61 protein-coding genes and 2 tRNA genes (1 of these 63 cut by a window edge) are annotated in these 55482 nt (G+C 58.6%); 38 read left to right on the forward strand and 25 right to left on the reverse strand.

Features of this window, described 5'->3' with window-relative positions; genetic code table 11:
- Window positions 1–56 precede the first annotated feature (56 nt).
- From D1820_RS02510 to D1820_RS02620, 23 genes are all read left to right on the forward strand, one after another.
- Window positions 57–1073: a C4-dicarboxylate TRAP transporter substrate-binding protein gene (locus D1820_RS02510; RefSeq protein WP_024097520.1), complete on the forward strand. Its 1017-nt coding sequence runs from the start codon at window positions 57–59 to the stop codon at window positions 1071–1073.
- A gap of 86 nt (window positions 1074–1159) precedes the next feature.
- Window positions 1160–1810 (forward strand): TRAP transporter small permease subunit, encoded by a 651-nt coding sequence (locus D1820_RS02515; RefSeq protein ID WP_040173276.1) that lies wholly within the window; start codon window positions 1160–1162, stop codon window positions 1808–1810.
- Between the two features lie 11 nt (window positions 1811–1821).
- Entirely contained in the window at window positions 1822–3222 is a 1401-nt protein-coding gene (locus D1820_RS02520) for a TRAP transporter large permease (RefSeq protein ID WP_118067759.1), read from the forward strand.
- 123 nt (window positions 3223–3345) lie between these two features.
- A complete protein-coding gene (locus D1820_RS02525; RefSeq protein ID WP_118067760.1) occupies window positions 3346–3816 on the forward strand; it encodes a PepSY domain-containing protein in 471 nt (156 codons plus the stop codon).
- A gap of 185 nt (window positions 3817–4001) precedes the next feature.
- On the forward strand, window positions 4002–4370 hold the full coding sequence (locus D1820_RS02530; RefSeq protein ID WP_118067761.1) for a glycine zipper domain-containing protein: 369 nt from the start codon (window positions 4002–4004) through the stop codon (window positions 4368–4370).
- A 152-nt stretch (window positions 4371–4522) separates the two neighbouring features.
- The gene (locus D1820_RS02535; protein WP_040168736.1) at window positions 4523–5200 is read left to right on the forward strand and encodes a response regulator transcription factor; all 678 of its coding nucleotides are present in this window, start codon (window positions 4523–4525) and stop codon (window positions 5198–5200) included.
- A 25-nt stretch (window positions 5201–5225) separates the two neighbouring features.
- Window positions 5226–6656 (forward strand): HAMP domain-containing sensor histidine kinase, encoded by a 1431-nt coding sequence (locus tag D1820_RS02540; RefSeq protein WP_118067762.1) that lies wholly within the window; start codon window positions 5226–5228, stop codon window positions 6654–6656.
- A gap of 167 nt (window positions 6657–6823) precedes the next feature.
- Complete coding sequence (locus D1820_RS02545) at window positions 6824–8038, forward strand: MFS transporter (protein WP_118067763.1); 1215 nt, start codon at window positions 6824–6826, stop codon at window positions 8036–8038.
- A gap of 359 nt (window positions 8039–8397) precedes the next feature.
- Window positions 8398–9522 carry an integrase arm-type DNA-binding domain-containing protein gene (locus D1820_RS02550; RefSeq protein WP_118067764.1) on the forward strand — a complete coding sequence of 375 codons (1125 nt, stop codon included), beginning with the start codon at window positions 8398–8400 and terminating at the stop codon, window positions 9520–9522.
- Between the two features lie 106 nt (window positions 9523–9628).
- Window positions 9629–9817: a helix-turn-helix domain-containing protein gene (locus tag D1820_RS02555; RefSeq protein ID WP_118067765.1), complete on the forward strand. Its 189-nt coding sequence runs from the start codon at window positions 9629–9631 to the stop codon at window positions 9815–9817.
- The gene (locus tag D1820_RS02560) at window positions 9817–10230 is read left to right on the forward strand and encodes a hypothetical protein (protein ID WP_162894063.1); all 414 of its coding nucleotides are present in this window, start codon (window positions 9817–9819) and stop codon (window positions 10228–10230) included. The genes D1820_RS02555 and D1820_RS02560 overlap by 1 nt, the downstream gene beginning before the upstream one ends.
- A 183-nt stretch (window positions 10231–10413) precedes the next feature.
- A complete protein-coding gene (locus tag D1820_RS02565) occupies window positions 10414–10653 on the forward strand; it encodes an AlpA family transcriptional regulator (RefSeq protein ID WP_118067767.1) in 240 nt (79 codons plus the stop codon).
- 1 nt (window position 10654) lies between these two features.
- The gene (locus tag D1820_RS02570; RefSeq protein ID WP_118067768.1) at window positions 10655–12937 is read left to right on the forward strand and encodes a VapE domain-containing protein; all 2283 of its coding nucleotides are present in this window, start codon (window positions 10655–10657) and stop codon (window positions 12935–12937) included.
- Between the two features lie 597 nt (window positions 12938–13534).
- Window positions 13535–14161 carry a hypothetical protein gene (locus D1820_RS02575; protein WP_162894064.1) on the forward strand — a complete coding sequence of 209 codons (627 nt, stop codon included), beginning with the start codon at window positions 13535–13537 and terminating at the stop codon, window positions 14159–14161.
- Entirely contained in the window at window positions 14154–14441 is a 288-nt protein-coding gene (locus D1820_RS02580; RefSeq protein WP_118067770.1) for a hypothetical protein, read from the forward strand. Before D1820_RS02575 ends, D1820_RS02580 begins: the two co-directional genes overlap by 8 nt.
- 86 nt (window positions 14442–14527) lie before the next feature.
- Entirely contained in the window at window positions 14528–15382 is an 855-nt protein-coding gene (locus D1820_RS02585; protein ID WP_118067771.1) for a hypothetical protein, read from the forward strand.
- 215 nt (window positions 15383–15597) lie between these two features.
- Window positions 15598–15972 (forward strand): hypothetical protein, encoded by a 375-nt coding sequence (locus D1820_RS02590; RefSeq protein WP_118067772.1) that lies wholly within the window; start codon window positions 15598–15600, stop codon window positions 15970–15972.
- A gap of 169 nt (window positions 15973–16141) precedes the next feature.
- Window positions 16142–16801 (forward strand): hypothetical protein, encoded by a 660-nt coding sequence (locus D1820_RS02595; RefSeq protein ID WP_118067773.1) that lies wholly within the window; start codon window positions 16142–16144, stop codon window positions 16799–16801.
- Window positions 16798–17250 (forward strand): hypothetical protein, encoded by a 453-nt coding sequence (locus D1820_RS02600; protein ID WP_118067774.1) that lies wholly within the window; start codon window positions 16798–16800, stop codon window positions 17248–17250. The genes D1820_RS02595 and D1820_RS02600 overlap by 4 nt, the downstream gene beginning before the upstream one ends.
- Window positions 17251–17419: 169 nt before the next feature.
- A complete protein-coding gene (locus D1820_RS19045) occupies window positions 17420–17764 on the forward strand; it encodes a hypothetical protein (RefSeq protein WP_162894065.1) in 345 nt (114 codons plus the stop codon).
- A complete protein-coding gene (locus tag D1820_RS02610; protein ID WP_118067776.1) occupies window positions 17761–17964 on the forward strand; it encodes a hypothetical protein in 204 nt (67 codons plus the stop codon). Before D1820_RS19045 ends, D1820_RS02610 begins: the two co-directional genes overlap by 4 nt.
- 336 nt (window positions 17965–18300) lie before the next feature.
- On the forward strand, window positions 18301–18765 hold the full coding sequence (locus tag D1820_RS02615) for a hypothetical protein (protein ID WP_118067777.1): 465 nt from the start codon (window positions 18301–18303) through the stop codon (window positions 18763–18765).
- Between the two features lie 221 nt (window positions 18766–18986).
- A complete protein-coding gene (locus D1820_RS02620; protein ID WP_254683348.1) occupies window positions 18987–20099 on the forward strand; it encodes a DNA cytosine methyltransferase in 1113 nt (370 codons plus the stop codon).
- On the opposite strand, the gene D1820_RS02625 is transcribed toward D1820_RS02620, so the two are convergent.
- The 6 genes from D1820_RS02625 to D1820_RS02650 form a co-directional block, all read right to left on the reverse strand.
- Window positions 20096–21100, reverse strand: coding sequence for an Eco29kI family restriction endonuclease (locus D1820_RS02625; RefSeq protein WP_118067779.1), 1005 nt, complete (start codon window positions 21098–21100; stop codon window positions 20096–20098). The genes D1820_RS02620 and D1820_RS02625 overlap by 4 nt on opposite strands.
- Window positions 21101–21185: 85 nt before the next feature.
- The gene (locus tag D1820_RS02630; RefSeq protein ID WP_118067780.1) at window positions 21186–21608 is read right to left on the reverse strand and encodes a hypothetical protein; all 423 of its coding nucleotides are present in this window, start codon (window positions 21606–21608) and stop codon (window positions 21186–21188) included.
- A 27-nt stretch (window positions 21609–21635) separates the two neighbouring features.
- Entirely contained in the window at window positions 21636–22226 is a 591-nt protein-coding gene (locus D1820_RS02635) for a DUF262 domain-containing protein (protein WP_118067781.1), read from the reverse strand.
- The gene (locus tag D1820_RS02640) at window positions 22226–22969 is read right to left on the reverse strand and encodes an FRG domain-containing protein (RefSeq protein ID WP_118067782.1); all 744 of its coding nucleotides are present in this window, start codon (window positions 22967–22969) and stop codon (window positions 22226–22228) included. Before D1820_RS02640 ends, D1820_RS02635 begins: the two co-directional genes overlap by 1 nt.
- Before the next feature lie 191 nt (window positions 22970–23160).
- A tRNA-Asn gene (locus D1820_RS02645) sits at window positions 23161–23235 on the reverse strand.
- 87 nt (window positions 23236–23322) lie between these two features.
- Window positions 23323–24237: an MBL fold metallo-hydrolase gene (locus tag D1820_RS02650; protein ID WP_118067783.1), complete on the reverse strand. Its 915-nt coding sequence runs from the start codon at window positions 24235–24237 to the stop codon at window positions 23323–23325.
- A gap of 84 nt (window positions 24238–24321) precedes the next feature.
- Here D1820_RS02650 and D1820_RS02655 point away from each other — a divergent pair, with 84 nt between their 5' ends.
- Window positions 24322–25641 (forward strand): ATP-binding protein, encoded by a 1320-nt coding sequence (locus D1820_RS02655; RefSeq protein ID WP_118067784.1) that lies wholly within the window; start codon window positions 24322–24324, stop codon window positions 25639–25641.
- Window positions 25642–25663: 22 nt separating this feature from the next.
- Here D1820_RS02655 and D1820_RS02660 read toward each other — a convergent pair whose 3' ends face one another.
- Window positions 25664–26770, reverse strand: coding sequence for a Gfo/Idh/MocA family protein (locus tag D1820_RS02660; protein WP_118067785.1), 1107 nt, complete (start codon window positions 26768–26770; stop codon window positions 25664–25666).
- Window positions 26771–26778: 8 nt separating this feature from the next.
- Window positions 26779–27489, reverse strand: a complete 711-nt coding sequence (locus D1820_RS02665) for a GntR family transcriptional regulator (protein WP_118067786.1) — start codon at window positions 27487–27489, stop codon at window positions 26779–26781.
- A gap of 101 nt (window positions 27490–27590) precedes the next feature.
- Between D1820_RS02665 and D1820_RS02670 the strand changes: the two genes are divergently transcribed.
- The 6 genes from D1820_RS02670 to dctP are packed head-to-tail and all read left to right on the forward strand — an operon-like array spanning window position 27591 to window position 33385.
- Complete coding sequence (locus D1820_RS02670) at window positions 27591–28745, forward strand: LLM class flavin-dependent oxidoreductase (RefSeq protein WP_118067787.1); 1155 nt, start codon at window positions 27591–27593, stop codon at window positions 28743–28745.
- Window positions 28745–29635: an aldo/keto reductase family oxidoreductase gene (locus D1820_RS02675; protein WP_118067788.1), complete on the forward strand. Its 891-nt coding sequence runs from the start codon at window positions 28745–28747 to the stop codon at window positions 29633–29635. Before D1820_RS02670 ends, D1820_RS02675 begins: the two co-directional genes overlap by 1 nt.
- The gene (locus tag D1820_RS02680; RefSeq protein ID WP_118067789.1) at window positions 29635–30156 is read left to right on the forward strand and encodes a flavin reductase family protein; all 522 of its coding nucleotides are present in this window, start codon (window positions 29635–29637) and stop codon (window positions 30154–30156) included. Before D1820_RS02675 ends, D1820_RS02680 begins: the two co-directional genes overlap by 1 nt.
- A gap of 58 nt (window positions 30157–30214) precedes the next feature.
- Entirely contained in the window at window positions 30215–30805 is a 591-nt protein-coding gene (locus D1820_RS02685; RefSeq protein ID WP_102897102.1) for a TRAP transporter small permease, read from the forward strand.
- Window positions 30805–32280 (forward strand): TRAP transporter large permease, encoded by a 1476-nt coding sequence (locus D1820_RS02690; RefSeq protein ID WP_118067790.1) that lies wholly within the window; start codon window positions 30805–30807, stop codon window positions 32278–32280. The genes D1820_RS02685 and D1820_RS02690 overlap by 1 nt, the downstream gene beginning before the upstream one ends.
- A 46-nt stretch (window positions 32281–32326) precedes the next feature.
- Complete coding sequence (gene dctP, locus D1820_RS02695; protein WP_118067791.1) at window positions 32327–33385, forward strand: TRAP transporter substrate-binding protein DctP; 1059 nt, start codon at window positions 32327–32329, stop codon at window positions 33383–33385.
- A 58-nt stretch (window positions 33386–33443) separates the two neighbouring features.
- Here the strand turns inward: dctP and D1820_RS02700 are convergent, their stop codons facing one another.
- Window positions 33444–33905, reverse strand: coding sequence for a tetratricopeptide repeat protein (locus tag D1820_RS02700; protein ID WP_040104133.1), 462 nt, complete (start codon window positions 33903–33905; stop codon window positions 33444–33446).
- A 147-nt stretch (window positions 33906–34052) separates the two neighbouring features.
- Between D1820_RS02700 and D1820_RS02705 the strand changes: the two genes are divergently transcribed.
- Window positions 34053–35288: a cytochrome-c peroxidase gene (locus tag D1820_RS02705; RefSeq protein WP_371311709.1), complete on the forward strand. Its 1236-nt coding sequence runs from the start codon at window positions 34053–34055 to the stop codon at window positions 35286–35288.
- Window positions 35289–35339: 51 nt separating this feature from the next.
- Here D1820_RS02705 and D1820_RS02710 read toward each other — a convergent pair whose 3' ends face one another.
- From D1820_RS02710 to D1820_RS02750, 9 genes are all read right to left on the reverse strand, one after another.
- Window positions 35340–36806, reverse strand: coding sequence for a mannitol dehydrogenase family protein (locus D1820_RS02710; protein ID WP_118069989.1), 1467 nt, complete (start codon window positions 36804–36806; stop codon window positions 35340–35342).
- Between the two features lie 29 nt (window positions 36807–36835).
- Window positions 36836–37609: an L-iditol 2-dehydrogenase gene (locus D1820_RS02715; protein ID WP_118067793.1), complete on the reverse strand. Its 774-nt coding sequence runs from the start codon at window positions 37607–37609 to the stop codon at window positions 36836–36838.
- Window positions 37606–38610, reverse strand: a complete 1005-nt coding sequence (locus D1820_RS02720) for an ABC transporter ATP-binding protein (RefSeq protein WP_118067794.1) — start codon at window positions 38608–38610, stop codon at window positions 37606–37608. The genes D1820_RS02715 and D1820_RS02720 overlap by 4 nt, the downstream gene beginning before the upstream one ends.
- Before the next feature lie 11 nt (window positions 38611–38621).
- On the reverse strand, window positions 38622–39452 hold the full coding sequence (locus D1820_RS02725) for a carbohydrate ABC transporter permease (RefSeq protein WP_014874441.1): 831 nt from the start codon (window positions 39450–39452) through the stop codon (window positions 38622–38624).
- 9 nt (window positions 39453–39461) lie between these two features.
- Complete coding sequence (locus D1820_RS02730) at window positions 39462–40328, reverse strand: carbohydrate ABC transporter permease (RefSeq protein WP_040178281.1); 867 nt, start codon at window positions 40326–40328, stop codon at window positions 39462–39464.
- A 119-nt stretch (window positions 40329–40447) separates the two neighbouring features.
- Window positions 40448–41749 (reverse strand): sugar ABC transporter substrate-binding protein, encoded by a 1302-nt coding sequence (locus D1820_RS02735; RefSeq protein WP_118067795.1) that lies wholly within the window; start codon window positions 41747–41749, stop codon window positions 40448–40450.
- 114 nt (window positions 41750–41863) lie between these two features.
- The gene (locus tag D1820_RS02740) at window positions 41864–42895 is read right to left on the reverse strand and encodes a LacI family DNA-binding transcriptional regulator (protein WP_118067796.1); all 1032 of its coding nucleotides are present in this window, start codon (window positions 42893–42895) and stop codon (window positions 41864–41866) included.
- 146 nt (window positions 42896–43041) lie between these two features.
- Window positions 43042–43117: transfer RNA gene (locus tag D1820_RS02745), tRNA-Ile, on the reverse strand.
- Between the two features lie 12 nt (window positions 43118–43129).
- Window positions 43130–44089, reverse strand: a complete 960-nt coding sequence (locus D1820_RS02750) for a LysR family transcriptional regulator (RefSeq protein ID WP_118067797.1) — start codon at window positions 44087–44089, stop codon at window positions 43130–43132.
- 123 nt (window positions 44090–44212) lie between these two features.
- Between D1820_RS02750 and D1820_RS02755 the strand changes: the two genes are divergently transcribed.
- The 3 genes from D1820_RS02755 (at window position 44213) to purN (ending at window position 46976) form a co-directional block, all read left to right on the forward strand.
- Window positions 44213–45199, forward strand: a complete 987-nt coding sequence (locus tag D1820_RS02755) for an MBL fold metallo-hydrolase (RefSeq protein ID WP_118067798.1) — start codon at window positions 44213–44215, stop codon at window positions 45197–45199.
- Between the two features lie 137 nt (window positions 45200–45336).
- On the forward strand, window positions 45337–46383 hold the full coding sequence (gene purM / locus D1820_RS02760) for a phosphoribosylformylglycinamidine cyclo-ligase (RefSeq protein WP_118067799.1): 1047 nt from the start codon (window positions 45337–45339) through the stop codon (window positions 46381–46383).
- Window positions 46380–46976 (forward strand): phosphoribosylglycinamide formyltransferase, encoded by a 597-nt coding sequence (gene purN / locus D1820_RS02765; protein WP_118067800.1) that lies wholly within the window; start codon window positions 46380–46382, stop codon window positions 46974–46976. Before purM ends, purN begins: the two co-directional genes overlap by 4 nt.
- A gap of 69 nt (window positions 46977–47045) precedes the next feature.
- Here purN and D1820_RS02770 read toward each other — a convergent pair whose 3' ends face one another.
- The gene (locus D1820_RS02770; RefSeq protein ID WP_118067801.1) at window positions 47046–47231 is read right to left on the reverse strand and encodes a hypothetical protein; all 186 of its coding nucleotides are present in this window, start codon (window positions 47229–47231) and stop codon (window positions 47046–47048) included.
- A 229-nt stretch (window positions 47232–47460) separates the two neighbouring features.
- Here D1820_RS02770 and rnd point away from each other — a divergent pair, with 229 nt between their 5' ends.
- Entirely contained in the window at window positions 47461–48618 is a 1158-nt protein-coding gene (gene rnd / locus D1820_RS02775; protein ID WP_040168780.1) for a ribonuclease D, read from the forward strand.
- Between the two features lie 94 nt (window positions 48619–48712).
- On the opposite strand, the gene D1820_RS02780 is transcribed toward rnd, so the two are convergent.
- Window positions 48713–49237: a hypothetical protein gene (locus D1820_RS02780; protein ID WP_118067802.1), complete on the reverse strand. Its 525-nt coding sequence runs from the start codon at window positions 49235–49237 to the stop codon at window positions 48713–48715.
- Window positions 49238–49373: 136 nt separating this feature from the next.
- On the opposite strand from D1820_RS02780, the gene D1820_RS02785 reads away from it, so the two are divergent.
- A complete protein-coding gene (locus tag D1820_RS02785) occupies window positions 49374–49787 on the forward strand; it encodes a SufE family protein (RefSeq protein WP_040168783.1) in 414 nt (137 codons plus the stop codon).
- A 12-nt stretch (window positions 49788–49799) separates the two neighbouring features.
- On the opposite strand, the gene D1820_RS02790 is transcribed toward D1820_RS02785, so the two are convergent.
- The gene (locus D1820_RS02790; RefSeq protein ID WP_118067803.1) at window positions 49800–50510 is read right to left on the reverse strand and encodes a YafY family protein; all 711 of its coding nucleotides are present in this window, start codon (window positions 50508–50510) and stop codon (window positions 49800–49802) included.
- Window positions 50511–50605: 95 nt separating this feature from the next.
- On the opposite strand from D1820_RS02790, the gene D1820_RS02795 reads away from it, so the two are divergent.
- Complete coding sequence (locus D1820_RS02795) at window positions 50606–51235, forward strand: glutathione S-transferase family protein (protein ID WP_118067804.1); 630 nt, start codon at window positions 50606–50608, stop codon at window positions 51233–51235.
- Window positions 51236–51265: 30 nt separating this feature from the next.
- On the opposite strand, the gene D1820_RS02800 is transcribed toward D1820_RS02795, so the two are convergent.
- Both D1820_RS02800 and D1820_RS02805 read right to left on the reverse strand, forming a co-directional pair.
- On the reverse strand, window positions 51266–51988 hold the full coding sequence (locus D1820_RS02800) for a DUF1638 domain-containing protein (RefSeq protein ID WP_102897093.1): 723 nt from the start codon (window positions 51986–51988) through the stop codon (window positions 51266–51268).
- Window position 51989: 1 nt separating this feature from the next.
- Window positions 51990–52691 (reverse strand): B12-binding domain-containing protein, encoded by a 702-nt coding sequence (locus D1820_RS02805; RefSeq protein WP_040168794.1) that lies wholly within the window; start codon window positions 52689–52691, stop codon window positions 51990–51992.
- Window positions 52692–52912: 221 nt separating this feature from the next.
- Here D1820_RS02805 and D1820_RS02810 point away from each other — a divergent pair, with 221 nt between their 5' ends.
- On the forward strand, window positions 52913–54019 hold the full coding sequence (locus tag D1820_RS02810; RefSeq protein WP_118067805.1) for a PA0069 family radical SAM protein: 1107 nt from the start codon (window positions 52913–52915) through the stop codon (window positions 54017–54019).
- A 76-nt stretch (window positions 54020–54095) separates the two neighbouring features.
- Here D1820_RS02810 and bmt read toward each other — a convergent pair whose 3' ends face one another.
- Both bmt and D1820_RS02820 read right to left on the reverse strand, forming a co-directional pair.
- Window positions 54096–55112 carry a betaine--homocysteine S-methyltransferase gene (gene bmt, locus D1820_RS02815; protein ID WP_096789051.1) on the reverse strand — a complete coding sequence of 339 codons (1017 nt, stop codon included), beginning with the start codon at window positions 55110–55112 and terminating at the stop codon, window positions 54096–54098.
- Between the two features lie 90 nt (window positions 55113–55202).
- Window positions 55203–55482, reverse strand: partial view of a phosphatidylglycerol lysyltransferase domain-containing protein gene (locus D1820_RS02820; protein WP_118067806.1) — the 3' end only. 1826 nt of this gene lie beyond the right edge of the window; 280 of the gene's 2106 nt are visible here — the last part of the coding sequence; its start codon lies beyond the right edge, outside the window; its stop codon occupies window positions 55203–55205.

Raw genomic sequence — 55482 nt, forward strand, 5'->3', positions numbered from 1 at the left:
GCGATTGAGAGCTTGGCATGGGGCAACGGGGCAGGAGTACAAACTGGGAGGAACTCATGAACACTTATCTGACCGCCGCAACTGCGGCGATTGCGGGCCTGTCCATTGCAGGCAGTGCAGCCGCCACCGAATGGAATGTCTCCGTCTGGGGCAAGCGGCGCGCCTTTACCGAACATGTTGAAAAACTGGCTGAGCTGGTCTCTGAGAAGACCGGCGGCGAATTCACCATGAACATCAGCTATGGTGGCCTGTCAAAAAACAAAGAGAATCTCGATGGGATCTCCATCGGCGCCTTCGAGATGGCGCAGTTCTGCGCCGGGTATCACCGGGATAAAAACCCGACGATTACCGTGCTGGAATTGCCATTTCTGGGTGTTGCGAACCTTGAGGAAGAAGTGGCCGTCAGCCACGCGGTTTATGCACATCCTGCCGTGCAGAAAGATCTGGCGCGCTGGAACGCGAAGCTGTTGATGACCTCGCCGATGCCGCAGTACAATATCGTCGGCACCGGCGAAGCCCGTGACGAACTGGGCGAATTCAAGGATATGCGTGTGCGGGCCACCGGTGGCATCGGTAAGGCGTTCTCTGCCGTTGGGGCCGTGCCGACCTCCGTGACTGCGACCGAGGCGTATAATGCGATGGAATCCGGCGTTGTTGACACGGTTGCCTTTGCCCAGCATGCGCATCTGAGCTTTGGCACCATCAACAAGGCCGACTGGTGGACTGAAAACCTCAACCCCGGCACCGTGAACTGCCCGGTTGTTGTGAACACCGATGCCTATGAGGCGTTGAGCGATGCTGAGCGCGAGGCGCTCGATAGCTCCGTGGACGAAGCGATTGCACATTACCTCGCCAACTACGGTGCCCTGCTAGAGAAATGGGACAGTGTTCTGGCCGAAAAAGGCGTCGAAAAGGTCACCATTTCCGAGGACCAGCTGGCGGAATTCCGCAAAGTGGCCGCCGATCCGATCCGCGAACAGTGGATTGCAGACATGAGCGCGCAGGGCCTGCCTGCACAAGAGCTCTATGATCTGGTGCAGAAAACCCTGAGCGATCAGCGGTCAGGCAGCTGATCTTCATATAGTTGCAAAGGGGGCCGGGCAGTTCTGCGCCGGCCCTTTCTTGCGTGAATGCGAAGTAGAGATTACGGGGGCAGGGCATGGCAGGCAGTGCGGCGGTGCTGGAAGATGGCAGCCTGATCAGCAGGTGGGACAGGCAACTGTTGCGGCTGGAACGCGTGATGGCGTTGATCAGTGGCCTTGCGGTGTTTTCACTGATGGTGCTGGCAGTGGTGTCGGTTGGCGGGCGCAACGCGTTCAACGCGCCCTTGCCGGGATATGTCGACTGGATCGAGCAGGTGATGCCACTGATTGCCTTCATGGGGATTTCCTTTGTGCAGCGGGATGGCAGCCATATCCGGATGGATCTGGTGATCTCTGCGTTGCGTGGACGGGCCCTTTGGCTGTTTGAACTGATTTCGGTCCTGTTGATCCTTGCGCTCATGCTGGCGCTGCTTTGGGGCAGCTGGTCACATTTTCTGCGCTCCTTTGATTTTGCGGCCCCCCTGTGGAGCCGCGACAGTTCAATCGATATCGGCCTGCCGATCTGGCCTGCCAAATTGCTGGCGCCGGTGGCGTTTGCAGTGCTGTGCCTGCGTCTGCTGCTGCAGGTTTGGGGCTACGGCCGGGCGCTGATCCTGGGTCTGGCACGCCCCGCCGCAGTGCCACTGGTGCAAAGCGCCGCAGAACAGGCCGCTGCCGAAGCTGAACATCTGGGCGGAGTGTCAACCTCCGCCAGCGACCGCGACTAAGGGGGCAGGCAATGGAACCTATCGAAATCGGCCTCTGGGTCAGCGGCTTTCTTCTGGCGACGGTGCTATTGGGGATGCGGGTCGCCTTTGCGGCGGGTCTTGCCGGGCTGGTTGGCCTTGTGTGGATTTTCTGGGCCAAGTTTGGCTATGATCCCGAGCGTTTCACCAAGGCGCTGACCATCGCCGTGAAGACCGCCGGACAGGTCCCGCATTCCAAGGTCTCCAGTCAGGCGCTCAGCCTTATCCCGACCTTTATCCTGATCGGCTATCTTGCCTATTATGCGGGCCTCACCAAGGCGCTGTTTGAAGCTGCAAAACGCTGGCTGGCATGGGTGCCGGGTGGGCTGGCAGTGTCGACCGTTTTTGCCACCGCAGGCTTTGCCGCGGTCTCCGGCGCGTCGGTTGCAACCTCCGCCGTGTTTGCGCGTATCGCCATCCCGGAGATGCTGAAAATCGGCTACGACAAACGTTTTGCGGCGGGTGTGGTTGCGGCAGGGGGTACGTTGGCCTCGCTTATTCCACCCTCGGCCATTCTGGTGATCTATGCGATCATTGTTGAGCAGGACGTGGGCAAACTGCTGCTTGCAGGCTTTATCCCCGGTGCCTTCTCGGCGGTAGTTTATGGTTTGCTGATCATCGGGATGGCGATGACCATCAAGGGGTTCGGCCCTGCGGTCACCGGTTTCACCTGGCGCGAGCGGCTTGTCTCGCTGCCGCCTGCGTTGCCGATCCTTTTCGTCGTCGCGACAATTATCCTGTTTGTCTACAATCCCTTTGGTGGTGATGCCTGGGGTACGCCAACCGAAGGAGGCGCAATCGGGGCCTTTGTGGTGTTTCTGATGGCGCTTTATCGCGGCATGCGGTGGGCAGAGCTAAAAGACGCGTTGTTGGAAACGGCGAAACTGTCGGTGATGATCTTCACCATTATTTGGGGTGTGCTGATCTACGTGCGCTTTCTGGGCTTTGCTGAACTGCCGGCGGCGTTCTCCGACTGGATTACCTCTCTGATGCTCTCGCCGATGCTGATCCTGATTTGCATCCTGCTGGCCTATGCCGTTCTGGGCATGTTCATGGATGCGATCGGTATGCTGCTGCTCACTCTGCCGGTGGTTTACCCGGCTGTGATGGCGCTCAATGGCGGGGAATATGTTTCAGCGGCGGAGAGCACCTTTGGCATGTCTGGCCCGATGTGCGCGATCTGGTTTGGTATTCTGGTGGTCAAAATGGCCGAATTCTGTCTGATCACACCGCCTATCGGCCTCAACTGTTTTGTTGTGGCGGGTGTGCGCGATGATCTGACGGTGCAGGATGTGTTCAAAGGCGTGACACCGTTTTTCATTGCGGATGGGATCACCATCGCGCTGCTGGTGGCCTTCCCGTCGATTGTGTTGTGGCTGCCCAGCCTCGCCTGACAATTTTTCCCAGCTTACAAATTTGTAAGGCAGCGGAAGAGACCATGTAAGTCTGAACCGCCAAGTTCCTCTCATCAGCCGGGGCGCAGTGATCGCCCCGGCCCCACCAAGAGAGGACATCCCATGGTTACCAAGACCACCACCGGCATCGTCATGACCGCAACGCTGATCGCCTTTGGCTTTGCGGCACAGACCGTGCGCGCCGAGACGATTTTTGAACCGGATCTGACCTATGAACAGATGCTGAACGCCCCCATCGGTGTTGAGCAGGCCATGTCCATCGCCAAGGAACAGGCGAACGGGCGCTTGGTTGAACTCAGCATGGAAGAGTTCAACAGCAAGCCGGTCTATGAGGCCACCATCGCCGCGCCCACCAGCCTGACGGAAATCGTCATCAGCGCCGATGATGGGGCGGTACTCAGCACCGCGCGCCAGACTGCGGCGACCCCGGAATTGATGCAGCAATTGATCGAAGAAGACATCGAAGACGTGATGGAATTCGCAGCCTTGATGGATGGTGAATTGTTCAGCGGTGACCGTCACGACGATGATGACGACGATGGACACTGCGCTGCGCAGGATGACAAGGGCTAAGCCAGCGCTCTGAAATAGCTGCTGTCCGGGCTGCAGGATTTGGCGCCCGATAGACGGTGCGACCGGACAGCAGCAGCGGCTTACCAGACATGAAATTTCAGACCGCGATGGATGCGGTCTCAGTGATTTGCCCAACACCCGAGGCACTCAGAGGTGCGGCAATCCGACGACGGAGAAAGACGACAATGAAAATGATTTTTGCAGGATGTGCGGTGCTTGTGACTGTTGCTGCGTGTAGCAACAGCTTTGATGATCCGCTCCTGACAGACGGCCCCAAACAGGTTGGATATGAGGCAGATCTGGGGGCATGCCGGGCCTTGGCAGAAGGGCATACGGATAAGACGTTGCAATCCGGTGCAGTCACAGGTGCGGTGATTGGCGGTATCATCGGTGCCGTGGACAGCAAGGATGGCGACCGCGCAGATGATGCGTTGGTTGGCGCGGTCCTTGGCGGTGGCGTTGGCGCCCTTGAGGGGCAGAGCGAGCGGGATGAACAGCGGCGCACCATTCTGATCCGCTGCATGCAGGGACGTGGACATCGCGTCCTGGCATGACGCCAAGACCCGGCGCTGCTCCGGTATGGCTTGCGGCGCCGGGGGGCATATGGTCGGATGCGATCAGTCAAAATCGGGCATGACCCGACTTCAGCACCAAGAGGTCGTTTCGGCGGCCCCTTGGTCGCTCTCCCGAAACTGGCGGTGGCGTGATGCGAATACTCTTGCTGGAAGATGATCCTGAAATCGGGACCTGGACGGTCAAGGGCCTCACGGCTGCAGGCCATGTCGTTGATTGGATTGAAAACGGCCGTGAGGCGCTGCTGGCGGCCACAACGCGGGATTATGATGTATTGGTCTTCGATCGGATGACGCCGGATCTGGACGGGTTGTCGGCGCTGAAGACATTGCGTTCGGCGCGCATTACCACGCCTTTGATCCTGCTCACCGCCCTTGGGGCTGTTGAGGACCGGGTCGAGGGGTTGGAGGCGGGCGCGGATGACTATCTCAGCAAGCCCTTCGCCATGACCGAGCTTCTGGCCCGGATCACCGCCCTTTGTCGTCGCGGTCGGGGCGAGGCCGCGGAGACAGCAACCCGGCTCTCACATCGCGGGCTTGATCTGGATCTGCTCAGTCAGACCTGCGCCTGCAATGGGACAACTGTGTTGTTGAACCCCAAGGAGTTTCGCCTGCTAGAGGTCCTGATGCGTTCCAAGGGGCGGATCCAGACCCGGGCGATGCTGCTGGAACGGGTCTGGGATATCAATTTCGACCCATCCACCAGTGTTGTGGAAACCCATATGAGCCGCCTGCGCAACAAGATTGAAAAACCGTTCGGGCTGGAATTTATCAAAACCGTGCGCGGGTCGGGGTATATGTTCATTGATTAGATCTTTTATCAGACGCCTCTTCCGGATGAGCGCGCTACGTCAGGCAATTGTCTTGTCGCTGGCCTTTTTGGTTCTGTTGACGCTGGGCGGGCTGCTTTTGGATGACGTCATCACCGAAGAATTCCGCGCTGAGACCGAAGAGGCGCTGCGCGAAGAATATCAGCGCATCAGCGACCGACTGACGCGGGAGGGGCAGTTTCCTGAGGACATCGTGACCGCCGAAGTGTTTTCCGACAGTGGCGTCGGCTATGCGGTGCTGCGGGCCGATGGCAAGGTGCTGGGGCCGGTATTGCGCGGCGCCTTTGACAGCCAGGGTTTTGATATCCTTGAGGCCAAAGCCCTGTTTCAGCCCAAGGCGCTTGAGACGCTCGACCGGATCTTTGATCTGATCGACGAGGATGAGGAGGAAGAGGCCAGCGACGGCGGACCTGCAGCCGAGGAGGACGCTGCGGGGCAGCTGGGATTTGATGTGGCGTTTGAGAGTGAGGCGGATTTAGGCTGGCGGATATACAGTGGCGCAGTGCTGGATGGTCGCCTTCTGGTCTATGCACCGGGTGTCAGCGCCTTTGGGTCGGATCTGACCAGCGTAATCCTGATTTTTGTGATCATCCTGTCGCTGCCTGCGCTGATTATCGGGTTGATCTTTGGTATTCGGGCACAGCGCCGTCTGAACCGGATCGGAGCCGGGTTTGACCGTATTGCGGATGGTGAATTGGATCTGCGGCTGGCACCAAAGGTGATCCGCGACGATATTGACGAGCTGGCCGCGCGTATTGATGGTGCGACGGAGCGTCTACAGACTTCCATTCGGCAGATGTCTGATTTCTCGGCCAATATTGCCCATGACCTGCGCACGCCACTGACCCGTCTGCGGCTGCATCTGGATCAGGCGGATGAAGCGGAGGATCAGGCTGCGCACCGGGAGGCCGCGATTGCGCAGATGGATGATATCATTGCCATCTTTGGCGCGATCCAGCGGATTGCCCGAATGCAGAGCCAGGGACGACGCGACGGGTTTGCTGCGGTAGATCTGGGCGCGGTGGTTGACCAAGTGCATGAGATCTATGAGGCGGTGGCACAGGACGCAGGACAAAGCCTGTCCTGTCGGATTACCAACGCCGCCACTATCCAGGCCGACCGCAGCCTTATTATGCAGTTGCTGGCCAATCTGATCGAAAACGCCATTCGCCACGCAGGGGAGGGGGCGAGGATTGCCATTGATCTCTCCGGTAGTCGGCTGGCGGTGACGGACGATGGCCCCGGCATCCCGGAGGCTGAGCGCGGGCGCGTGCTGGATCCGCTTTACCGACTTGACCGCAGCCGCAACACCGCCGGGGCAGGGCTGGGGTTGGCAATGGTGAAAGCCATCGCTGAACTCCACGAGGCCGAACTGGAGCTGACGTCCGGCCAGGGTACACGCGGATTACGTATCGAGGTGCGGTTTCCTCAGCCCTGAAAGGGGAGAATGTCCGCTCCTTGCGTCTCGGCAGGGGTGTTTTTGTATCATTGCGGAAAAAAACGATCCGGACAGCGCAAATAGCGTTATCGGTGCTGGCCCTGCATTGCTACCAACGCGCCAAGGGGCGCTGCCCGCACCAATCCTGATTGATAAAGACTGCCCACATGAAGCTAACCGGTCCTTTCCTGTTTATTCTGGCCACTTTGATGATCGATGCCATCGGCGTTGGCATCGTGTTCCCGATCATGCCAGACCTGATGCTGCGCGTCGGCGCGCAAAGCACCGCAGAAGGCGCCTTGTGGAGCGGCATCATGATGTCAGCCTACGCCGCCGCGATGTTTCTGTTTGGCCCGATTGTGGGCAGCTTGTCGGATTCCTATGGGCGCAGGCCGGTCCTGATCCTCGCACTTGTGACACTCACTATTGACTATGTGATCATGGCGCTGGCGCAGACCTACTGGATGCTGCTGATCGGGCGCGTCATCGCGGGGATGGCGGGCGCGACCTATATCACGGCAACTGCCTATATTTCCGATATTGCCAAGCCAACAGAACGCAGCGCGGCGTTTGGCATGATCGGGGCGGCGTTTGGCATTGGTTTTGTGCTGGGACCAGCGCTTGGCGGGCTGGCATCGGGCCTGCATATCAGCGCGCCGTTCTGGATTGCGGCCGGTCTCTCCGCTGTCAACGTGGTGTTTGGGATTGTTATCCTGCCGGAATCCCTGAAACCTGAAAACCGTCGCCCGTTTGGCAAACGCGATCTCAACCCCTTCGGTACGCTGCTCCGCGCCTTTGTCATTCCGGGGTTGGCGATCCCATTGATCTGTATTTTCGTGTTTGAATTTGCCAATCTGGTCTACCCGACGCTCTGGTCCTTCTGGGGTCGTGAGGTGTTTGGCTGGGATGGTTTTACCATTGGGGTGACGCTGTCTGCCTATGGGGTGCTGATCGCAGTGGTGCAGGCTGGAATCCTGCCGCAGATGACCAAACGTCTAGGAGATTTCAAAACCCTGATCATCGCGATGGTGGCGGCGGTGATCGCTATGGTCGGCTTTGGTTTCGCCAGCGCAATCTGGATTGTGGTGGTCTTCCTGCCGATTGCGGCCCTGTCTGATATGGCGCCACCGCTGATCACCGCCTTTGCCGCCAATCGGGTTGGGGAAGACCAGCAGGGCGTGGTGCAGGGGGTGATTGCATCGCTGTCATCCGTTGCAGCCGTTGTGGCGCCGCTGGTGCTGACAGGGGTGTTCGAACGATTTGTCGGTGAAGCCGAATGGTACCTCCCTGGCGCGCCATTCTTGGTCGCGGCAGTGCTGGTTCTGGCATTGGCACCGCTGGTCTTGCGTCTTAGGGATCACGATAACCGGTCGTCAAACTGAGCATCCCCAGTCTGGGGCTGAGGTGTTTTTTGGCGCATGGGATGCAATCATCGGGCCAAATATTGTGGCCTGCAATATGTATGGGCGCGCTGATGTTTGCGTCAAAAAAGTCTCAAGTTATGTCACAAGAAAAAGGGGTTAGAGAGTATCCTCTCTAACCCCTTGAAATCTTTGGCTCCGGCGGTAGGGATCGAACCTACGACCAATTGATTAACAGTCTGAGATTGCGAGTAAATCATGGTCCATTTGGCCTCATTCGGGGCGTACGACCCCTTGAAAACATAGCAATATCATCCCGGTAGCACCATCCAGGCCCACCTGGATCAATCGCAAACACTGTACTCGGGACTGTACTTTCCATGACCATATTCAAATTCACCGAGGCCCGTATCAGGGACCTCCCACTTGGCTCGGGCATCCATCGGGATACTGATGTGAAGGGGCTGATGTGCATCTGCCATAAGACCTGCAAAACCTTTGCCGTTCAAAGCGATGTCCGCCGTGAAAAGCGTCACGTTCGAACCGTGAGGGTCAAGATCGGGCGGGCTGACCATATCCGTCTCAACGAGGCCAGAAATGAGGCCCGAAAGCTGATGGCCACGATCCAGTCTGGCGTTGATCCTACGGCGGGGCCGGAGTCTACAGGCATCACGTTGGAACAAGCCCTGAAAGAGCATCTGAAGGAGCGTGAACTGTCCGACGCCACGGTCAGGAACTACCAGTACCATATGGACAACTACCTCGGACGTCTTCGGCGTCGTGCCGTGGCTGACATTACGCGTCAGGACTGCCGAGAGCTTATGGACCAGCTCACGAAGCGTCACGGCAAGACCACGGGTGGTTCGGTCATGCGCACTGTTCGAGCTCTTGTGAATACGGCCCGTCGCCATGACGAAACTATTGGGGCAAACCCGGTTGATGCCCTTCGTGTCCCTGCAACCCCGAAACGGGAAGTCGGGGAACTGGACATGGCCGATTTCTGGTCCACGACCGAAGCCATGTCTCCCTTGATGCGTGACCTGCAGCGGACGTTCCTTTTGACGGGTGCACGGAGAACTTCCCTGCTTGGTGTGAAATGTGCCGACTTCGATGCCGAGGCTGGCGTGCTGACTTTCACCCACATGAAAACGGGTGGAGCTTGGTCCTTCCCAACCGGCCGCTGGTTGACCGATACCTTGAAGGCCAGAATGGCAGAGGACGAGCCTCTTAACTCGCCCTGGCTTTGGCCGTCACCAGGGTCAGCCACTGGTCACATTGCCGAGCCGAAGCGGGCTGGTGTTCCATCGCCCCACGCACTTCGTCACCATGCCAGAACGATGATGATTGCTGCGGGTGTGCCATATGCAGAAGGGGCGCTTCTGTTGGGGCAACGGCTTCCAGGCGCCTCTGGCGGGTATGTGCATCAGACGCATTTGGTTGAAGCCCTTCGGCCCCATGCTCAAGCCTTTGAGGATATGGTCTTGGCCAAGTCAGGTGTTGCGTGAATGATGGTACGATGCCTTAACACGTTGGCATATCGAGACCTTGCAAGCTGATAACCTGATTTCATCGCTGTCCATTTGGACGCACTTGGATATTGGAGTTATCAACATGAGCAATCCACAAACTGACACCCCTTGGATGACAACCGAGGCCGCTGCCAAATACCTTTCGGTCTCGCCCGGCACCATGCACAATTGGCGTAGCAAGGGCTCTGGCCCGTCTTACCGGACCGTTGGCCGGATTGTCCGTTATCACCGTGACGACCTGGACGCTTTCATGATGACGGGGGCAGCGTAATGCGAACGATTACAGTCACACAGCACCGAGACCCGATGCCGGACTATTCCGACGAAGAAGACCGGTACGAGATGGCCAAGATGCTCTTGCAAGAGGCCAAATGGGACAGCACCGATCCGGTTGAACAGGTGATCGAGGCAAGTTGGGCTGCGGGCTTCAACGGCTTTGACGATGCCTGTCTTCGATTGCTTGCCGAGTTTCTGGGTCGTTTCCCGATTGATTGGATGCAAGACAAGCAGGGGAAAATAACCGTTCATTTCGGAACCGCTTTGGATGCGATCAACTCTAATGCAGACAACGTGAATTTCTGGGAAAACGGATATTTGCGGGACGAAGCCGCAAAGCGTGAGCCGAACAGGTGGCGTGTCCATGAGGCAAAACTGGCAAAACAATTCCACCAGCATTTGACCTAATACCAACGGTCCACTTTGAGTGGTGAAGTTAAAGATTTCCCTACGCCAGCGTTCGTTGCGTGCGGGTCAAGTGTTGGTATGCGGGGGAATTTGGGCACGGTATTGTTCTGATCGATAGACCGGATTGCCACAGCCGCCTAGCAGGACAATCCGGTCGATACTTTAGCATATAGGAGGCCTGCCATGCCTGAGAATGAAGATAACGCCCCCAAGCCTTCTGGCACACCATTGAAAGACCTTCTGACGACGAAGGAAGCCGCAGCCTTGACCGGGCATCCGGCGACCACGCTGATGGCCTTTCGCAATCGCCGCAACAACACCAAATACAAGAATGCTGGCCCTGACTACGTAAAGATTGGGACAGCCGTTTTCTATGAACGTTCTGTGATTGAGGCCTACAACGCCAATCGTGCGGGGGCTTGAAATGGGTATTCATACCGATGCGTCGCAATTGACGCCCTTGCTGGCCAGTGGATATCAGCTTCTCCCTTTGCATAAGTTCTCGGCCGAAGATGAGGTGAAGGGCAAGAAACGCAAACGGGGCAAGTCCCCGATTGACCGCAACTGGATGAAGCGTCCCTATAAATCCCAAGATCAAATCAAGCACATGGAGGCAGGCAACAACGTCGGTGTTCGTCTGCGGCCTTTTGAACTGGTCTTGGATGTGGACCCTCGGGGTTTCCCCGAAGGTGAGACACTTGCCACGGACAATCCATTCAAACGGCTCTGTGAAGACGTTGGCCTGAACATCAATGACTATTCGACCGTTGAGACCGGCTCGGGAGGCCTCCACATCTACATGACCAAGCCAGAGGCTATTTCCACCCGAGACAGCCTGAACGAGCTATATCCCGGTGTCGAGTTCAAGACGGTTGGCCGGCAGGTTGTTGCTCCTGGCTCGATCCATCCCGACACCCTGAAAACCTACACATGGAAGGCTAGCACGCCTGAGCTTGATGCTTTCGGTGCTGAGGCTGCACCTAAGGCTCTTGTCGATTTGATCCGAAGACCATCAGGCAGCGTGGCAACCGGCGGGGGAGAGCACGATCAGGAAGAATTGGCTCAGATGCTTGAGCACCTGGACCCAGCCGACTTTTCAGACCACGACGATTGGCTCACTTTGATGCAGGCTTGCCACCATGCAACGGCAGGGGATGGCCGGCAGGAGTTCGTGGATTGGTGCACACAGGACCCCGCATATGCAGATCACGGGGCCCTGATCGGCATCCGATGGGACAGCCTTCACGCCGACAACGCCGGCAATCGTATAACTTTCCGCACCCTGCATAAATTGCTGCGTGATGCTGGAGCCGAGGATGCCATTCCGAGAACGCCGGCAGCAGATGATTTTGACGACGACCTGGACCAAACCGGAGTGCCAGCAGGGGCAATAACCACGCCCAAGAGGAAGCCGGTGCATGAAGGTGGTTTGATCGTCAACAAGAAGACCGGCGTAGCCCCCGACACACCCAAGAATGCCCTCAAGGCAATTACCGGCTCCAAGCTCGATCCAAGGTTTGACGAACTCAAGCAGCGGGTAGTTCTGATGGGTGAATTGCCCTGGGGTGAGGGCTATGGCCGTGTGCTGACTGACAAGTTGCTCTTGTTGGCCCGCACGTTCTTGATGGAACAGCACCAGCGTAAGGACTACCAGCCGTCGAAGGAAAACGTGCAGGACGCAATCACAACGGTTGCCTATTTCTACAAGTTCAACCCGATCCTGGTCTACCTGGATAGCTTGACTTGGGATGGGACAAGCCGGGTAAAGGACCTCTTCACAGTCGCCTTTCAATGTGGCCGAGACGATTACACCGAGGCCGTCTCACAATGCTTTATGGTCGGGGCCGTGGCTCGTCAAAGGCAACCCGGCTGCAAGCTGGACACGATGCCAGTGATCAAGGGGCCTCAGGGTTCTCTGAAATCTACGGGCATTCGGGACCTGTTTTCCCCGGATTGGTTCAGTGACGCAGAGCTTGGTGATCTGAGGAACAAGGATGCAGCCATGAACCTGGAAGGTGTCTGGGTGCATGAGTTTGCCGAATTGGCCGGTCTTCGGGCAAGTGACATGGACATTCTCAAGGCGTTCATGTCCCGAGCCACAGACAGGTATCGGACGCCTTATGGTCGCAACACCGAAGATCATCAACGCCGTGTTGTATTTGCGGGCACAGTGAACGAAGGCGGATACCTGAGCGACCCAACGGGTGCTCGGCGTTTCTGGCCGTTGGAAATGGCCTCCGGGTCCAGGGTTGATCTGGGTTGGATTGCTGAGCATCGGGACCAGCTCTGGGCCGAAGCTGATGCGTTGTTCAAGTCGGGCATTGGTCACGTTTTGCCCGAGCCGTTGTGGTCGATGGCAGCAGAACGCCAGGCAGACGAAACGGTTGATGATCCTTGGGTTGATAAGCTGGCTGTCATGCTCAGCAACCGGCAATCGGATCGGCTGGCCTTTGAGGCTGGTACGGGTGACTACGCCGATGAAGTGATCGATGGGGAGCGGGTTGCCTCGCCGTTGCGTGAGCCTCCCCCCGCCGACAAGGTGCATACCCAGGACCTGCTCAGCTATCTCGGCTTGGAAAGCGACCGGCAGAACAAGGGCCATGCGCAGCGTTTGAGGCGGTCTATGGAAACCCTTGGCTGGAAGCACAGACGTGGCGTCAGGTTGGGTGGCCGTGTTTCGGCAGGGTATGTCCGAGCCGATGAGTGACGTTCTGGCAATCGGAGCGTATCAATTCGGTCACGGCGTTGACGGTCGTTGATCTTTGTTGACCTGAGGCGTCGCTTCTAAGGCCTTGTTTCGGAACACTTGTTGACGATGTTGATCATGTTGATCTTAAAGCAATATATCTTGGTAGAATAAGCCGATTAGGCGTAGGGCACGGACCAAGGCATAGGGGTAGCGTGCAATCCGGATATATATAGAGAAAACGGTCAACGAAGATCAACGTCGTCAACAAGGCAATAAAAACAATGCGTTACGGAAAGCTCCAAAAACGCCTTGTTGACGTAGAATTCTTCCAGCTTGGAAGACCGGGACTGCACAACGTTGTGAGCCGGCACACTCCCTTGTAAATCGCTGGCATACGGCTCCAACGGAACACGACATTCTGACCTCGAACGGCAACGAGGATGCTGTCCGCGAAAAATCCGAAGTCATCAGCCCGCACAGAAAGGCGGCCCCATTGACACTGAATTGGGCGTTCTGGCGTCTGGGGCGTGAATGACTTCAAGGGCTTAATCGGCACCTTCCTCAGCCAAGCACAGTGATGAAGACAGAATAGGCACCCAAATGAGCTTGATGAGGATGAACCGGATCAAACCGGCCAGTGACCCGCGGATGCCTTCCAAGATTGCCGCAATCACCCGCCCCATCTACGGCGAAAAGGGCGACGAGTTTCTGCTCTATCTCCGTCAGTTCGGACACATCACCTATGCGGCCAATATGACTGGCCTGACCCGGCGGACCTTCTATGACCGGCGTGCAAAGCATCCTGACTTTGCCGAGGCGTGGGACGAAGCCCTGGCTGCTTTCGAGGAAGAATTGACCATGCGGGTGGTCCAGACGGCCTTGGAGATGGGGACTGGCAAATGGGTCCAGTGCTTCGATCCTGAGACGGGCGAACCCGAGTTGGATGACGACTTCGAGCCGGTTTACCGTTTCGAGACGGCGAGCGTTGATCCCCGTGTCCTGAACAAACTCCTATCCCTGCGGATGAGTTCCGTGGATGGACCTGCCCAAACCAATGTCCAGGTCAACAATTCCACGAGCGTTCAAACCTCCCTGCCAGCCAAACCCAGGCTCGTTCAGCCTGAAGGGGCTGCACGGAGGCCCGTGGTGACCGAAAGGGCTGCGGATAAGCGACACGACACGATCGACGCCGAAGTCGTCCAGGGGACGACACAGGAGACCGGGGGAACATCTGATGACTGATCCGATCAACCAGATAAACCTCGTGCGACCTGGGGGTGTTGCCACCGTGGCATTTGCGGATGGCGGCGAGACCATGCGCATCTGCTTGGGCTATTTGCATGACCCAGACGATGGGCTTCTAGCTGAGATGACTGCCAACCGCGATCCTGTTCCCTGGCAATCCGCCAAGGTGAGAGACGAAGCAATCGGGGCAGTCGAGAGACGCAAGGACCTTGAGGATGAAACCCGCACTCAATTGGTCGAATGGATCGTGGCCACGCCCTATTTTGAGGACACCTGACGGTAGGGAGCACACCGTTCATCTTTCCGAGCTTGCCGTTTTCCTCTATCTCTCAATGAAAAGAGAACACGAGCGGATTTTGGTTTATGGCGTCACATTTCGGATCAATTAGGGATTTTGCAGGCTACACTGCCGAAGAAGTGAGTGCGATGAGTTCTCAGGAACAAATCGCAATGATGGTCGAGTGGTTCAACCAGCAATTTGAGGACCCCCAAAACGATACGCCATACAACAAGGACATGGGCGGGTACGTTTACCTCTGGGGTGGTCCCTTCGACGCCAGTGACCAAATCCAAGCTGAGTTCTCAGACGCCGTGGACTTCGATACGATGATGCTTGCGGTGGATCGTGTGCAGGGTGATGGAACGCTCGAATGGGCACCGACGACTGGCGGTGACTTCTACGAACACCCCGAAGACGAACGCGTTGAAACGGGAGAGATTGTCGACGGGGACGGCGAATGGCCTCCCATAGTCGTGGATCAGGCACCAGGGCCGCCGGAGCCAGAAGCGCGCGCCGAGGTGATCCGGCGTCTGGACGAATTGGAAGCAATAGTCCAACCGCTTCTGGATCGGTTCGAGGCAGAAGCTCAAGCCCCGCCAATGATGGGCCACAACAACCCGCCTGAAGAACTGGAACTCGTTCAGGCCGTCCCAAGAGACGAATGGCTACGTGTCAAAGCTGCAATAGATGAAATTCGTCAGCAAACGACAGTCGAGCAACCAAATATCGAAAGGGTTGAACGCGGCAGCAATAGGTTTCTTGCGGCAGCTGCCGCGTTGGCGGGTTGGATCGGGAACCGTTTGAATGCTGTGATCGATGCAGGTGCTGCAGTTGGCGTGGGCTATGGCCTCGCAAACCCGGAGGTAGCAAAGGCCGCCCTTATTAGCGCCGCTCAAGCCGTTCAAACGTGGTTGGCCTCAATGCCTTGGCCGTTCTGAGGCCACGCAGTTCGAGCCTACGCTCCCCAAAAATCGGTCGAAACTGTTCCTGGTTCGGTGCTCGCTCTGTCCCTGATGGGGGTAAGTGACTGTTCGTATTCAGCAATCATGTTCGTTACCCGTTGACCGAATGTCAGAAGGGCGGCTTGTTGGCTTACTTGCCCGCGAGATAACGGCACGGTGTTCCGGACGCAAATGACGCCCGAGAACCCCGAATGAGTGAACCTGCGACCCGGCCAATCCCGCCTTTGCCTTCAATCTCCTATGCCAAGACCAAGCGAGCGGCCGAGGCGTTGGTTATGGAGGCGTTTGACGATTTTCCGCCGTCCGCGGATTTCTCGATGCGGGCTAATGCTGTTCGGTTGCTGGTTGGCATGTGGTTCATCAACGGCAGCATGTCCTTTCCCAGAGGCTGGGTGACGCCAGCGATGCAGGCATTCATTGAAAGGGGGATTGATTGCCCAAATCCTCGATGCTGGCGCTCTTACAGGTCAGATGTGAAAGACAACCCTGGCCAATTCCTTTCAACCCCAGGGGCACCGGTTGATCTTATCCGGCAAATGGAACTCGACCTTATGGGCGAAGCCTGAGCCAGCATTTCACGCTGCACAGTCACACGCTGGTCCCCCGCAGCAGGCAAACGCGGCATCGTATTGTTGTTGGGTCATTTCAACTCCTTTCCCGACACCGGACGGCTAGCATGTTTCTCCTTTTCAGCTAGCCGTCCGGCTCCCCGACGACCGTTAAACGAGGACTGATATGGACAAGAAGGAACTGGACCAACGCACTGCCGAATTGAAAGCTGAGCGGGAACGCCTGAACGGTGAACTCGACAAAGCCCGCATCGAGGCCCGAGAGGCCATGATTGCCGGGAAGAAACCCGGCGGGACAGCAGCCGCAATGGCTGAACGGATCGCAATCGTGGACGATGCCTTGGCCGAGCTTCAAGATCGCAGCCGAGGGGCTGCCGAAAGTGCCGAACGGAACAATCGCCGGCGTCGTGCTGAGGCCGCACTTGATGCCTCGTCGAAGCGGGCCAAGCTCGCTGCTGCGGTGGACGATGCGCTCAATGCTCTGGCGTCTTCATGGGATGCCTACGCCGATGCCCTGCGCAAGGACGTTGGGCAGGTTTCGGGTGCTGGAGGCGACCTGACCGCCGTGGAGCGGGCGCTGACGAACAACCGGGCCGCCGAACCCCTGGTGAAAGCCCTGATCCAGTCGGGCGGCGTCAAGATCGCCCGCACTTTTGGCATCGATACCCCGATCCGAGAACGCCACGCCATTTCTCTCGCTGATGCCGAGGCACGGGTGGCCGAAAGCCTCCGGGTGGAATTGCTTCGCATCAAGGCATCGTCCCCGCAACCCTATGTGTCCCGCGAGGCACAAGCTGAGCTGGAAAAGATGGAGACCACCCGATGAGCCAAGAAGGACAACGCCAGGCCGAAGAACTGGCACGGCTGGAAGCACGCAAGAAAGACCTGGAAGACGCTTTGATGCGGTTGGCCCGAGATGAAGCCGAAGCTCAGGAAGTCGCCGAGTTGGCCCAGGAGGTCACACAACTGGAAAACGAAGTTGAGTCCGCCCGAGCGGCGGCAAAATCCCCCCAAGAGACGGCAAAAAGGACCGCAGATATGTCTAACGAAGTGAAAAAGCAGGCTTTAGACCTGAAAAAACGAGCCGAGAAACAGCTCGACGAGCTGGCCAAATCGATTTGTCACTCGGGGGAAACATTCGAAGCTGCATACTCCCGTGCGCTTGACACCGAGATGGGCGCCATGATGTTGAAAACATTGGATGATGCGTCGGCACTGGCCACTGGGAGTCCGACCCAATCTGATCTGGAAGAAGCTCGCGCTGCGCTCCGATAAATCTGTCTACTATTGTTCCAGATTTCGGGGAACTTAACCATTCGTTAAGTGGCTTTTGAGCACTGGGCCGCAATGTTGGGTTACGAGCGGTTTTCGATCTGCGACTCTCCTTTTCATGGACGCCCCTTTTCGGGGGCTCCCCCATCGGAAAAGGAAAGGATCAAAACCGATGTATACCAATACTCCATATTTTGACGCCAAGGGCGACAACAACATTCAGGACCTTGTGCGTCTGAGTATCACGGTTCCTCGATGCTGTATCGAGAACGATACCGTAGAGAGGTTGCGGAAAGCGGGAAGGCTCAGCGAGGAAGAACTTCGCATTGTTGGCCTCGTCGAACACCTGGTCGAAAAGCACGGATACCTCTACGGAGCAGGCCTCATCAATGCTTTGCATTACAGCATGGACTTTGCGGGCAATGACGAAGAGGTCGCGCTGAACGCAATTGACGAGGCCGTGCAGGAACTGATTGGCGCGTTTTCCCAGCCCTATGATGCGGAGGAAGCAGCATGAATGGCATGGTGATTTCAAACGCAGTCAAACTGGAACAACGCCGAGACGAATTGTCCGACCAGCTCTATGACGCGGAAGTCCAATTGCAAGGCGAATTGGTCGGGGTCGCTGAGCAAATCGCCGAGGGCAAATCTGTACCCCCGGCAATCGCTATGGTCTTGGCCAGGAACCAGTTTCCTGATGTAGACTTTCTGGACTGATCCGAAGCAATCCAAGTGGTTGCAGCCACTTGAGGCATTATAACCTTAGACGACGCAGCCGGCTAGACCTGCTGCGTCGTTCGTTTTCCTTGGAAATCGGCGTGAAGCCTGTGCTCAACACTGTGTCCAAATGTCGGCCGCTTTCGAAGTGGAAGGCCAATCAATGGCTTAGCAGGACATATCAGCTAACAAAATATCAGTAGTGACCCGTTTTCAAAACAAACGTACTGCGGTGGCCTGCGCCTATCACAATATGCAACGGTTCCAATTGCGGGGCTCGCAGGTTCCCCGTTTCCCGACACCGTAGGGTCATCAACGCTGAAACGGAGTCCAGCCATGACCAAATATACCTATGTTGCAATTTCACCTGATGGATCGGAGCACACCCGCAAAACCGACCGGACATACACCCATGCCGTCCTTGTCCAAGGGAATGATGGTTGGAGAGCCATCGGCTTCTGCGGTCGGCCCGACCTGGCCGACAAGAAGTGCAGAGAACATCCCGGATCGATCGTGGTTGAGTGCGGCGTCCTCGGTGACTGTGCGGCTGACAAGGTCAAGGTGGAGGTCGCCGAGAAGGCCGAATCGTTAGCTCCGGATGCCGAAAACGCGCCCGAGAAGCCGAAGCGGACTATCGGTCGTCTCGTCGAAGAACTGCTGATGGACGAGGCACTGGATTATACGGCCATAGTTGACCGGGTCATGGCCGAGTTCTCCAACGCCAAGACGACGGCCCGTAGCGTGGCCTCGGTCGCTGCCGTGCTGAGAAAGAAGGGCGTAGACGTACCTAAACGACGTTAGTACAGAAGGCGGAGACAGTCAGTTTTGTGGTTGCCTCAGTGGCGACCACAAAACCATGTACGACAAACACACCATGTTCTATATCTTGGGGAGCGGGCTTCCGGCGCCCGCGAGTAGGACATCAGGAAGAATTAATCTTCACACCATATGATGAAGATGATCGGAAGAGCGGTATGAGATCAGTTGAACTATTCGTAGGGGCCGGTGGCCTAGGATTGGGAGTGAGCCAAGCTGGTTTCAAGCCAGTAGCGGTCATGGACTGGGACAAATGGGCTTGCGACACCATTCGCCAAAATAGAGAGTTGGGCTTGGAATTGGTTGCCGATTGGCCTCTCCACGAGGTTGATGTCCGAGAGTTTGACTTTGCCAGCATTGAAAACGATGTCGACTTGGTGACCGGTGGCCCCCCTTGCCAACCGTTCTCACTTGGAGGAAGGCACCGGGCCCATCTTGATCCACGGGACATGTTCCCACATGCGATCCGAGCCATCAGAACATTGAAGCCCCGTGCATTCGTCTTTGAAAATGTGAAGGGTCTTACCCGTACAACTTTTGCAAATTACCTTGAGTACATTCGCCTGCAGTTAAGACACCCGGAGCTTGTCGAACGGTGTGACGAGCCTTGGTTGGATCACTTGGCTCGGCTAGAAGAGTACGAAACCAAAGGGCGATACCGTGGACTTGAGTATCGTGTAGCTCTTCGGGTGCTCAACTCTGCAAATTTCGGGGTTCCTCAGAAGCGAGAACGTGTTTTCATCGTTGGCTTTCGATCCGATACCTCGATTGATTGGCACTTCCCTGACACGACGCATTCCCAAGATGCATTGCTTTGGGACAAATGGCGTTCCGGAGAATACTGGGACCGGCACAAGGTTTCGAAGAAGGATCGCCCTGAGGAGGAGCGCCAGATTCGACGAGCATCACGTTTAGACGCGCGACCAGATTTCGCGGCCTGGAAGACCGTTCGAGATGCGATTTCGGATATGCCGGACCCGGAAATGTCGCCCAAGCGGTCAACAAAGTTCAAGGATCATAACTTTCAACCAGGTGCTAGAAGCTACCCAGGTCACACAGGTAGCCCTCTAGATGAGCCTGCAAAAACATTGAAAGCTGGCGTGCACGGCGTGCCCGGTGGGGAGAACATGCTAAGACGACCGGATGGGAGTGTAAGATACTTTACAATCCGGGAGTCAGCGCGTCTCCAGACCTTCCCAGACCAAATGGTATTTCACGGATCATGGAGTGAAACCATGCGTCAGCTTGGGAACGCCGTGCCAGTGGAACTCGGTCGAGTTGTTGCCGAAAGCGTGCGAGACAAGTTGGGCAATATTTAAGTTGCTCCTAGAAGGAGAGACTTGAAGTCGACTTCGTCTATCGGCGGGAAGGCATCCAGATGGTCGGAAATATCGGCAGCTATTTCAGCAGGCGTTTTCAGCTCCTCACTCGCAAGCGCCCATTTGCGTCCCGGGTGCAATGTGTCCCAAGGAGACTTTTTATTCTTCCGAGTATTGGCATCATCACCATGCTTGCCAATGCCAAAGCAGATCTTGGTTTCTTTGTTCCAAATTGGCTTGAAGTAGTTGATGAGGAAGTTTTCGGCGGTTACCTGAAATCCGCTAGCGGTCACAAGGTACCGAACTTCAAAATCATCTAGGCTTATGCCACCTTCGCCGGACACCAACTCTATGCTCTTGCGGTGCTCATTGATGCGTCGACTCAATGACTCGCCCTGTTCGGTAGGGTTTTCAGCATGCGCAATCTTGGGATCAGCCTTGCCTGTATAAAGAGGCGTCTCCTTTCCTGAAATCTTTTCGTATGCAGGGAAGTCGCCCTTGTAATAGAGCGCATAGACACCCGCACCGTAGAATTTTTCGACTTCCGCAAGGGGGTGACGGGGTTGGATCAGCAGGGCCGCAGCAGTAAACCGGCCCATGTAGTTTGGATTTGATGGGTCAAAAATGTGTTCTGGTTGTTTGACCGCATCCAATTCGGCTTCCAGTTCCCGCAAAAGCTCCATTTTTGCGGTCAGTTCTTGCCGCAGCCGCTTTTTCTTAACAGCACTTAGGGCTTCAATTGCGGACCTCGCTTTGTTCGGATCAGTCGCCAGGAGATCTTCTGCGACAGAGTTGGCTCCGACTAATGCTCCACCAATCGCTTTCCCATCGTTCTCGAGCCAAGTCTTGAATTCCTCGACCTTGTATGTGGGACCATTTGGTCCTTCCGACACAGGTTTGGGAAAGTCGGCCTTGCGTTTGGACCAGTTCCAGACGGCTTGACGAGAAACATTTGCTATCGAGGCGAGCTCAGTAAGGGAGGCAAGTTGTGTATTTTCCATAGAGATTCCTTGTGTACATTGATCGTGTACACAAGGTGGGGGTGTTGCTAGCGATTGTCAAGTGTGTATCTTGGGGTTGTACACACTAGGCAACGCGCTCACGCAACACCTCATATCTTCGTTGAATGGCAGAGCCATCGTTTGACGACTGCGCAAGCTCATCAAACTCGATCAGTTTGAAGTCGACACCGTCTTCCTCGGCAGCGAATTTCGCTCGGTTGTCCTTTCGAAGGTCTTCGAAGCCGGAAAGCTCTGCCCGCCCAAAATTGATTGGTGCGTTTTCGGAGAGTAGCTTCGAGAACAGCAGGTAATAGACGACCACCATGCCAGAACTTTTTAGTAGCACATCGCTGTCAGCAAAGACTTCTGCCATCTTTGTGAGTACAGCCTTAACGTGCTCGACGGTTGCTTGAGCTACCGACACTTTTCCAGCCTTGGAGTCTTTCACAAAGGCGTCCAGCGAGGCCTTCTTTGTGTCTACAAATTCCCCAACATGCTCAAGATACAAGAGCTTAGCCGCAAGGTCGTGGTAGCGCTAACGGGTACCGGAGACCTTGACCTTGCTGGTAAAGAACTGGAGCGCCGCTATGTCTCGGAATATGGCCGGTAGTGGGCCGCCAAACGCATTTCTTTTCTCGGCGGCGTTCAGTGGGGTGGCTTCATTTAGGCGCGTAAACATGTCCTCAATGAAATCAAGTTCGTCGGCAATTATGACTTGAACGGGAAGGCTTCGGGTGTGGAACTTTGACAGAACGCGAGGGTATTTGTCCGAAAGCTCGCTGTAGGTCATGTTTGCGGCGGCAATATCTGGGTTATCTTGCGCAGTGAAGTCGGCTCCCAAAGCAAATTTTCCTTCGACAAAGTCCCAAATGGCCTCAAGTCGCTGACGACCATCGATCACTGCGTATCGCTTGCCTTCGATAGCGTTTGGACCAATCAAGTAGTGGAAGTAGAATTTGGGAATGTCGTATCGGTTGATCAGCGAGTCTATGAACAACTGCTTCTTATAGAGCGACCAAACCCCTCCTGGCCTTTGATATTCGGGGTCAACTTGAATCTCCGGCTTCAATTCGACCAGATCCAGAACAGAGGATTCTGACATAGTGTTGATGTCAAATTTTGCCATTAGATAAAGCTCCGTGCATGTTCTGCTGCGTTGGCCAATTCAGGAAATAGGGAAAGCTTGCTTAGATTAAGGGCCTTAAGTTGGTCTCTGAAATTCTGTTTGTTCGCAGCCGGGATAACGACTTTCCAAAGAGGATCGGTGTTGTCCAGTTCGTCGAGGCCCGAAAGGTCTCTATGAGAAACCGTAAAAACACCCTGTTGCATTTGAATTCTTGGGTTGTTTCTCACAGCTGTCGCAGCAAGCGGTTGAAAGGTCTGACGCTGCGCGCCGATTTTGCTTGGAAGGTAATCGTCAAAGTGCTCGTCGTCTCCCAGGCCCAGTACTTGAGTGGCGTTCGGATCGCGTAGCGAGATTGCGTTCAGTTCTTGAGGGTGAAGGGCCCAGATGCACCCGTCATCTTCTTCGTGTTTCCCGTCTTCGTCATTCACAGCAAAATAGAGCGAGACCAGCACGCTTTCTGACCAGTCCAATAGACGGGTTGGCAAGCCATGATGTTGCATCAAGAAAAGCCACTCCCATTCGTCGGCTGGTCTATTGGTGATAAGGGGAAGAGCATTCTGCTCGAAGCGGCGTATGAGCGGCAACTCATTGTCCATCCCACCGTTTCGAGCGAGAGTGCAATCGAGTTTCCAAGTCGCGTCGGCGTGACCTCGAAACCAAACTGGTTCGTTTTCTGGAACTTGCTCAGACAATACGTCCAGCAGTTCTCCAATGCCCGTGATTTGCACGTCTTCGTATTTCATTGAAATCTCGCCTAAAAACCCTGCCTTCTTATCACATGCATCTTACAGTTGCGCAGTGGGCTAGTCGAGCGGGGTGTTGAGGAAGGTCGTCCAAAATCCGAGAACACCGATCCGGGCAGTGTTTTCTGTACTTATTCTGTGCTCAGAAAGAAAAAGGACTTAGCGGCTGAGCGCTAAGTCCTTGAAATCTTTGGCTCCGGCGGTAGGGATCGAACCTACGACCAATTGATTAACAGTCAACTGCTCTACCGCTGAGCTACGCCGGAACGGTCTGTGCCGTATAGCGGTGCGATCTGGTGGCGTCCAGAGCCGTTTTGCGGTTTTTGGAAAAAAATTACCTGGTTTCGGCTAGATCAGCGCAGAGGTCTGAAACGCGCACCGAATGACAGCGGGCCATCCGTTGAAACCCGGGATTTTCCCACAAGATCAACAAGGTGTGCGAAGACATTGCGCTCTGCGGCAACAAGCAGAGAGGGCGGAGTTTCGGTGTATATCCGCGCTGTCAACTCGGTGACGGTGGCGGGACCGGCAGTGAGTTCGGCAAGGATCGCGGCCTCTCGCCCCGTGCGGTGGTCGATCAACCATGCAAGGCGGGTGGCGGGGTCTGTCACCGGGGCCCCATGGCCGGGGTAAAACACCCGCCAGTTGCGCGCGGCCAGCCGCTGGCAGGAGGCCATGAAATCGGTCAGGTCACCATCCGGAGGCGAGACCAGAGAGCTGGCCCAGCCCATCACGTGATCGGCAGTGAAGCAGGCATCCCGCCACGCAAACGCAATATGGTTGCCGAGATGGCCGGGGGTGTGGATCACCTCCAGCTGCCAGTCGGGGCCGATTACGGTCTCCCCATCCTGCAGAGCGATGTCCGGCGCGAACTCGATATCGATGCCCTCGCCACCACCGGCCAGACCTGCGTCGGCAAGCGATGTCATCACGGCGCTGCGTCCCGCGATGGCGTCCCCGAAGGCATAAACGGGCGCGCCGGTTGCCTCTGCCAGCGGGCGGGCAAGAGGGGAGTGGTCCAGATGGCTATGACTGACCAGAATATGACTGATGCGCTGACCTGGTTCCAGGGCGGTCAGGATTGACTGCAGATGTGCCTCACTCGCTGGACCGGGATCAATCACCGCAACATCCGTGGCGCCGATCAAATAGGTGTTGGTGCCCCGGTAGGTCATCGGCGACGGGTTTGGGGCCAGGATCCGGCGCAACCCGGGTTCTAGCGTTTCGGCGATCCCGGCGGGGGGATTGAAATCATCGGGTGCCTGCATCGGGTCTGATCCTTGGTGACAAACGGGGCGCTGAGGATGCGCGTTTTGCTTTTCAGCGGCGGGGTCGCGGGGTAGGTGTAACGCATGTTCTTTCAATGGCTCAAACACTATATGCCGCGCAGCCTCTACGGGCGGGCGGCACTTATTCTGCTGGTGCCGATCGTGACGCTGCAATTGGTGGTCTCGGTTGTCTTCATCAAACGCGATCTTGAGGATCTGACGGTCCAGATGACACTGACCATGCTGCGGGAATTGCGACTGCTGGAGCAGACCATGGCACCGGCTGCCAGTCAGCAGGAGGCGTTGTTGCTGGCAGAGCCTTTGTTGCAGCCCTTGCAGATGCAGATCCGGTTTCTGGAACCGGAGGAGCCGGTGCCATTGGATCAGATGGGGCTGCTGGAATTTTCCGGGCGGGTGGTCCGCAATACGTTGCAGGCCACAGCGCCGCAGTTCATTTCGGCCCAGTTCCCCAACACCCGTCGGGTCCAGTTGGTGCTTGCGAGTGATCACGGTCCGATGGCGTTGGTGTTTGATCGACGCCGGGTGACCGCGGCGGCACCGCACCAGCTGATCGTGACAGTGATTGCCTTTGGCTTTCTGATGACGATCATCGCCTTTGTCTACATGCGCAATCAGCTCCGTCCGATCAAACAGCTCGCCGATGCGGCGCAGGCCTTTGGACGGGGGCGGACGGAGCCATACTCGCCGCGCGGCGCGAATGAGGTGCGGGCGGCTGGCAGCGCATTTCTGGACATGCGTGCACGGATCGAACGGCAGATGGAGCAGCGGACCCTGATGCTCTCGGGGGTGAGCCACGACTTACGAACCCCGCTCACAAGGATGAAGCTGGGCCTCTCGATGCTGGACGATGAGGAGGCCGAGCCGCTGCGGCAGGATGTGGATGAGATGCAGGCGCTGTTGGACGCGTTTCTGGACTTTTCGCGCGGGGTTTCGACCAGTGAGCCAGAGGAGGTCGACCCACATGTGATGATCACGCTGCTGGTGGATGGCTGGCGCCGTCAGGGCAAGGATGTGATGCTGGGTGAGATGAGCGGCAAGGGTAAGGTGATGCTGCGCGGATCTGCAATACGGCGCGCTGTCCAGAATCTGATCTCTAATGCAGTGCGCTACGGCACGCGGGCGCGGGTATCCGTCGCCATGACCGAGAAATTTCTGCGTATCCGGGTTGAGGATGATGGCCCCGGCATTGCTGAGGCCGACCGGACCGAGGCGACGCGCCCCTTCACCCGGCTGGACCCGGCGCGCAATCAGGATCTGGGCAGTGGCGTCGGTCTCGGCCTTGCTATCGTGACGGATATCGCACGCGCCCATGGCGGCACGCTGCGGTTGGAACAAAGTGCTGCCCTCGGGGGGTTACAAGCCGACATCGTGATCGGCCTGTAAACCCTCTGTCACCGGTGCGCGCTCAGATCAGCTCTGATATCTCTACGCTGCGTCGCTCAGCGATGGAGATCTGTGCCGCCATTCCCATCAGTACCGCCATTCGCCCGTCATGAAGGTTGACCTCAGGTGCCGCGCGGGCACCGCGCACCAACTCCAGAAACTTCTGGTGCTGATAAAAGGTGGATCCATTGTGATCACCCGCCTCCAGCAGATCGGGATCAACCGGAACCTCCCGTGCGATGGGGCCTTTGGGCGCGCGCGGTGAGGTCACCAGCTTCGGTAGCGGAGGGGTGCCCAGATGGGCGGGCCAGAACCGGCCCGGACCGGGTACGAAGGCTTCTATCTTGCCGCTTGGGCCAATGGCTGCGACCTCCTCCTGATACTCCGCCCCTTCGGCAAACATGCAGAGTTCCAGCATGGCGCGCGCGCCACAGCTGAAGTCCACGATCACATAACCATTGTCGAGGATGTCGGGAGTGCCATCACTATAGCGCTCGTCCAGATGGTTCACATTCTGCCCACCGCTGGCCATCACCCGCACCGGTTCCGAGCCAAGCGTGAGCCGCATCAGATCGAAGAAATGGCAGCATTTCTCGACAAAGGTGCCGCCGGATTTGGCGTCAAACCGGTTCCAGTCATCAATCTTCTCCAGAAACGGAAACCGATACTCGCGGATGCTTAGCATTTTAACTCCGCCGGTGGCTGCTTCGACATCACGCAGGAAAGCGGCAACTGGCGGCATGTAGCGATATTCCATTGCCACCCAGACCGGTGCATCATAGCGCGCGGCAAAGGCATCCAGCCGCCCAAGATCGGCGAGACTGGTGAACAGCGGCTTTTCCACCAGCACCGGCAGTGGGCGTTGTTCGGCCAGCGCTTCCAGCTGTTCAAGATGGCAGAAGTTGGGGCTGGCAATCAGCAGACAATCAAGGTCGGGGTGGCTGAGCAATGCCTCAAGGCTGTCCATGAACACGGCCTTTGGCGCCAGTGCAGCCGAAATCTCACGCATGGCGGCGTTTGGTTCATAGATCGCGCCAACTGCCGTGTTGTCCAGCAACGCGATATTTCGCAGATGTTCCTGGCCCATCATGCCGCAGCCGATGATCCCGTAGGTGGTGGGTTCGGACATGTTTCCTCCTAAGTGAGGCGCTGAACGTAGAGCGCCCTTTCCGTGTCAAACCAGGTGCGTGAAAACTCAACCGGGGCCAGCTCCTGCGCCCAACTGAGCCGCTCGATAAAGCCAACCGTGGTGCCAGGGGGCTTGGTGAATTGCGCTGGCGCCCAGTCAGGGACGGTCCCAAGCGAGACGCGATCCTCGGCGCGACTGATCCAGAATCCCAGCTGAAGGCGGTAGTAGCGGTAAAGGGAATCAGACAGTTGCGCGGGATCCACATGACCCGCTGAGGCATCCAGCCAGATCTCCTCAACGGCGATGATCGTGCTGTCCAGATAGCGCAGTCTGCGGATGCGTGTGCCCCTTGGGCTGGACCCGAACTCTGGCAGATCTGCAGGTTTTTCGCATGCTGTTACCGACAGGATATCCGCTGTCGGCAGGCCGCCGCCACCGGGCAGTTCCAGCCGAAACATTGAATAGACGCTCGGCATGGTTTGCGTTGTGCGGATATAGTTTCCTGAGCCCTGGATGCGCTCCAGCATACCCTGTTTTTCCAGCTCTGACAGGGCTTTGCGCAGCGTTCTTACGGTGGTTCCATAGGTCTGTGCCAGTTGGCGTTCCGGTGCCAGGCGTTCGCCATCCGCCAGCCGCCCGGCCGCGATTTCGCGCGTTAGCGCCTCGCTGATCTGCAGATAAAGTGGCAGGGCGGTGCCAGAGGTGCGGGAGCTGGACATGGGGCCAATCGTCACGATGTGGAAAAAATTGATACACCATTGATCTACATCAAGGCGCGGGTTATGCAAGAGTTAAGTTGCAAAGCGCGAGGGAGAGGGTGATGAGCGTTGTTCCGGTAACATCTGCGGATCTTGATGCGGTTGAAGTGTCCTGGTTCGCCGCGCTCTGCTCCGACGACTACCAGTTCCTTGGTGTGCCGGACGGGGATCTGCGGTCATCCTGGGCGCATTGTTCGGACATCGTAAAAGAGGCCGAGGCGCAGGGGTTTCGCAACATCCTGTGCCCGTCGTCCTATCAGGTCGGGCAGGACACTCTCAGCTTTGTGGCGGGCTGCGCGCCGATTACCGACAGGATCAATATGCTGGCAGCGGTGCGCTGCGGTGAGATGCAGCCGATCATGCTGGCGCGCACTCTTGCGACGCTGGACCACATGCTGGAAGGGCGGCTGACGGTGAATATCATCTCTTCCGATTTTCCAGGCGAGAAAGCGGACAGCGCGTTCCGATATCAGAGATCGCGCGAGGTGGTGGAGATCCTGAAGCAAGCCTGGACCCGCGATGAGATCAACCACAAGGGCGAGGTTTATCAGTTCGAGGGGCTCACAACCGATCCGGCCAAGCCCTATCAGACTGGTGGGCCACTGTTGTATTTCGGTGGTTACTCTCCGTCGGCGCTGGAGCTGTGCGGTGAACACTGTGACGTTTATCTGATGTGGCCGGAAAAGATGGAAGAGCTCGCGGGGCGCATGAAGGCCGTGCATAGTGTAGCGGAAACCTATGGCCGCACGCTGGATTACGGGCTGCGGGTTCATGTCATCGTGCGTGACACCGAGGCGGAAGCCTATGAATACGCTGATCATATTGTTTCAAAACTGGATGATGCGCAGGGTAAGGCCATCCGAGACCGGGCGCTTGATGCCACCTCGCTCGGTGTCGCGCATCAGGCAAAGAACCGGGATATCGCGGATGAATTCGGCTTTATCGAGCCAAACCTCTGGACAGGAGTGGGACGTGCGCGGTCTGGTTGTGGGGCGGCGCTGGTTGGGTCGACGGATCAGGTGATGTCCAAGCTAGAAGCCTATCAAAAAATGGGTATCCGCGCCTTTGTTCTGTCCGGCTATCCGCATCTGGAGGAAGCGCGGCATTTCGGGGCGCGGGTGATGCCACATCTGAAAACCTGCTCGCTGCCGCATGAATATGGCCGGGTGCCGCAATCGACCCCGGCAACACCCTTAGGGAATGGAGAACGTCGTTGATGGAACGTATCAAGATCGCAGAAGGGCTGGATTTCAGCCGTCTGGTCTATGGCATGTGGCGTCTGGGCGATGACAGCGATACATCTACCGCCCATGTCGAAGCCAAGATTGAGGCCTGTCTGGCGCAGGGCATCACCACCTTTGATCAGGCGGATATCTATGGCGGGTACACGGCTGAGGGGATTTTGGGGCAGGCGCTTAAGGGCAATCCGGCATTGCGGGATCAGATGGAGATCGTGACCAAATGCGATATCGTGGCCCCGGTCGGTCGCTATGCCGATGCGACGGTCAAGCACTACGATACCTCTTCGGCGCATATTACCCAGTCAGTGGAAACCTCGCTGTCGGAGATGGGAATCGACCACATCGACCTGCTGTTGATCCACCGCCCGGATCCGCTGATGGATCATATCGAAACCGGCGCGGTACTGGATGAGCTGGTCGCCGCAGGGAAGCTGCGCGCCGTGGGTGTGTCGAATTTCCGCCCCTGGGATTGGGAACTGCTGCAATCTGCCATGAAAACACCGCTGGCCACCAATCAGATTGAGATTTCGCTTTCTGAGGTCACTCCTTTCACCAATGGCGATCTGGCCTTTCATCAGCGACAGGGCCATCCGCTGATGGCCTGGTCGCCGCTTGGCGGCGGAGGCTTAATGACCGGCAGCGGTCAATTGGCCGAACGGCTGGACGCGATTGCGCAGGCGCAGGGTGTTGACCGCGCCGCGGTTGCTATAGCCTTCCTGCTGCGGCACCCGGCGCAAATCCTGCCGGTGTTGGGGACGAATAATCTGGAGCGTATCAAGCAGGCCTCCGACGCACTGAAGGTCGAGCTGGATCGCCCGACGTGGTTTGAATTGTATGAGGCGGCATTGGGCCGGGAGGTCGCATGATGTCCGCGCATGCAGGGCAGGGCAAACGCAGCTTCGTCCCGGCGGCTGACAATACCCGGCTGCTGCGCGATGCCTTTGGCCGCTTTGCGACGGGCGTGACCATTGTCACGGCAGCCTCCGAGCAGGGGGTGGTGGCGATCACCGCCAATAGTTTTACCTCGGTTTCGCTGACGCCGCCACTGGTGCTGTGGTCGCCAGACCGTCACTCGCGCCGCTTTCCCTATTTTGAAGAGGCCCACCACTACGCCATCCATGTGTTGGCGGCGGATCAGGATGATCTGTGTTGGCAGGTCGCAAAAGATGCTTTTGGGCTGAACCATTTGCAGCTTGCGCAGAACGAGCACGGTGTGCCGCTTCTGGAGAACTGTCTGGCGCGTTTCGAATGCACCCGCTCAGCCATCCATGACGGAGGGGACCACGCCATCGTACTGGGACATGTGGACCGCGCCACCATGCGCGAAGAAGGGGATGCACTGACATTCTACAAAGGTCAGATGGGCCAGATCGCCGCCTCAAGTTAGCGGCCGGTTGCCCGCACCGAGGGAGGTCGGGGCGGCACAAGGGGAGGAGAGAGACGCGATGACGGCAGTTTTATCTGTCCTGAATATACTGCGCCCGCTCAACACCGGCCTGCTTGCAGTCGGTCGTTGGGTGGGCGTTTTTGCCATTGGCCTGATGGTTCTGGCGATCCTTATCCAAGTGTTCTTTCGCTATGTTCTGGGCAGCGCCTTGCCCTGGCCGGACGAAGCGGCGCGGTTCTGCATGTTGTGGATGACAGGCCTGATGGCCCCCACGGCGCTGCGCAGTGGCGGTTTTGTCGCGATCGATGTTGTCGATTCCCTGCTGCGCGGCTGGCTGTTTCACCTCTTGCAACTGCTGCTTTTGATGATTGGCCTGACCGTGCTGATCGTGGGGCTCCAGATCGGCTACAAGGAGGTCACAGGGCTTGGCGGGCGCTTTGCCACAGCCTCTCTCTACCTGCCGACATCGCTGGGGTTTGACAGTTGGTTCCGGGTGCCGCGCAGCTGGATGATGCTGTCATTGCTGGTGGGGATCGGACTGCTGATCCTGGTCAATATCGAGCTGATCCTCGAACGCATCGTGCGATTGTTTGGCCAGGGAGATCGCCTGCCGGAGCGTCCGGGGCTGACCATCGGAGGGGCGGAGTGATGTTGATCTGGTTCCTGCCGCTGTTCCTGTTCCTTCTTCTGATTGGCTTGCCGGTGTTTTTCTGCCTGTTGGCAGCACCGGGCGCGCTGCTGTGGCTGAACGGACAAGAACGCGATCTGACGCTGCTGTATCGCAATCTTTATAACGGGATGGACAGCTTTCCCCTGATGGCAATTCCGTTCTTCATGCTCGCGGGGGAGCTGATGAACCGGGGCGGGATCACCGTTCGGCTGGTCGAGTTTTCGCAGGCCCTGATGGGGCATCTGCGCGGCGGGCTGGCGCAGGTGAATATTCTGTCTTCGATCCTGTTTGCCGGGCTTTCGGGGTCGGCAGTTGCCGATACCTCGGCGCTTGGCTCCATGCTGATCCCGGCGATGGAGCGCGAGGGGTACAGTCGGAAATTCGCGGCGGCCGTGACCGCTGCCAGCTCCGTGATTGGGCCGATCATTCCACCCTCGGGCATTATGATCATCTATGCCTATGTGATGGGTGAAAGCGTCGCCGCATTGTTCCTCGCTGGGATCGTGCCGGGCGTCCTGGTGGGCGTCGGCCTGATGATCATGGTCCGCGCCATGGCTGACCGGTACGAGTTGCCAGCCGCGCGGCGCGTGGTCTTCGACAGTGTTGAGATCGGCGCGATGGAGCGGTGGTTTTCCTTCGGGCTGGTGCGGCTGAACCTTGGTCTGCTGTTGGCGCAGTTTGTGCCCTTGGCCGATGGGGCAGGGGCGCAGATGAAATGGCTTGCCTTCCTTGGGGCGGTGCTGTTTGCCCATGGGTTGATGCTGGGGCTGCGCCGCGTTGTCAGCCCGGCGTTTCGCACCATCTGCAAACGGGCCGTGGTGCCATTGCAAACGCCTGTTCTGATCCTTGGCGGCATTCTGGCAGGTGTTTTCACCCCGACCGAGGCCGCCGCCGTGGCCGTTGCCTATGCGCTGCTGATCAGTTTTCTGGTGCTTGGTTCAATGCGGCTGGCAGACTTGCCGCAGGTGTTTTCACGCGCAGGGATCACCTCGGCTGTGGTGCTGCTGCTGGTGGGCGCCGCGATGTCGTTCAAGACCGTCGTCAGCCTTAGCCACGCGCCGGAGCAACTGGCCGATTTCATTCTGACGCTGTCGGAAAACCCGCTGATCCTGCTGTTCCTGATCAATCTGCTGCTGTTTGTCGTCGGCATGTTTCTGGATGCGGGACCGGCGATCATCATCCTTGGCCCGATTTTGGGGCCGGTGTTCACCGATCTTGGCGTTGAATCCGTGCATTTCGCCATCATCATGTGTGTGAACCTGACGGTCGGCCTTGCAACCCCGCCCATGGGGCTGGTGCTGTTTGTGGCCGCTGCCGTCTCGCAGGAGCGTGTCACCACCATCGCCAAGGCCATCCTGCCGTTTCTGGCGATTGAAATAGCGGTGATCTTTCTGATCACCTTCGTGCCGGCCATTTCGCTGACCATTCCGCGTTTGACCGGGTTTCTGAACTGAGGACAACCAAATACCCAGAATAAAAGAGCAACAGGAGGAGAAACGAATGCTCAGGACAATGGTGAAAACAGTGGCCCTGTCGGCTCTGATCGCTGGCACAGCCCTGTCGGCCTATGCCGCGGATTACAAGATCCGCGCGACAGCGAATTCCAACGAGAATGATGAAGACTACGACGGTTTGGTGGTGTTCAAGAACTACGTCGAGGCAGCCTCAAACGGCGCCATTGAGGTTGAGCTGTTCATCGGCACCCAGCTTTGCTCCAATGGGGCAGAATGCCTGCAGGGTGTCGCCGACGGCTCGATTGACGTCTATATCTCCACCTCCGGTGGCGCGTCGGGGCTGTTTCCCTATGTGCAGGTGCTCGATCTGCCCTATCTGATGGCCGACGACCGGATCGCCGAACATGTGCTTTCGGGTGATTTTACCCGTGCCATGCGCCAGATGGCGCTGGAGGATTCCGGCGATGCGATCCGTCTGATGACCATTGGCAATACTGGCGGCTGGCGGAACTTTGCGAATACCAAGCGCCGGGTGGCGGAACCCGCCGACATGGAAGGCCTGAAGATCCGTACCGTGGTTGCAGATCTGCCGCAGGAACTGGTGAAAGCGCTGGGGGCCGCGCCGACACCGATCCCATGGCCTGAGCTGTTCACCTCGTTCCAGACTGGGGTGGTGGAAGGCTCCAAAAACGGCATCACCGATATCATGGGCATGAAGTTCCCGGATGCTGGCCTGCAATATGTGACGCTGGATGGTCACGCCTACATGGGTGCGCTGTGGTGGATGTCGAACAAGACCTTTATGGATATGCCGGAGGACATGCGTCAGGTCGTCGTGGACGGGTTCTATGCGCTGCAGCAGGCGACGTTTGCTTCGCCCAAGCGCAAGTCGATCCAGGCCTATGAGGATTTTGTCGCGGGTGGCGGCGATCTCTATGTGCCCACACCGGATCAGAAGGCGGCGTTCAAATCCGCCGCCGAGCCGGTTTACGACTGGTTCAAATCCAATGTGACCCGTGGTGATGAAATCTTCACTGCATTGACGGAGGCCGTGGCCGAGGCAGAAGCCGACGTCAATGCGGCGCGCGCAGCAGATCTGAACTGACCTCATCCTGAGATATCAAAGCGCGGCGCGGGATCCCCTCGCGCCGCCGCCCCGTTGGTTAGCGAAACGGGTACATCCAGACCTTGTAATCCTCGACCAGAACATGCGCCTTATCGATCTCTGCCGGGGTCATCTTCTTGACCACTTCTTCCAGGCTGATGGCCGCATCGGGGTCGCCACCGATGGCCGACAGCGTGTACCACATATAGGCGCGCACCAGATCCGGGGCGGGCATCCCACGGCCGATTTCATAGTACCAGCCAATTCCGGATTGGGCGCCCGGATGCCCCTTCATGGCACTGCGCAAGTACCATTCAAAGGCCCGGACATCGTCTTGCTCAACGCCCAGCCCCATGGCGTACATCACGCCGATCAACTCTTCCGCATCGGCATTGCCGGATCGCGCCGCTGGCCAAAGCGCATCATGCGCCGCCGCAAACTGCCCGGCCTCCATCAGATCGCGGGCCTGCTCGATTTCAGCCCAGGCTGGCAGAGGCGCAGTCATCGTCAGGCTGGTCATAGACAGCGCCGCCGCGACCAGAACCGGTTTCCATCTCTTGCGCATGTGCTCTCCTGTGTCGTGCTGACCCTTGGCCTTTGTACCCGGGCGGCCCTGGCAAAGGAACCGCAGCTGCCACCATCTCTTGGACCGGGTGATTTTTTGCCCGTGGATCCGGCGAAGGCGGAACTGGGGCGATTGCTATTTTATGACAAGATCCTGTCAGGGAACAGAAATATCAGCTGCGGCACCTGTCATCATCCGCGCCACGGCACCTCCGATGGGTTGTCACTGGGGTTGGGCGAGGGGGCGGAGGGGCTGGGGCCTGCGCGTCTCTCCGGTAACGGCGCAAACCGGGTGCAGAAGCGTGTGCCTCGCAATGCCCCGGCCCTGTGGAACCTTGGCGCGACATCCATCCGCGTGCTGATGCATGATGGGCGGATCAGCGCGGATCCCATCTATGGCAATGGTTTCAACACCCCGGCGGAGGAATGGTTGCCGAAAGGGCTGCAATCACTGCTGGCTGCGCAGGCCTTGTTCCCCATGACCTCCAGCGTCGAAATGGCCGGGAATGTCGGCGAGAATGAGGTGATAGGCGCCACCCGCGACCGGATTGATCTGGCTTGGCCCATCATTGCAAAACGGGTGCGCGGAGTGGTGGCTTATGGGGCGGGGTTCGTTGCTGCCTTCGACCATATTGCCGCGCCCGAGGATGTGAAAATCACCGATATTGCAGAGGCGCTGGCCCAGTTCATGGTGCAGGATTTCACCTCAATTGACAGCCCGTTTGATGCCTATCTGGCGGGGGATGACGCAGCCCTGACTTCGCAGCAGAAAGCCGGAGCGGATCTGTTCTTTGGCTCTGCTGGATGCAGCGGCTGCCATGCAGGCGCGCTGTTTTCGGATCAGGGGTTCCACGCGCTTGGCTTACCGTCGTTCGGCCCCGGACGTGCCCGCCGGTTTGATCCTTACGCACGCGATGTCGGACGTATGGGAGAAAGCGATGATCTGGCAGACGCCTACCGGTTCCGCACGCCTATGTTGCGGAATGTGGAACTTACCGGCCCATATGGCCACAACGGGGCATTTTCGACGCTGGAGCGGATGATCCGGCACCATCTTGATCCTGCTGCAAGCCGTGCGGCGTGGTCGTCGAAGGATCTAAAGCTGCCGGTGGTGCCGTGGCTGGCCGCCACCGATTTTGTGGTGCAGCAGGACCGTTTCGAGATGGCGCGTCAGGCGCGGGCCCGCGACATCTATCTGCGTCAGGACCTGAGTGATCAGGATATCGCGGCGCTGGTCGCTTTTCTCACGGCGCTGACCGGCGCAAAAGCGCGCGCGCGGGCCTCGTTGGTTCCTCCCACAGTTCCCAGTGGCCTGCCGGTCGACGGGGTAAAGCGCTGAACATTGGATGAGCCGCGATTCCGCGCGCCGCCCGTCGGCGAAATCGGACTGTCAGTACCCTAAATATTCACGAATCGCCGCGCGGCAACCCTGCGCCCGGATCATCGATAGCCAGTAAGAAAACCGCGCAACCACGTCTTGCTGCTCTGATAGATCGCCGTAGATCTGGCTTTGCTGCAACCAGACCTCAGGGGTTTTCTGCGCGTGCTTCGCTGCGGAATTGCGGGCCTCCCAATCGGGATCGTTGGGCGCGATCTCGCTGCCATCCTCACGTAGCCCGGTGCACATCTGAGCCCAGAGCGCCTCCACAAGGCAAAGCCCGTCAATTGCCCCCTTGCTTCGCACAGCATCGCGCAGGATTGGCAGTACGAACCCCGGATGGCGCGATGTGCCGTCATAGGCGACACGCCGGGTGGTGTCGCGGATTTCCGGATTGGAGAAGCGCGCCTCAATCAGGGTCAGGTAATCCGCCGGTGCCATCTCGGGTACTGCCGTCACATGCGGTAGAATTTCCGCCGTCTGAACCTTGCGGAAGAAAGCCGCCAGCAAGGGATCTTTCATACAGTCGGCGATGGTTGCGATCGACAGCAGCTCACCCGCGTTGGCCAGCACCTGATGGCCCGCATTCAGCACGCGGATTTTCATGCTTTCGTAGCCGTGAACATCGTCGGTGAAGATAGCCCCCGCCAGATCCCAAGGAGGGCGCCCGGCGCAGAATTCATCCTCAATGACCCAATGCCGATAGTTTTCATGCGTCACGGGGGCGCTGTCCTCAATCCCGTAGCTTCGGGCCAGAGCAATCTCAGCAGGACCGGTGGCGGGCACAATGCAATCCACCATGGAATTCGGAAAGGCCCCGGTTTGATCAATCCATGCAGCAAGTTCTGGATCGGTCTGCTGCGCCAGTGTCACCACTGCAGCGCGGGTGATCTGACCATTGCCTTGCAGGTTGTCGCAGCTTTGCACGGTGAAGGCAGGCAGACCCCGACCCCGGCGCAGGCGTAGCGCCTCCACAATGGCACCGAAAACGGTGCGCGGGCGGTCGGGCCGGGCAATGTCATGCTGGATATCATCATGGCTCAGGTCCAGTCCGTCGCGCTGTGCGTCCTGATAATAGCCCCCCTCGGTCACAGTCAGCGCAACGATACGGATGGCGGCGCCCGCCATGCAACGGATCAGTTTGGCATTGTCATCCTCCACCGGCAGGAAATCGATCATCGGTCCTATCACCTCAGCGGACCGGCCGGTCGGATCCAGTTCGATCAGTGTCGTCAGACAATCCTGCGCCAGCAAGCGGTCCCGCATTCCTGCATCGGCCGCACGGACGCCGGCCCCGGTGATGCCCCAATCCATCGCCAAGCCCCGCTGCATCAAGGCATGCAGATACCAGGCCTGATGCGCTCGGTGGAAATTGCCAAGTCCGATATGGACGATGCCAGGGCTGATTTCGGCGCGGTCATAACTGGGGCGACCAATCGTTTGCGGCAGTTGGCTCAATGTATCATTCGAGAGTTTCATGGCTGCTGCCTCCCACCTGTGTTCTTGCATCAGCTCATCCATTGGCCGCCATCGACGTTGTAAGTCTGCGCCACGATGTAATTGGCGTCGTCGCTGGCCAGAAAGACGGCCATTCCGGTCAGATCTGCTGCGGTGCCCATCCGCCCGTAGGGAACAGATTGTGCCACCTCGGCTTTTTTCTGGCCCGGGGGCTTGCCCTCATATTTGGCAAAGAAGGCATCAACACCGTCCCAATGTTCACCGTCGACCACACCGGGGGCGATGGCGTTCACATTGATGCCATGTGGGATCAGGTTCAGCCCGGCAGATTGCGTGAGGCTGATCACCGCCGCCTTCGTTGCGCAGTAGACGGACACCAGCGGTTCACCCCGGCGCCCAGCCTGACTGGCCATGTTGATAATCTTGCCACCGGTGCCCTGCGTGATCATATGTTGCGCCGCTGCCTGCATCATGAACAGCGTGCCGGAAACATTGATGTCAAAGGTGCGCTGGTAGGCCTCTCGGGTGACCTCCACGAGCGGTGCTGCCGTGAACACGGCGGCGTTGTTGATCAGAATGTCGAGGCCGCCGAAGCACTCAACGGTGCGGGAAAGGGCGCGGTCAATGCTGGTCTGATCCGTGACATCCAGCTCTATGGCCATCGCCGCGGCGCCGATTTGCGCCGCAGTTGCCTCTGCACGCGCAATATCAATGTCGGCGATGATCACCCGCGCGCCCTCATTCACATAAGCTTCGGCAAAGGCCGCCCCGATGCCACGGGCAGCACCCGTGATCAGGGCGCGTTTTCCGCTGAGACGTTTCATTCGAGCCGCAACCCATCAGAGCCAAAGCGGTGCAGATGCGCCATGTCCGGTGTCAGAAACACCCGCGCGCCGTAGCCCAGATCCAGCTCTCCGCTGGCCCGCACGGTAAGCGGGTCCTCAAAGGCGTCACATTGCACGTGGAAAAATGTGTCTGATCCCAGATGCTCGGAGACCCCAATGGTTCCCGCCCAGATCCCCTCTGTTTCAGAGATGCTGAGATGTTCGGGCCGGATGCCAATGGTGGCTGCGTTGTGCTGCGCAGCCTGCGGACCGGTCAGAAGGTTCATCTTCGGCGATCCGATGAAACCGGCGACGAATACATTGCGCGGCGCGCGATACAGCTCCATCGGGCTGCCGACCTGTTCGATCACGCCAGCCTGCAAGACGACGATTTTGTCCGCCATGGTCATCGCCTCGACCTGATCATGGGTCACGTAGATCATAGTGGTGGCAAGGCGCTTGTGCAGTTCGGAGATCTCCAGACGCATTCCAACGCGCAGGGCGGCATCCAGATTGGAAAGCGGCTCATCAAACAGGAACGCCGCCGGCTCACGCACAATCGCCCGGCCGATGGCGACCCGCTGACGCTGACCGCCCGACAGTTGGCCCGGGCGGCGATCCAAGTAATCGGTAAGGTTCAGCGCCGCAGCGGCGTTATCAATCCGGCGTTTTTGCTCATCCGCAGGGATGCCCGCCATCTTCATCGGAAAGGCGATGTTCTTGCGCACCGACATATGCGGATAAAGCGCGTAGGACTGAAACACCATCGCCAGTCCGCGTTTCGCCGGGGGGATGTCGGTTGCATCCTCACCGTCGATGCGGATGGTGCCGGAGGTGATATCTTCCAGACCCGCAATCAGCCGCAGCAGTGTTGATTTGCCACAACCGGACGGGCCGACAAAGACGGTGAATTCGCCGTCTTCAATGGTCAGGTCCAGCGGCGGGATGACCTCAACGGGGCCAAAATTCTTGGTCACGCTTTCAAGTTTGATCTGTCCCATGGATGTCTTCCTTATTTCACGGCGCCGAAGGTCAGGCCGCTGACAAGTTGTTTCTGGCTGAACCAGCCAAGGATGAGGATCGGCGCGATGGCCATTGTCGAAGCTGCCGACAGCTTGGCGTAGAACAGGCCTTCGGGGCTGGAATAGCTGGCGATGAACGCGGTCAGCGGTGCGGCCTTGGCGGCGGTAAGGTTCAGTGTCCAGAAGGCTTCGTTCCAGGCCAGAATGATGTTCAACAGGAGGGTGGAGGCGATTCCGGGGATGGCCATCGGTGTCAGCACATAGAGGATTTCTTCCTTCAGCGTGGCACCATCCATACGCGCCGCCTCAAGGATCTCACCGGGGATTTCCTTGAAGTAGGTGTAAAGCATCCAGACGATGATCGGCAGGTTGATCAGCATCAGCACCACAACCAGACCGAAGCGATTGTCCAGTAGCCCCATTTTGATGAACAGGATGTATATCGGGTAGAGGACGCCGACCGCGGGCAGCATCTTGGTCGACAGCATCCACAGCAGGATATCTTTGGTGCGTTTCGACGGCACAAAGGCCATCGACCAGGCAGCAGGCACTGCGATGATAATGCCCAGAATGGTTGAACCACCGGCGATGATCACTGAGTTCCACAAGAACCGCATATAGTCGGAGCGTTCCTGCACAACGCTGTAGTTTTCCAATGTCCAGTCAAAGAACAGGAAGACGGGTGGGTCGCTGATGGCCTGTGCCTCGGTCTTGAAACTGGTGAGAATGGTCCAGAGGATGGGAAAGAAGATCAGCAACCCAACAGCCCAGGCCAGCGCAGTATTGATGGCTTTGCGTCTTGGTGTAACGGCTCGTGCCATGGTGGCCTCCTATGCGTCCAGGTTCTTGCCAACGATGCGCATCAGGAAGATGGCAACGATATTGGCGAGGATGATGGCGTAGACACCACCGGCGGAGCCCAACCCGACGTTCTGGCTCTCCAGAACGCGCTGATAGATCAGGTAGGTGAGCGTCTTGGTGCCAAAGGAGCCTTGGGTGGTGACGAAGATCTCGGCAAAGATCGACAGCAGGAAAATGGTCTGGATCAGAACCACCACGGTGATGGCACGGCTAAGATGGGGCAGGGTGATGTAGCCAAAGCGAGCCACCGGCGGCGCGCCGTCCATCTCAGCGGCTTCCAACTGTTCACTGTCCAGCGACTGAATGGCGGTCAGCAGGATCAGCGTTGCAAAGGGCAGCCACTGCCAGCTGACAATCAGGATGATGGATTGCAGCGACGCCTCAGACAGCCAGGACACAGGGGTCGCGCCAAAGGCCTTCCACAAGTGGGCAAAGAGGCCATTCACCGGGTCCATGAACATGTTCTTCCAGACCAGCGCTGAGACCGTCGGCATCACGAAGAAAGGCGCGATCACCAGAATGCGGACAATCCCCTGTCCCCACATCGGTTGATTGAGCAGCAGAGCAAGAAACACCCCGAGGATCACGGTGATGAGCAGGACGCCGCCCACGATGGTCAGTGTGGCCTGAACGCTGGGCCAGAAGGCGCTGGAGGACAGGAAGCGGGCGTAGTTGTCAAAGCCCACCCAACCCAGATCACCACCGCGCAGGGGCAGGTATTTCTTGAAGGAAAAGTAAAGCGTCATCGTCAGCGGAACCAGCATCCAGCCCAGAAGCAGGATCACTGCGGGGGCCATCATGATGCGTGCTGCCGACCGGGAATGTTGGGTCGCCATGGCAAATCTCCATTGTCGCCGGGTTCGAATGCCGTCGTGACAGAATAGTGGCTTGTTCGGGGAGATGGAGCCAGAGGGCAGTCAGTACTGGTGACCACCCTCTGGGAGGGAGGAAGGCGTCAGTAACCTGCCGCTTCCATTTCGTCAGCTGCCAGAGCCTGCGCCTTGGCGAGGGCCTCTTCAGCGGTCTGCTGGCCTGCGAGTGCTGCCGAGAATTCCTGCCCGACCTGGGTGGCAATGCCTGCAAACTCCGGGATGGCCGCGAACTGGATGCCGACATAAGGCACCGGATCAACCGTCGGGTTGTTCGGATCTGCCGACAGAATGCTCTCCAGCGTCATCTTGGCGAAGGGGATGTCTTTGTAGTTCGCATTCTCATAGAGCGATGTCCGCGCACCCGGAGGCACATTCGCCCAGCCTTCGTTCTCGGCAACCAGCTCAATATAGTCCTTCGATGTGGCCCACTGGATAAACTCCTTTGCGGCGGCTTCTTTCTGGGTGCCGGCAGGGATCGCGAGAGCCCAGGCCCAGAGCCAGTTGCTGCGCTTGCCCAGTCCGGTGTCCGGTGCCAGCGCGAAGCCGACCTTATCCGCAACCGTGGAGTCATTGGGGTTGGTCACGAACGATGCCGCAACGGTGGCGTCGATCCACATGCCGCATTTGCCTTGCTGGAATAGCGACAGGTTTTCGTTGAACCCGTTGTTGGAAGCACCCGGAGGGCCCGCGTCGTTCAGCAGATCAATGTAGAAGTTGAGCGTGTTCGACCAGGCTTCACTGTCAAATTGAGGCGTCCAGTTCTCATCAAACCAGCGCGCACCAAAAGAATTGGACATCGCCGTGATGAAGGCTGCGTTTTCCCCCCAACCGGCCTTGCCGCGCAGGCAGATCCCATAGACTTCATTGTCCTTGTCGGTCATCTGGCGCGCAGCATCCGCAACAAAGTTCCACGTCGGGGCGCTGGGCATCTCCAGACCGGCCTTTTCCATCAGGTCGGTGCGATACATGATCATCGAGCTTTCGCCATAGAATGGCGCCGCAAAAAGCGTGCCATCATGCGACAGGCCACCCCGCATGGCGGGGAGAATATCGTCCACATCGTAGTCGGCAGGCAGATCATTCAGCGGCACCAGCCAGCCGTTCTTACCCCAGATCGGCGTTTCATACATGCCGATGGTCATGATGTCGAACTGGCCACCTTTGGCAGAGATATCGGTGGTCACCCGCTGCCGCAGCACGTTCTCCTCCAGGGTGACCCATTCCACCTCATGCCCGGTTTTGGCCGTGAAATCATCAGTCAGCCCCTGCATCCGGATCATATCGCCGTTGTTCACGGTGGCGATGGTGATCGTTTCGGCAAAGGCGGCGGTGCTGGCAAATACGGTCAATGCCGTTGCCGCATGCAATGCGCTCTTAAGGTACATCCTTATCCTCCCATGATTGGATGTTGCCAGGAGAGGATAGCGGAGCGCGGCGTCGCGCGTCAATTTAAAATTAACGCGCGTAAAGTTTTCGGAAAATCGTATGATCAGAGCGATTTAAGCGGAGCCTCGCATCACCAGCCGCCCGTCAAACAGGATCTCGCGGCGGGAATCAGCCAGTGCGTTGCCTTCGATTCGGGCCACAAGTGTTTCGGCACTGGTGCGGGCAATCGCGGTGTAATCCTGCGAGACTGTGGTCAGGGTCGGGCAGGTGTAGCGGGAAAACGGGTGGTCATCGTGTCCCGCCACCCGCAAGGCGCAGCCATCCCCAAGGCCGACCCGCAGGCCAAGCTGATAGGCCGCCGACAGCAGCCCGATTGCCAGGCGGTCGTTGCTGCACAGGATCGTATTGGTCGCGGGGCGGGGCCCCGACAGCAACCGGGTACCTTCGCGAAACCCGATTTCCTCGAAGTCCCAGCCATCGCCGTCGACCTGGATCAGTTCGGGCTGGTGTCCCAGCGCCGCCATTGATGAGACATAGGCATTGCGCCGTTTGACGGCATTCGGGTTGGTTGGTGTCCTCATCTCAAAGAAGGCCGGGGCGTCACCGGTGCGACACAGATAATCGACGATCGTGGTGACGCTTTGCTGATTGTTGGAACCGATAAAGGCCTCGCCGGTGTTGTCCAGATTGGCATCGAACAGCACCGTTGGCACCTCGTTGCAAAATTCCCGGATCTGTGGCGTTTCTGAGACCCGACCCAACGGGGCCAGCAACGTGCCGGCCGGTTTCAGCAGACGCAGGTTGTTGAGGTTCTCCAGCTCCTGCGCCGGGGTGCCATTGGATCCCAGTAACACCGGCCGGTAGCCGGCCGCGATGACGTGATCTTCAATGTGGCGCGCAATCTTTGCAAAAAACGGGTCGGTGAGGTTCGGGACCACGATGCCGATGGTCTTGGTCAGCCGCCGGTTTTGATTCATCGCATAGAGATTTGGCCGGTAGTCAAATTTCTCCAACGCTTCCTCAATCCGCTCCCGGGTCGATTTGCGCACGCTGTCCGGGTCATTGAAGAACTTGGACAGCGTTGGTCGTGAAATTCCGCTCACCGAGGCAAATTCATCCATGTTCCTGATTTTGGGATCACTCATCGCGGGCTGTCCTTGTCGTCCGGGGCCTTGGAAACCGGTCCCTTGAGCGGGGAGATGGGAGACGGACTGTGTCACGATAGTTGACGCGCGTCAAATTTGGCGGTCACATAACGTGATGCGCGAATTCCGGCAAAGGTGGCAGAAGATGGTAGGCCCGGCAGGATTCGAACCTGCAACCAAAGCGTTATGAGCGCTCTGCTCTAACCGTTGAGCTACAGGCCCGCCACAGGTTGGTTAGGAAATCGCGGGCAGGAGGTCAAGCGGTGATCGCGCGGGATCAGGCGCGTTCGAACCGGTCCGTGCACAAGTGCGGCAGCGCAGATGGTCGAGAAAGCCGTCAATCACCACCTCATGCCGCCGATCCAGTGCGTGGCGCGAGGGGTAGACCGCAAAGATGTCCTTGTTCGGCGCGGTATAGCCGGGCAGGATTTGTTCAAACTCGCCTGTGCTCAGCGCCTCTTCGACCAGCAGTCGGGGCGCGCGGGTATAGCCGGAGCCCTTGCCGACCGCGCGCATGATCAGATCCGTATCATCGGCGGTGAAACCAACCCGGATTGGGGCCTGATGCACAGCCCCGTCGCGGGTGAGGGGAAAATAACCCATCGTGTGGTCTTCGTGGTGCTGAATATACTTCAGCCGCTGCATGTCCTGCGGGCAGCTGGGGCGACCGATACGGTCAAGATAAGCCGGTGTCGCAAACAGCACGGTTTCCAGCTCCGCGATCTTGCGCCCAACACCATCCGTATCGCCAAGCGATCCGGTGCGGATGGCAAGATCGTAGTTCTCGCGCACCACATCGACCAGACGGTCCTCAATCCGCATCACGATATTGAGATCAGGATAGGGCGTGTCGAGATCCATCAGCATCGGCCCGAGCACAGCCTGCGCCATAAAGCGGCTTGTGCTGACCTTGAACCGTCCCGAGACCTGATCGCTCTGGGCGTCCAGCTCAGCCGTTAAGCGGTCATAGCCGCCCAGCAGGTTTTGCGCATGGGCATAGACCAGTTCCCCAGCGCGGGTGGCCCGCACGCCGCGCGGCGTGCGCAGCATCAGCGCGTGCCCCAGCAGCGTTTCAAGCGATTTGATCTGCTGGCTGGCGGCGGATTGGGTCAGACCCCGGCGCTGTGCGGCGCGGTTGATGCTGCCTTCGTCCAGCGCAACGGCAAAGGTCTCCAGAAGCGTCAGACGGTCCATCGTCGAGATCCTTATAAGCACGGCTGATACCTCATATCGCGCGCGGGCGCCTGTTGCCAGAGGCTTTCGCGCGCTAGGTTCTGTATCACGTTAGATTTGCTGACCTAGATACCGGAGTTTCTTATGACCCTTTCTCGCAGACATCTTCTTGGTGGCCTTGCCGCTGCCCCGGTGGCGACCCTCGCCAGTCCTTCGCTGCTGCGCGCCGCGAGCCACAGCGCGGCTGAAAGTGCGACGCCGGATCTGCCGGTGGCCTATCACAGTTTTCAGATCGGCTCGGCCCGGGTGACAGCGCTGCTAGACGGGCATTTCCTGCTGAACACCAACCAGATCAACGGGTTTGATCAGGCCGAGGCTGACGCGGTTCTGGACGGCACATTCTATCGCATCAAGGACGATCAGATGTCGCTGCCGGTGAATGGCTATCTGGTGGAGCAGGGGGAGGCCGTGACCCTGATTGATGCAGGCACCGCCGACCTCTTCGGGCCGATCCTGGGCGGGCTGGAGGCGGCCCTGCGTGCGGCTGGCCGCACACCGGAAGAGATCACCAGCGTAGTCGTCACTCACCTGCACCCGGATCACATCGGCGGCCTGCTGAAGGGGGACGGCACCGCGCGGTTCCCCAATGCTGAGATCGTCGTGGGGCAAGGCGAGTATGACTTCTGGCATGACGACGCGGTCTATGCGGGGGTCCCGCAGGATGCGCGCGGCTTCTTTGATATCGCACGGGCGGCCGTTGCGCCCTATCAGGATCGCCTGAAAATGTTCGAGGGCGAGGCAGATGTCATGAACGGGCTGCGCTCGGTGCCGCTGCCAGGCCACACGCCGGGCCACTGCGGTTTCCTGCTTGAGACCGGCGCGGCTCCGCTGCTGATCTGGGGCGACCTGATCCACAGCACAGCGCTGCAATTTGCCCGCCCCGACTGGACACTGGCCTTTGACATGGATCCGGAGCAGACCGTGAAGAGCCGCACCATGATGCTGGACCGCGCTGCCAGTGAAGGGCTGTTGGTCACCGGTATGCATCTTGATTTTCCCGGTCTCGGCCGGGTGGAGCGGGATGGCGATGCCTATGGCTTTGATCAGGCCCCCTGGCAGTTCTCGCTTTGAAGGCATCGCATTCCGGGCTCTGAACACGCCCGGATCCAGCGGTCGCACCCCGGTCTCCGGGGTGCGGCAGATTCCTTTGTTTCTTTCTGCCGTGCCTTGCGCTAAAGGCTGCGCAACGTCTTTGAAGGAGCACTGAGATGACCAGCGGCAAGAACGGTTTGACCTACGCGGATGCGGGGGTGGATATTGATGCAGGCAACGCTTTGGTGGACCGCATCAAACCCGCCGCGAAACGGACCAACCGTTCTGGTGTGATGAGTGGCCTTGGTGGCTTTGGTGCGCTGTTCGATCTGAAGGACGCAGGCTACAACGATCCCATCCTGGTGGGGGCCACCGATGGCGTCGGCACCAAGCTGCGCATTGCCATCGACACCGGCGTCGTGGACGGCGTGGGCATCGATCTGGTTGCGATGTGCGTCAACGATCTGGTCTGTCAGGGGGCCGAGCCGCTGTTCTTCCTCGACTATTTCGCCACTGGCAAACTGGAAACCGAAACCGCCGCCCGCATCATCGAAGGCATTGCCGAGGGCTGTGTGCGCTCTGGCTGCGCCCTCATCGGCGGCGAGACGGCTGAGATGCCGGGAATGTACCCCAAGGGGGATTTCGACCTTGCAGGCTTCGCTGTGGGCGCGATGGAGCGTGGCACCGCGCTGCCTGCAGATGTGCAGGACGGGGACGTGCTGCTGGGCCTTGCCTCTGATGGCGTGCACTCCAACGGCTATTCTCTGGTGCGCAAACTGGTAGAGGTCTCCGGCCTTGGCTGGGATGCAGATTGCCCGTTCGGCGAGGGCACCTTGGGGGAGGCGCTGCTGACGCCAACCCGTCTTTATGTCAAACAATGTCTTGCAGCCGTGCGGGCTGGGGGCGTGCATGCGCTGGCCCATATCACTGGCGGCGGTCTGACCGAGAACCTGCCGCGGGTTCTGCCCGAGGATCTTGGCGCAGATATTGACCTGAGCGCATGGGAGCTGCCGCCCGTCTTCAAATGGATGGCAGAAACCGGCGGTATCGCTGAGGCGGAAATGCTGAAGACCTTCAACTGCGGCATCGGCATGATCCTGTCCGTCTCTGCGGACCGCGCGGAGGATCTGGTCAAGGTGCTGGAAGATGAAGGCGAAACAGTCTCCCGTCTGGGGACTGTGACACGAGGTGCGGGGATGCGCTACGCGGGCAAGCTGCTGTGAGCCACAAGCGCGTCGCGATCCTGATTTCGGGCGGCGGCTCCAATATGGTGTCGCTGGTCGACAGCATGACGGGCGATCATCCGGCGCGACCCTGTCTGGTGTTGTCAAACATTGCCAGCGCTGGTGGCCTGACAAAGGCCGCCGCCGCAGGCATTCCGACCGCCGTGGTGGACCACAAACCCTATGGCAAGGATCGCGCGGCTTTTGAGGCTGAGCTGGTGAAGCCGATCCTTGAGTCTGGCGCAGATATCGTCTGCCTCGCCGGGTTCATGCGGGTTCTGACGGATGGGTTCGTATCGCAGTTTCAGGGGCGGATGCTGAACATCCACCCCTCGTTGCTGCCGAAATACACCGGTCTCAACACGCACGCGCGGGCATTGGAGGCCGGCGACCACCAGCATGGCTGCACCGTGCACGAGGTGACGGCCGTGCTTGATGACGGGCCAATTCTCGGGCAGGCGCAGGTCGACGTCGATGCCGCAGATACACCCGAGACGCTCGCAGCTAAGGTGTTGGTGGAGGAGCATAAACTCTATCCCGCCGTGCTGCGCCGCTATGCGGCGGGTGATAAGACTCCGGTCTATCTGTCCTAAGGGCGGCCTCCGACGTCGCTGCCGCTTTTCTGCCTACCCCCTAAAGAAATCGGCCAGAGGTTGCGGTCTCTAACGGATGCTGCGTGAACTGGCACTATTGCCATGCCACTCCGTCAGCGGCGCCTGTGCTCCGGGGGCCATCAGCGCAGGCACGCCGAGAACAACGATCAGGGTGGCGGCGGCCAGAATGGATGCAAGTGCGCCGCGTCCTGAGGCGGGCGTGCAGAATGTCGGGCTGAGATCGAGCATGGTCATGTCAATGTCTCCTATCAAGATATGACACCAACCTAAGCTGACCCAAAGTATTCACAAAATGAATGTTTGATTGCGTATAAATCACAAATAATGATTATTTACGATGGCATTGCGCCCTGAGGATCACGCCGCAGCTGATTTCCTCTGACACCGCCCGCACATGTTTGCAATAAGCGGGACAAGCGCGTATCACAGCGCAACAATTCAGATAACCAAAAAGCCGTAATTGATGAAAACTCTGACCTCTACCGAAGACCTGCAGGCCTTTTGCGAAGCTGCAGCGCAGCATGATTATGTCACGGTGGATACCGAGTTTCTGCGAGAGCGGACATATTATTCCAAGCTATGTCTGGTGCAGCTGGCCTATCCCGGCGCCGGAAATGAAAACGCGGTGCTGGTGGATCCGCTTGCGGACGGGCTGTCGCTGGAGCCGCTGTATGAGCTGTTTCGCAATGAATCCGTAGTGAAGGTCTTTCATGCCGCGCGTCAGGATCTGGAGATTTTCTGGGTTGATGCACAGGTCTTTCCAAAACCGCTGTTTGACACACAGGTTGCGGCCATGGTCTGCGGCTTTGGTGAGCAGGTCGGCTATGAAACCTTGGTGCGCAAAATCGTCAAACAGGGGTTGGACAAGACGTCGCGCTTCACCGACTGGTCCCGCCGCCCCCTGAGCGACGCGCAGAAAACCTATGCGCTGGCGGATGTGACCCATCTGCGCCAGATCTATGAATATCTTGCCGCTGAGCTGAAACGCACCGGTCGCGCCCGTTGGGTCGAGGAAGAGCTGCAGGTGCTCACCGATCCGGCAACCTATGATGTCGACCCTCAGGAGGCCTGGCGGCGGGTGAAAACCCGCACCAACTCCGGCAAGTTTCTGGCCGTTGTGCGCGAATTGGCGGCGTTCCGCGAAACCTATGCCAAGACCAACAACGTACCGCGCAACCGGGTGTTCAAGGACGACGCGCTGGTTGAACTGGCCTCGACCAAGCCCAAGAACGCCTCGGATCTTGGAAATTCGCGGCTGCTGCTGCGCGAAGCGCGCAAAGGGGCCATCGCCGAGGGGATCCTTCAGGCGGTGGCCAAGGGTGTGGAGTGCCCGGCAGGATCGCAGCCGCAACCCGATCGCAGCCGTGAAAAGCTTCAGGTGAACCCGGCGCTGGCCGATTTGCTGCGGGTGCTGTTGAAGGCCAAGACCGAAGCCTCCGGCGTCGCTGCGAAACTGATCGCGCCCAGTTCGGATCTGGACGCGATTGCTGCCGGTCAGCGGAATGTTCCCGCGCTCAAAGGCTGGCGTCTTGAGGTCTTCGGCGCCGATGCGCTGCGTCTGTGCAATGGTGAAATCGCCCTGGCGGCAAAGGGGCAGGACGTGAAGGTTGTCACGCTCTGACCGATTGCGAGTCTGCATAAATACTGCACAAATGACAAAAGGCGCCAGATCCGGCGCCTTTTTCTATTCTACCAGCGGCATTGTCCGGCGCCGATCAGCGGCGGCTTTCGCGGGCGTTTTGGGCAGCAACAACACGAATGCTGCGCACGCTGGCCAGCTGCTGCTGGCTAAGGCTCACGGCTGCGCGCAGGGTCCGGGTCCGCTCACTGCCGAGGGCGCTGCGGGTGTCAGGGTAAATGGCGCGGAAGGTGAAATCGAGCGTTGCATCACGGGTGCGGGCGTCGCGGTCGGCCTCATCCAGACGCAGCTCGACCCCGTAGGCGCCCTGACGTGCGGCAATGCCGGTGGCGTAGACAATGGCGCCCGTTGGCGTACGCTCGACCCGCATGTCGGTGACGCTCTGTACCAGCACGGTTTCGTCGACCGCATCGGGGCGGGCAAAGACGCTGACCCGGTTCTGAACCGGGATCAGTGGGTTAACCGGCTCACCGCTGGTCTCGACCACCTCAACCTCATCGGAGCCGCCAAACCAGTTCAACGGGTTCACCCGCGAGTCGCGAAACCCGCAGCCAGACAGCGCCACGGCCCCCACCAGAAGGAGTGCGAGAGATCTTTGCATGATGGTCCACCCGTTCGATAAGTCCTCGCATGTGGTTACCCGATTGCAAGCCACTTGAAAAGCAGTTGAAAAGCCATTGTTTGCGGCTTAGGTCCAGCTGTGACGCCGGGCAGAAACCAAATGAGGAAAAACCGTCATGGCCAGTGCCGCCTTTGAAGAGATCGTCGAGGATTTCGAGTTTCTCGAAGATTGGGAAGATCGCTACCGCCATGTCATCGAGCAGGGCAAGGCGATGGACCCGCTGGAGGACGCCCTAAAGGTGCCTGCCACGAAGGTGGATGGCTGCGCCAGTCAGGTCTGGCTACATCCCACCATCGAAAATGGCGTCTTCCACTTCGACGGGGAGAGCGACGCGATGATCGTGCGGGGGCTGATCGCGGTGCTGCGCGCACTTTATAATGGTCTGACAGTGGCTGAGGTGCTGGCAGTGGACGCGCGGGGAGAGCTGGCTCGGCTGGGCCTCAATGATCACCTGTCTGCGCAGCGCTCCAACGGGCTGACCGCAATGGTACAACGCATTCGCGAGACCGCAGCAGCGGCGGCTGCGTGAGCTGATGTGATCTCAGACCGACGCCACCTCGGCGGCCTGGTCTCTGGACTGCAGGTGCCCGATGAAGGCGCGCAGCAATGCCACACGGCGGGGGCGAAAACTCTCGCCGGTGTTGCGGTACCCGTCGATCCGCGTGACATGAAAACTGCGGAAATCTTCCCGTTTACAGCACCAGGCCAGCAGCATCACGCTGCGGTCGTGGTATGATAGCGCCAGCGGGTAGATGCGGCGCTCCGTCCGGGCGTCCCTCAGGTCACGGTAGCCGATGTCCAGAGCCTCCTCTGCCCACATCGCCTCGCGCAGCAGGGTCATGTCGATGGTGGGTGTGGCAGGCGTGTAGAAGCGATGGACCAGATTGACGGCATGCATGGCCTGTCTTTGCTGACGTTCCGGTAGCGTGGCGAGGATCTTCACCAGCGCATCATTGGCGGCCTGCGCCAGATCGGCATCGCCGCGCTGGTTCACATCCGCCAGCCCGAGCGTCAGGGCTTCCAGCTCAATCTGGGTGAAGGTCTGCGGTGGCAGGGCCGGGTCTTCGATCATTGTATAGCCCAGACCTGCCTCCCCCTCGATCCGCGCACCGGCAGCACGCAGACTGTCAATGTCGCGGTAGATCGTCCGTTCTGAAACCTCCATCGCCGTGGCAAGCCGCGCGGCGGTCACAGGCGGGCGCAATCCTCGAATGAGGTGGAGCAGGCGGAAAAGACGATCTGTTTTTGACATAAGGATTTATACCCGCAATATCCTGACAGGAATTGGCAGGAGGGTAGCGGCATATCCTTCCCATCAGCAACTCAAAAAGCAGAAAGGTCATTGATATGCCAACCCTTTATCACTCTCCCAATAGCCGTTCCTCTCGCGTCATTGCCCAGCTGATGCTGATGGGCAAACTGGACGATGTTGATATCGTCATCGTCGACGTGCTGCGCCATGATGGCAGCGGCGGTGCCGATCCACGCAACCCTCACCCTGAGGGGAAGGTGCCATATCTGGTCACCGATGAGGGGCAGGGTATCCGCGAAAGCGCTGCGATCATGATGTATCTGGATGAGCTGTTCGGCCAACCGCTGAGCCCTGCGATTGGGGCCCCGCACCGCGGCGCCTACCTCAGCTGGATGGCCTATTCGGGCGGTGTGCTGGATCCGGTTCTGGTGGCCGCGTTTTCAGGATTGGCGCATCCGGCCCTTGCCGGGGCCTACCGTGGCATGGATGAGGTCTGCGCAGCGCTCGAAACCGCGCTGAGCGAGGGGGATTTCCTGCTTGGTGCGTCGCTCAGCGTTGCGGATATCCTGTTGGCGTCGCCTTTCCAATGGGCGCCGCATCTGATGCCCGACAGCGCCATCATCAAATCCTGGGTGGACCGTGTGGGCCGCCGTCTGGACGGGGAGGCGATAGCCGCATTTGAAGTGCAGGCACTCAGCACGTTGAACGCGTTGGAAGACGCCTGAGCTCGATGAATGACAGGTCGCGCGCGGGGATCAGCCCCGTGCGCCGCCGCCCCAGCGCATCATGGCGCTCTGCAGATCGCCATAGCCGGTGTGGCGATGCTCAAACGCCAGCCCCATGCGGTCGGCGCAGTCTCGTGCCTTGGCCAGCAGGGCAGGGTCATCGATTTGGGACTGGTAGACCAGTTTGGTGTAATTCCCGAACACCATGTCGCGCAGCTCGGGGTGCTTATCCAGCCCCATCGGACGCCAGACAAAGGCATCGAACTGTTTCACCAGGAAATCCGTCAGATAGAAGGCGGTGATTTCACCCTCGTCCGCATGGCGGGCAAAGGTTTCGTTGCCTTCAAAAAACGAATAGCAATGGGGCCCTGCGATCATCTCAACCCCCAGTTCGGCGCATTTGCGCTCCAAGATGCCACCGGTCCCGCAGTCCGCATAAACCACATGGATGGTGTCATAGGTTGCCGAATGTTTGGCCACGGCACCTTCAACCGCTTCGGTGATCTGTTCAGGATAGAGATGCAGCTTGGCGGGCAGGCAGGTCAGATCAATATGATCCAGTCCATTGATGTCCTTGATCGCCAGAATCTCACGGGCCAGCGCGCCACAGGCAATCAACAGGATACGGCCGGTCTTCTTCTCCGGGGCGGCCAGACCCCGTTCGGTGAGGGAGGTTTCCTCAAGCGTGCGCCCCGTGGGCGGTTGGAACGCCGCCCGCTCAGTCAGGCGGGCGGCGCGTCCTTTGCGTGCCAAATCAGGCGCTCATCTGGTTGTGCTTACGCGCAACGAAGTCCTTGGCCATTTCCACCGCCACAGCGGCGTCACGGCAATAGCCGTCGGCACCGATTGCCTTGCCAAATTCCTCATTCAGCGGCGCGCCGCCGACCAGAACGATGTAATCATCGCGTTTGCCCTGCTCGACCATCGTGTCGATCACGACCTTCATATAGGGCATCGTGGTTGTCAGCAGCGCTGACATGCCGAGGATATCCGGCTGATGCTCTTCCAGAGCTTCCAGATAGTTTTCCACGGGGTTGTTGATGCCAATGTCGACAACCTCAAAACCGGCGCCTTCCATCATCATGGAGACAAGGTTCTTGCCGATGTCGTGGATGTCACCTTTTACGGTGCCGATCACCATGGAGCCCATGCGCGGTGCGCCGGTTTCAGCCAGCAGCGGCTTCAGGATGGACATGCCACCCTTCATCGCGTTGGCCGCCAGCAGCACCTCAGGGACAAACAGGATGCCGTCGCGGAAATCCGCACCCACGATGGTCATGCCGCCCACCAGTGCTTCGGTCAGGATCTTGTAAGGCGCCCAACCACGTTCCAGCAGGATGTTTACGCTCTCTTCGATCTCTTCCTTGAGGCCGTCATAGAGGTCATCGAACATCTGCTGTACGAGATCCTCATCATTGAGGTCTGCCAGGATGATGTCATCTGCGTCTTCCGACATGGGTGTATTCCTTGACTGGGCGGGGTGACCCCGGTTTGGCCTTGTTTTATTCGTATTGGTCCAGATTGCCCCTACGAGACTGCAATGTTTGCGACATTGCCTTGGTCCGAACCGACCTATAGGGGCAAAAATAGCGGAATAATAATGAAGATTTCGCATGGAAATCTTCGGTTTCTTGCGTTTGTTCTTTATTTGTTCCTGCACTTGCGGCAGAATGAGCCATGACTGAGATTTTGACGCCCCCGCCACAACGTCGCAAAGCCCGCGCCAGCCTCAGCAATGCGGCAGGGCGGTTTGATATGACACGCGATGCCATCGACGACGGCTGGGGCAACCTGCGGGATTCGGTGCCGGATCAGGAGGACGTCGGCCTCCCACGGATAGAAACCGACATTCGCCATGAGGTGGCCCGGTCACTGATTTCCTACAATAAATCGCCTGATCTGCCGTTTGACCGCTCCATCAATACCTACCGCGGCTGCGAACATGGCTGCATTTATTGTTTCGCCCGGCCCAGCCATGCCTATCTGGGTCTGTCACCGGGGCTGGATTTTGAAACCCGGCTGATCGCGCGCCCCAATGCTGCTGAGGTGCTGCGCCGTGAGCTGTCGCAACCGCGCTACCGGGTGGCACCGATCGCCATTGGCACCAATACTGACCCCTATCAGCCTTGCGAACGGGATCTGGGGCTGACGCGCGCCTGTCTTGAGGTGCTGGAGGCTTTCTCGCACCCGGTCGCCATCGTCACCAAGGGCACCCTGATTGAGCGGGATCTGGATATCCTTTCGGCCATGGCGACGCGGGGGCTGGTGCGGGTCGGGATCTCAGTCACCACGCTGGATGCGGATCTGTCACGCCGGATGGAGCCGCGCGCGCCATCACCGGCGCGACGGCTTGCTACCATTTGCCGCCTGTCTGATGCGGGTGTCCCGGTGCGGATCATGACCTCGCCCATTGTGCCTGGATTGACAGATCATGAGCTGGAGGCGCTGCTGGCCGCCGGAGCAGAGGCAGGCGCGGACGCCGCCAGCTGGATCATGTTGCGACTGCCACGTGAGGTGTCGGAGCTGTGGCAGGAATGGCTTGCCGAACATGTGCCGCTGCGCGCCGAGAAGGTGATGGCCCGTCTGCGCGAAATGCACGGCGGGCGGGATTATGATCCGCGCTGGGGGCACCGGATGCGCGGTGAGGGACCCTATGCCGAGGTTATCGCCAATCGGTTCAAGACAGCGTGCAAGCGTCTGGGGTTGCTTCAGAAATCACCTGATTTACGCTGTGATCTCTTCGCAAAACCGGCACAGGCCGGCGACCAGCTCGCGCTGTTCTAAGACGCGATACTGGCATCCCGCGAAACGACGGCCGAAGCGACGATCACATCGCTTCGGTCCTGTTATGTATGCGCGATCAGCCGCGACGGCGACCGCGACGGCTGCGGCGTTCAGGGGCGGTGTCCTCACCGGTGCCGTCACTGTCTGAGGTGAACGGGCCCAGAACCTCAACAATCCGCTCCAGTGTTGGCTGCTCGCCACGGGGCCGGGTGTCCAGCGCCTCGCGCATGGCGCGCAGGTGATCCGGCATGGTGCCACAGCAGCCGCCAATAATCTTGGCGCCGCAATCCCGTGCCATGGCTGCATATTCCCCCATCAGGGCCGGCGTGCCGTCATAGTGGATATGGCCATCGACATATTTCGGGATCCCGGCATTGCCTTTGGAAATGATCGGGCGGGTTGTCCCCTGTGCTGCGAACCCAAGGACAGTGCGCAGAATGTCAGACGCCCCGGTGCCGCAATTGGCGCCAAAGGCCAGGGGCGCGGGGTCAAACTCCTCAACCAGCTGGGCCATATCGGCAGAGGTGACCCCCATCATGGTGCGCCCGGCGGTGTCAAAACTCATGGTGCCACACCAGGGCATATCTGCCAGTTTGAACGCTTCGGCGGCGGCGCGGTACTCTTCCGGGGCAGAGATCGTCTCCAGCCACAAAACATCAACGCCGCCCTCTTTCAGCGCTTCGGCCTGCTCATGGAACATCTCGACCGCCAGCGCGTGGCTCAGCTCCCCCACGGGTTGCATGATTTCACCGGTCGGGCCAACGGAGCCGGCCACTGCGATCTTGCGCTCAGAGCGATCCGCGACATTGCGGCCCAATTCGGCCCCCGCGACGTTCAGCTCTCGGACCCGGCGGTGGGCATCGTGCAGCTTCAGCCGCGCAGCCGTCCCGCCAAAAGTATTGGTCAGGAACAGATCGCTGCCCGCATCAACCGACCCCTGGTAGAGCGCGGTAATTTTCTTTGGTTCATCCACATTCCAAAGTTCCGGCGCATCACCGGACTGCAGGCCCATGTTGAACAGGTTGGTGCCGGTGGCCCCATCTGCAAGCAGGGCGTCCTTGGTCTCCAGCAGGGTGGTGAATGTATTGGTCATGGGATGTTCCTGTGGGGGTGATGTCGGTGTTTGCGCTGAGACCTGCCTGTTATGGCGGGGCGGATCAGCGATCAGTAATGGCCCGGTCTGTCATGCACGGCGGGTGAGGGCAATTTCATTTTCTTCATCTTCATTATGAGGCAGATCACCGCGGCGCTGGGATCGATTGTCATCGCAGTCGTCCAGGCCCTGACCCGCAGCGGACCTGCGCCGGTTACGTGCCGCTGCGGCGCGCCGTTCAAATGTCCGCCACAGGCTCTCTTCGGTGGCGCTGGCTGGATCCGCGAGCGTTTCGGATAGGCCGCTGGAGCTGCTGGTGTTTTCGTCGGCTGGTTCTGACCAACGAGGCAGCGGTACCGGGTGATGGACC

The organism is Phaeobacter sp. LSS9, from assembly GCF_003443595.1.
Taxonomy (GTDB): domain Bacteria; phylum Pseudomonadota; class Alphaproteobacteria; order Rhodobacterales; family Rhodobacteraceae; genus Phaeobacter; species Phaeobacter piscinae.

Coding starts and splice junctions, on each gene's coding strand:
- D1820_RS02510 (WP_024097520.1), top strand. CDS start 57: ATGAACACTTATCTGACCGCCGCAACTGCGGCGATTGCGGGCCTGTCC.
- D1820_RS02515 (WP_040173276.1), top strand. CDS start 1,160: ATGGCAGGCAGTGCGGCGGTGCTGGAAGATGGCAGCCTGATCAGCAGG.
- D1820_RS02520 (WP_118067759.1), top strand. CDS start 1,822: ATGGAACCTATCGAAATCGGCCTCTGGGTCAGCGGCTTTCTTCTGGCG.
- D1820_RS02525 (WP_118067760.1), top strand. CDS start 3,346: ATGGTTACCAAGACCACCACCGGCATCGTCATGACCGCAACGCTGATC.
- D1820_RS02530 (WP_118067761.1), top strand. CDS start 4,002: ATGAAAATGATTTTTGCAGGATGTGCGGTGCTTGTGACTGTTGCTGCG.
- D1820_RS02535 (WP_040168736.1), top strand. CDS start 4,523: ATGCGAATACTCTTGCTGGAAGATGATCCTGAAATCGGGACCTGGACG.
- D1820_RS02540 (WP_118067762.1), top strand. CDS start 5,226: ATGAGCGCGCTACGTCAGGCAATTGTCTTGTCGCTGGCCTTTTTGGTT.
- D1820_RS02545 (WP_118067763.1), top strand. CDS start 6,824: ATGAAGCTAACCGGTCCTTTCCTGTTTATTCTGGCCACTTTGATGATC.
- D1820_RS02550 (WP_118067764.1), top strand. CDS start 8,398: ATGACCATATTCAAATTCACCGAGGCCCGTATCAGGGACCTCCCACTT.
- D1820_RS02555 (WP_118067765.1), top strand. CDS start 9,629: ATGAGCAATCCACAAACTGACACCCCTTGGATGACAACCGAGGCCGCT.
- D1820_RS02560 (WP_162894063.1), top strand. CDS start 9,817: ATGCGAACGATTACAGTCACACAGCACCGAGACCCGATGCCGGACTAT.
- D1820_RS02565 (WP_118067767.1), top strand. CDS start 10,414: ATGCCTGAGAATGAAGATAACGCCCCCAAGCCTTCTGGCACACCATTG.
- D1820_RS02570 (WP_118067768.1), top strand. CDS start 10,655: ATGGGTATTCATACCGATGCGTCGCAATTGACGCCCTTGCTGGCCAGT.
- D1820_RS02575 (WP_162894064.1), top strand. CDS start 13,535: ATGAACCGGATCAAACCGGCCAGTGACCCGCGGATGCCTTCCAAGATT.
- D1820_RS02580 (WP_118067770.1), top strand. CDS start 14,154: ATGACTGATCCGATCAACCAGATAAACCTCGTGCGACCTGGGGGTGTT.
- D1820_RS02585 (WP_118067771.1), top strand. CDS start 14,528: ATGGCGTCACATTTCGGATCAATTAGGGATTTTGCAGGCTACACTGCC.
- D1820_RS02590 (WP_118067772.1), top strand. CDS start 15,598: ATGAGTGAACCTGCGACCCGGCCAATCCCGCCTTTGCCTTCAATCTCC.
- D1820_RS02595 (WP_118067773.1), top strand. CDS start 16,142: ATGGACAAGAAGGAACTGGACCAACGCACTGCCGAATTGAAAGCTGAG.
- D1820_RS02600 (WP_118067774.1), top strand. CDS start 16,798: ATGAGCCAAGAAGGACAACGCCAGGCCGAAGAACTGGCACGGCTGGAA.
- D1820_RS19045 (WP_162894065.1), top strand. CDS start 17,420: ATGTATACCAATACTCCATATTTTGACGCCAAGGGCGACAACAACATT.
- D1820_RS02610 (WP_118067776.1), top strand. CDS start 17,761: ATGAATGGCATGGTGATTTCAAACGCAGTCAAACTGGAACAACGCCGA.
- D1820_RS02615 (WP_118067777.1), top strand. CDS start 18,301: ATGACCAAATATACCTATGTTGCAATTTCACCTGATGGATCGGAGCAC.
- D1820_RS02625 (WP_118067779.1), bottom strand. CDS start 21,100: ATGGAAAATACACAACTTGCCTCCCTTACTGAGCTCGCCTCGATAGCA.
- D1820_RS02635 (WP_118067781.1), bottom strand. CDS start 22,226: ATGGCAAAATTTGACATCAACACTATGTCAGAATCCTCTGTTCTGGAT.
- D1820_RS02640 (WP_118067782.1), bottom strand. CDS start 22,969: ATGAAATACGAAGACGTGCAAATCACGGGCATTGGAGAACTGCTGGAC.
- D1820_RS02650 (WP_118067783.1), bottom strand. CDS start 24,237: ATGCAGGCACCCGATGATTTCAATCCCCCCGCCGGGATCGCCGAAACG.
- D1820_RS02655 (WP_118067784.1), top strand. CDS start 24,322: ATGTTCTTTCAATGGCTCAAACACTATATGCCGCGCAGCCTCTACGGG.
- D1820_RS02660 (WP_118067785.1), bottom strand. CDS start 26,770: ATGTCCGAACCCACCACCTACGGGATCATCGGCTGCGGCATGATGGGC.
- D1820_RS02665 (WP_118067786.1), bottom strand. CDS start 27,489: ATGTCCAGCTCCCGCACCTCTGGCACCGCCCTGCCACTTTATCTGCAG.
- D1820_RS02670 (WP_118067787.1), top strand. CDS start 27,591: ATGAGCGTTGTTCCGGTAACATCTGCGGATCTTGATGCGGTTGAAGTG.
- D1820_RS02675 (WP_118067788.1), top strand. CDS start 28,745: ATGGAACGTATCAAGATCGCAGAAGGGCTGGATTTCAGCCGTCTGGTC.
- D1820_RS02680 (WP_118067789.1), top strand. CDS start 29,635: ATGTCCGCGCATGCAGGGCAGGGCAAACGCAGCTTCGTCCCGGCGGCT.
- D1820_RS02685 (WP_102897102.1), top strand. CDS start 30,215: ATGACGGCAGTTTTATCTGTCCTGAATATACTGCGCCCGCTCAACACC.
- D1820_RS02690 (WP_118067790.1), top strand. CDS start 30,805: ATGTTGATCTGGTTCCTGCCGCTGTTCCTGTTCCTTCTTCTGATTGGC.
- dctP (WP_118067791.1), top strand. CDS start 32,327: ATGCTCAGGACAATGGTGAAAACAGTGGCCCTGTCGGCTCTGATCGCT.
- D1820_RS02700 (WP_040104133.1), bottom strand. CDS start 33,905: ATGACCAGCCTGACGATGACTGCGCCTCTGCCAGCCTGGGCTGAAATC.
- D1820_RS02710 (WP_118069989.1), bottom strand. CDS start 36,806: ATGAAACTCTCGAATGATACATTGAGCCAACTGCCGCAAACGATTGGT.
- D1820_RS02715 (WP_118067793.1), bottom strand. CDS start 37,609: ATGAAACGTCTCAGCGGAAAACGCGCCCTGATCACGGGTGCTGCCCGT.
- D1820_RS02720 (WP_118067794.1), bottom strand. CDS start 38,610: ATGGGACAGATCAAACTTGAAAGCGTGACCAAGAATTTTGGCCCCGTT.
- D1820_RS02725 (WP_014874441.1), bottom strand. CDS start 39,452: ATGGCACGAGCCGTTACACCAAGACGCAAAGCCATCAATACTGCGCTG.
- D1820_RS02730 (WP_040178281.1), bottom strand. CDS start 40,328: ATGGCGACCCAACATTCCCGGTCGGCAGCACGCATCATGATGGCCCCC.
- D1820_RS02735 (WP_118067795.1), bottom strand. CDS start 41,749: ATGTACCTTAAGAGCGCATTGCATGCGGCAACGGCATTGACCGTATTT.
- D1820_RS02740 (WP_118067796.1), bottom strand. CDS start 42,895: ATGAGTGATCCCAAAATCAGGAACATGGATGAATTTGCCTCGGTGAGC.
- D1820_RS02750 (WP_118067797.1), bottom strand. CDS start 44,089: ATGGACCGTCTGACGCTTCTGGAGACCTTTGCCGTTGCGCTGGACGAA.
- D1820_RS02755 (WP_118067798.1), top strand. CDS start 44,213: ATGACCCTTTCTCGCAGACATCTTCTTGGTGGCCTTGCCGCTGCCCCG.
- purM (WP_118067799.1), top strand. CDS start 45,337: ATGACCAGCGGCAAGAACGGTTTGACCTACGCGGATGCGGGGGTGGAT.
- D1820_RS02770 (WP_118067801.1), bottom strand. CDS start 47,231: ATGACCATGCTCGATCTCAGCCCGACATTCTGCACGCCCGCCTCAGGA.
- rnd (WP_040168780.1), top strand. CDS start 47,461: ATGAAAACTCTGACCTCTACCGAAGACCTGCAGGCCTTTTGCGAAGCT.
- D1820_RS02780 (WP_118067802.1), bottom strand. CDS start 49,237: ATGCAAAGATCTCTCGCACTCCTTCTGGTGGGGGCCGTGGCGCTGTCT.
- D1820_RS02785 (WP_040168783.1), top strand. CDS start 49,374: ATGGCCAGTGCCGCCTTTGAAGAGATCGTCGAGGATTTCGAGTTTCTC.
- D1820_RS02790 (WP_118067803.1), bottom strand. CDS start 50,510: ATGTCAAAAACAGATCGTCTTTTCCGCCTGCTCCACCTCATTCGAGGA.
- D1820_RS02795 (WP_118067804.1), top strand. CDS start 50,606: ATGCCAACCCTTTATCACTCTCCCAATAGCCGTTCCTCTCGCGTCATT.
- D1820_RS02805 (WP_040168794.1), bottom strand. CDS start 52,691: ATGTCGGAAGACGCAGATGACATCATCCTGGCAGACCTCAATGATGAG.
- D1820_RS02810 (WP_118067805.1), top strand. CDS start 52,913: ATGACTGAGATTTTGACGCCCCCGCCACAACGTCGCAAAGCCCGCGCC.
- bmt (WP_096789051.1), bottom strand. CDS start 55,112: ATGACCAATACATTCACCACCCTGCTGGAGACCAAGGACGCCCTGCTT.